Annotated in this window: 56 protein-coding genes (1 of these 56 cut by a window edge); 31 read left to right on the top strand and 25 right to left on the bottom strand. The window is 72.8% G+C overall.

Annotation, left to right across the window (positions count from 1 at the left end):
* Positions 1-191 precede the first annotated feature (191 nt).
* Positions 192-1,565, bottom strand: coding sequence for an MFS transporter (locus tag ABEA81_RS18140; protein WP_345606331.1), 1,374 nt, complete (start codon positions 1,563-1,565; stop codon positions 192-194).
* 87 nt (positions 1,566-1,652) lie between these two features.
* Here ABEA81_RS18140 and ABEA81_RS18135 point away from each other — a divergent pair, with 87 nt between their 5' ends.
* Positions 1,653-2,207 (top strand): YqgE/AlgH family protein, encoded by a 555-nt coding sequence (locus ABEA81_RS18135; RefSeq protein ID WP_345606330.1) that lies wholly within the window; start codon positions 1,653-1,655, stop codon positions 2,205-2,207.
* On the opposite strand, the gene ABEA81_RS18130 is transcribed toward ABEA81_RS18135, so the two are convergent.
* On the bottom strand, positions 2,204-2,659 hold the full coding sequence (locus tag ABEA81_RS18130; RefSeq protein ID WP_345606329.1) for an SdpI family protein: 456 nt from the start codon (positions 2,657-2,659) through the stop codon (positions 2,204-2,206). The genes ABEA81_RS18135 and ABEA81_RS18130 overlap by 4 nt on opposite strands.
* 200 nt (positions 2,660-2,859) lie before the next feature.
* Between ABEA81_RS18130 and leuS the strand changes: the two genes are divergently transcribed.
* Positions 2,860-5,748 carry a leucine--tRNA ligase gene (leuS, locus tag ABEA81_RS18125; protein ID WP_345606328.1) on the top strand — a complete coding sequence of 963 codons (2,889 nt, stop codon included), beginning with the start codon at positions 2,860-2,862 and terminating at the stop codon, positions 5,746-5,748.
* A 15-nt stretch (positions 5,749-5,763) separates the two neighbouring features.
* On the opposite strand, the gene ABEA81_RS18120 is transcribed toward leuS, so the two are convergent.
* Positions 5,764-6,177 carry a DUF1707 SHOCT-like domain-containing protein gene (locus tag ABEA81_RS18120; protein WP_345606327.1) on the bottom strand — a complete coding sequence of 138 codons (414 nt, stop codon included), beginning with the start codon at positions 6,175-6,177 and terminating at the stop codon, positions 5,764-5,766.
* 115 nt (positions 6,178-6,292) lie between these two features.
* Here ABEA81_RS18120 and ABEA81_RS18115 point away from each other — a divergent pair, with 115 nt between their 5' ends.
* Positions 6,293-6,871, top strand: a complete 579-nt coding sequence (locus tag ABEA81_RS18115; protein ID WP_345606326.1) for a TetR/AcrR family transcriptional regulator — start codon at positions 6,293-6,295, stop codon at positions 6,869-6,871.
* Positions 6,868-7,170, top strand: a complete 303-nt coding sequence (locus tag ABEA81_RS18110; RefSeq protein ID WP_345606325.1) for an acyl-CoA thioesterase — start codon at positions 6,868-6,870, stop codon at positions 7,168-7,170. Before ABEA81_RS18115 ends, ABEA81_RS18110 begins: the two co-directional genes overlap by 4 nt.
* Here the strand turns inward: ABEA81_RS18110 and ABEA81_RS18105 are convergent.
* From ABEA81_RS18105 to ABEA81_RS18095, 3 genes are all read right to left on the bottom strand, one after another.
* The gene (locus tag ABEA81_RS18105; RefSeq protein WP_345606324.1) at positions 7,068-7,607 is read right to left on the bottom strand and encodes a C40 family peptidase; all 540 of its coding nucleotides are present in this window, start codon (positions 7,605-7,607) and stop codon (positions 7,068-7,070) included. The two genes, ABEA81_RS18110 and ABEA81_RS18105, sit on opposite strands and share 103 nt — an antisense overlap.
* Before the next feature lie 515 nt (positions 7,608-8,122).
* Positions 8,123-9,202: an inositol-3-phosphate synthase gene (locus tag ABEA81_RS18100; RefSeq protein ID WP_345606323.1), complete on the bottom strand. Its 1,080-nt coding sequence runs from the start codon at positions 9,200-9,202 to the stop codon at positions 8,123-8,125.
* A complete protein-coding gene (locus ABEA81_RS18095; RefSeq protein ID WP_345606321.1) occupies positions 9,195-9,800 on the bottom strand; it encodes a PadR family transcriptional regulator in 606 nt (201 codons plus the stop codon). The genes ABEA81_RS18100 and ABEA81_RS18095 overlap by 8 nt, the downstream gene beginning before the upstream one ends.
* Positions 9,801-9,980: 180 nt before the next feature.
* Here ABEA81_RS18095 and ABEA81_RS18090 point away from each other — a divergent pair, with 180 nt between their 5' ends.
* The 4 genes from ABEA81_RS18090 to ABEA81_RS18075 all read left to right on the top strand — a co-directional run bounded on the left by ABEA81_RS18090 (position 9,981) and on the right by ABEA81_RS18075 (position 15,729).
* Positions 9,981-10,391, top strand: coding sequence for a DUF5318 domain-containing protein (locus tag ABEA81_RS18090; protein WP_345606320.1), 411 nt, complete (start codon positions 9,981-9,983; stop codon positions 10,389-10,391).
* Positions 10,392-10,425: 34 nt separating this feature from the next.
* Positions 10,426-12,966, top strand: a complete 2,541-nt coding sequence (locus ABEA81_RS18085) for a transglycosylase domain-containing protein (RefSeq protein WP_345606319.1) — start codon at positions 10,426-10,428, stop codon at positions 12,964-12,966.
* Positions 12,963-14,498 carry a glycosyltransferase family 87 protein gene (locus tag ABEA81_RS18080; RefSeq protein ID WP_345606318.1) on the top strand — a complete coding sequence of 512 codons (1,536 nt, stop codon included), beginning with the start codon at positions 12,963-12,965 and terminating at the stop codon, positions 14,496-14,498. The genes ABEA81_RS18085 and ABEA81_RS18080 overlap by 4 nt, the downstream gene beginning before the upstream one ends.
* Before the next feature lie 637 nt (positions 14,499-15,135).
* Complete coding sequence (locus tag ABEA81_RS18075; protein ID WP_345606317.1) at positions 15,136-15,729, top strand: NUDIX hydrolase; 594 nt, start codon at positions 15,136-15,138, stop codon at positions 15,727-15,729.
* Here ABEA81_RS18075 and ABEA81_RS18070 read toward each other — a convergent pair whose 3' ends face one another.
* From ABEA81_RS18070 to ABEA81_RS18060, 3 genes are all read right to left on the bottom strand, one after another.
* Complete coding sequence (locus ABEA81_RS18070; RefSeq protein ID WP_345606316.1) at positions 15,730-16,212, bottom strand: TSCPD domain-containing protein; 483 nt, start codon at positions 16,210-16,212, stop codon at positions 15,730-15,732.
* Positions 16,213-16,425: 213 nt separating this feature from the next.
* Entirely contained in the window at positions 16,426-17,814 is a 1,389-nt protein-coding gene (locus ABEA81_RS18065) for a glycosyltransferase family 87 protein (RefSeq protein ID WP_425570593.1), read from the bottom strand.
* Between the two features lie 40 nt (positions 17,815-17,854).
* Positions 17,855-18,625: a deoxyribonuclease IV gene (locus ABEA81_RS18060; RefSeq protein WP_345606315.1), complete on the bottom strand. Its 771-nt coding sequence runs from the start codon at positions 18,623-18,625 to the stop codon at positions 17,855-17,857.
* A 241-nt stretch (positions 18,626-18,866) separates the two neighbouring features.
* Between ABEA81_RS18060 and rpsF the strand changes: the two genes are divergently transcribed.
* The 5 genes from rpsF (at position 18,867) to dnaB (ending at position 23,855) form a co-directional block, all read left to right on the top strand.
* Entirely contained in the window at positions 18,867-19,205 is a 339-nt protein-coding gene (gene rpsF / locus ABEA81_RS18055) for a 30S ribosomal protein S6 (protein WP_345606314.1), read from the top strand.
* Between the two features lie 11 nt (positions 19,206-19,216).
* Positions 19,217-19,726, top strand: a complete 510-nt coding sequence (locus ABEA81_RS18050) for a single-stranded DNA-binding protein (protein ID WP_345606313.1) — start codon at positions 19,217-19,219, stop codon at positions 19,724-19,726.
* 34 nt (positions 19,727-19,760) lie between these two features.
* Positions 19,761-19,997, top strand: coding sequence for a 30S ribosomal protein S18 (rpsR, locus tag ABEA81_RS18045; protein WP_013678623.1), 237 nt, complete (start codon positions 19,761-19,763; stop codon positions 19,995-19,997).
* A 14-nt stretch (positions 19,998-20,011) separates the two neighbouring features.
* Positions 20,012-20,461 (top strand): 50S ribosomal protein L9, encoded by a 450-nt coding sequence (gene rplI / locus ABEA81_RS18040; protein ID WP_345606312.1) that lies wholly within the window; start codon positions 20,012-20,014, stop codon positions 20,459-20,461.
* A gap of 754 nt (positions 20,462-21,215) precedes the next feature.
* A complete protein-coding gene (gene dnaB, locus ABEA81_RS18035) occupies positions 21,216-23,855 on the top strand; it encodes a replicative DNA helicase (protein ID WP_345606412.1) in 2,640 nt (879 codons plus the stop codon).
* Here the strand turns inward: dnaB and ABEA81_RS18030 are convergent.
* Positions 23,852-24,067: a hypothetical protein gene (locus ABEA81_RS18030; RefSeq protein ID WP_345606311.1), complete on the bottom strand. Its 216-nt coding sequence runs from the start codon at positions 24,065-24,067 to the stop codon at positions 23,852-23,854. The two genes, dnaB and ABEA81_RS18030, sit on opposite strands and share 4 nt — an antisense overlap.
* Positions 24,068-24,293: 226 nt before the next feature.
* Positions 24,294-24,680: a tautomerase family protein gene (locus tag ABEA81_RS18025; RefSeq protein ID WP_345606310.1), complete on the bottom strand. Its 387-nt coding sequence runs from the start codon at positions 24,678-24,680 to the stop codon at positions 24,294-24,296.
* A gap of 113 nt (positions 24,681-24,793) precedes the next feature.
* Here ABEA81_RS18025 and ABEA81_RS18020 point away from each other — a divergent pair, with 113 nt between their 5' ends.
* Complete coding sequence (locus ABEA81_RS18020) at positions 24,794-25,222, top strand: MarR family winged helix-turn-helix transcriptional regulator (protein ID WP_345606411.1); 429 nt, start codon at positions 24,794-24,796, stop codon at positions 25,220-25,222.
* On the opposite strand, the gene ABEA81_RS18015 is transcribed toward ABEA81_RS18020, so the two are convergent.
* The 4 genes from ABEA81_RS18015 to ABEA81_RS18000 form a co-directional block, all read right to left on the bottom strand.
* Positions 25,188-25,796 carry a maleylpyruvate isomerase family mycothiol-dependent enzyme gene (locus ABEA81_RS18015; RefSeq protein WP_345606309.1) on the bottom strand — a complete coding sequence of 203 codons (609 nt, stop codon included), beginning with the start codon at positions 25,794-25,796 and terminating at the stop codon, positions 25,188-25,190. The two genes, ABEA81_RS18020 and ABEA81_RS18015, sit on opposite strands and share 35 nt — an antisense overlap.
* A gap of 30 nt (positions 25,797-25,826) precedes the next feature.
* Positions 25,827-26,789, bottom strand: coding sequence for an RNA polymerase subunit sigma-70 (locus ABEA81_RS18010; RefSeq protein WP_345606307.1), 963 nt, complete (start codon positions 26,787-26,789; stop codon positions 25,827-25,829).
* Entirely contained in the window at positions 26,786-27,571 is a 786-nt protein-coding gene (locus ABEA81_RS18005) for an IclR family transcriptional regulator (protein WP_345606305.1), read from the bottom strand. Before ABEA81_RS18005 ends, ABEA81_RS18010 begins: the two co-directional genes overlap by 4 nt.
* Positions 27,572-27,634: 63 nt before the next feature.
* A complete protein-coding gene (locus ABEA81_RS18000; protein ID WP_345606304.1) occupies positions 27,635-29,929 on the bottom strand; it encodes an FAD-dependent oxidoreductase in 2,295 nt (764 codons plus the stop codon).
* 104 nt (positions 29,930-30,033) lie between these two features.
* Between ABEA81_RS18000 and ABEA81_RS17995 the strand changes: the two genes are divergently transcribed.
* The 3 genes from ABEA81_RS17995 to ABEA81_RS17985 all read left to right on the top strand — a co-directional run bounded on the left by ABEA81_RS17995 (position 30,034) and on the right by ABEA81_RS17985 (position 34,427).
* On the top strand, positions 30,034-31,383 hold the full coding sequence (locus ABEA81_RS17995) for an MFS transporter (protein ID WP_345606302.1): 1,350 nt from the start codon (positions 30,034-30,036) through the stop codon (positions 31,381-31,383).
* A 6-nt stretch (positions 31,384-31,389) separates the two neighbouring features.
* Positions 31,390-32,391 (top strand): NAD-dependent epimerase/dehydratase family protein, encoded by a 1,002-nt coding sequence (locus ABEA81_RS17990; RefSeq protein WP_345606300.1) that lies wholly within the window; start codon positions 31,390-31,392, stop codon positions 32,389-32,391.
* Between the two features lie 167 nt (positions 32,392-32,558).
* Positions 32,559-34,427 carry a translation factor GTPase family protein gene (locus tag ABEA81_RS17985; RefSeq protein ID WP_345606298.1) on the top strand — a complete coding sequence of 623 codons (1,869 nt, stop codon included), beginning with the start codon at positions 32,559-32,561 and terminating at the stop codon, positions 34,425-34,427.
* Positions 34,428-34,433: 6 nt separating this feature from the next.
* On the opposite strand, the gene ABEA81_RS17980 is transcribed toward ABEA81_RS17985, so the two are convergent.
* Both ABEA81_RS17980 and ABEA81_RS17975 read right to left on the bottom strand, forming a co-directional pair.
* Complete coding sequence (locus ABEA81_RS17980; RefSeq protein WP_345606297.1) at positions 34,434-35,078, bottom strand: dihydrofolate reductase family protein; 645 nt, start codon at positions 35,076-35,078, stop codon at positions 34,434-34,436.
* Between the two features lie 55 nt (positions 35,079-35,133).
* Positions 35,134-35,883 (bottom strand): DUF1932 domain-containing protein, encoded by a 750-nt coding sequence (locus tag ABEA81_RS17975; protein ID WP_345606296.1) that lies wholly within the window; start codon positions 35,881-35,883, stop codon positions 35,134-35,136.
* Positions 35,884-35,952: 69 nt separating this feature from the next.
* Between ABEA81_RS17975 and ABEA81_RS17970 the strand changes: the two genes are divergently transcribed.
* From ABEA81_RS17970 to ABEA81_RS17955, 4 genes are read left to right on the top strand one after another with little or no spacing between them, the layout of a single operon-like run.
* On the top strand, positions 35,953-36,903 hold the full coding sequence (locus ABEA81_RS17970) for a DUF6282 family protein (RefSeq protein ID WP_345606295.1): 951 nt from the start codon (positions 35,953-35,955) through the stop codon (positions 36,901-36,903).
* Positions 36,900-37,682, top strand: coding sequence for an ABC transporter ATP-binding protein (locus ABEA81_RS17965; RefSeq protein WP_345606294.1), 783 nt, complete (start codon positions 36,900-36,902; stop codon positions 37,680-37,682). The genes ABEA81_RS17970 and ABEA81_RS17965 overlap by 4 nt, the downstream gene beginning before the upstream one ends.
* Positions 37,679-38,503, top strand: a complete 825-nt coding sequence (locus ABEA81_RS17960) for an ABC transporter permease (protein ID WP_345606293.1) — start codon at positions 37,679-37,681, stop codon at positions 38,501-38,503. The genes ABEA81_RS17965 and ABEA81_RS17960 overlap by 4 nt, the downstream gene beginning before the upstream one ends.
* Positions 38,496-39,500, top strand: coding sequence for an ABC transporter substrate-binding protein (locus ABEA81_RS17955; protein WP_345606292.1), 1,005 nt, complete (start codon positions 38,496-38,498; stop codon positions 39,498-39,500). The genes ABEA81_RS17960 and ABEA81_RS17955 overlap by 8 nt, the downstream gene beginning before the upstream one ends.
* Here ABEA81_RS17955 and pcaD read toward each other — a convergent pair.
* Genes pcaD through ABEA81_RS17940 form a run of 3 tightly spaced genes read right to left on the bottom strand, consistent with a single transcriptional unit; the run spans position 39,497 to position 41,876 of the window.
* Positions 39,497-40,270, bottom strand: coding sequence for a 3-oxoadipate enol-lactonase (gene pcaD, locus ABEA81_RS17950; protein WP_345606291.1), 774 nt, complete (start codon positions 40,268-40,270; stop codon positions 39,497-39,499). The genes ABEA81_RS17955 and pcaD overlap by 4 nt on opposite strands.
* Positions 40,267-41,070: a CoA-transferase subunit beta gene (locus ABEA81_RS17945; RefSeq protein WP_345606290.1), complete on the bottom strand. Its 804-nt coding sequence runs from the start codon at positions 41,068-41,070 to the stop codon at positions 40,267-40,269. Before ABEA81_RS17945 ends, pcaD begins: the two co-directional genes overlap by 4 nt.
* Positions 41,067-41,876, bottom strand: coding sequence for a CoA transferase subunit A (locus ABEA81_RS17940; RefSeq protein ID WP_345606289.1), 810 nt, complete (start codon positions 41,874-41,876; stop codon positions 41,067-41,069). The genes ABEA81_RS17945 and ABEA81_RS17940 overlap by 4 nt, the downstream gene beginning before the upstream one ends.
* A gap of 149 nt (positions 41,877-42,025) precedes the next feature.
* On the opposite strand from ABEA81_RS17940, the gene ABEA81_RS17935 reads away from it, so the two are divergent.
* Both ABEA81_RS17935 and ABEA81_RS17930 read left to right on the top strand, forming a co-directional pair.
* The gene (locus ABEA81_RS17935; protein WP_345606410.1) at positions 42,026-42,913 is read left to right on the top strand and encodes an aldo/keto reductase; all 888 of its coding nucleotides are present in this window, start codon (positions 42,026-42,028) and stop codon (positions 42,911-42,913) included.
* 469 nt (positions 42,914-43,382) lie between these two features.
* Entirely contained in the window at positions 43,383-43,736 is a 354-nt protein-coding gene (locus tag ABEA81_RS17930) for a hypothetical protein (protein ID WP_345606288.1), read from the top strand.
* Positions 43,737-43,770: 34 nt separating this feature from the next.
* Here ABEA81_RS17930 and ABEA81_RS17925 read toward each other — a convergent pair whose 3' ends face one another.
* Positions 43,771-45,090: an amidohydrolase family protein gene (locus ABEA81_RS17925; RefSeq protein ID WP_345606287.1), complete on the bottom strand. Its 1,320-nt coding sequence runs from the start codon at positions 45,088-45,090 to the stop codon at positions 43,771-43,773.
* A gap of 38 nt (positions 45,091-45,128) precedes the next feature.
* Positions 45,129-45,755 carry an NYN domain-containing protein gene (locus tag ABEA81_RS17920; protein ID WP_345606286.1) on the bottom strand — a complete coding sequence of 209 codons (627 nt, stop codon included), beginning with the start codon at positions 45,753-45,755 and terminating at the stop codon, positions 45,129-45,131.
* A 30-nt stretch (positions 45,756-45,785) separates the two neighbouring features.
* Between ABEA81_RS17920 and ABEA81_RS17915 the strand changes: the two genes are divergently transcribed.
* Positions 45,786-46,205: a DUF4440 domain-containing protein gene (locus ABEA81_RS17915; protein ID WP_345606284.1), complete on the top strand. Its 420-nt coding sequence runs from the start codon at positions 45,786-45,788 to the stop codon at positions 46,203-46,205.
* 31 nt (positions 46,206-46,236) lie between these two features.
* Positions 46,237-46,620 carry a hydroxyphenylacetyl-CoA thioesterase PaaI gene (paaI, locus tag ABEA81_RS17910; RefSeq protein ID WP_345606409.1) on the top strand — a complete coding sequence of 128 codons (384 nt, stop codon included), beginning with the start codon at positions 46,237-46,239 and terminating at the stop codon, positions 46,618-46,620.
* On the opposite strand, the gene trmB is transcribed toward paaI, so the two are convergent.
* Genes trmB through ABEA81_RS17895 form a run of 3 tightly spaced genes read right to left on the bottom strand, consistent with a single transcriptional unit; the run spans position 46,617 to position 49,237 of the window.
* Complete coding sequence (gene trmB / locus ABEA81_RS17905) at positions 46,617-47,330, bottom strand: tRNA (guanosine(46)-N7)-methyltransferase TrmB (RefSeq protein ID WP_345606281.1); 714 nt, start codon at positions 47,328-47,330, stop codon at positions 46,617-46,619. The genes paaI and trmB overlap by 4 nt on opposite strands.
* A complete protein-coding gene (locus ABEA81_RS17900) occupies positions 47,323-48,342 on the bottom strand; it encodes a glycosyltransferase family 2 protein (protein WP_345606280.1) in 1,020 nt (339 codons plus the stop codon). The genes trmB and ABEA81_RS17900 overlap by 8 nt, the downstream gene beginning before the upstream one ends.
* A 31-nt stretch (positions 48,343-48,373) precedes the next feature.
* A complete protein-coding gene (locus tag ABEA81_RS17895; RefSeq protein ID WP_345606278.1) occupies positions 48,374-49,237 on the bottom strand; it encodes a glycosyltransferase family 2 protein in 864 nt (287 codons plus the stop codon).
* Between the two features lie 404 nt (positions 49,238-49,641).
* On the opposite strand from ABEA81_RS17895, the gene ABEA81_RS17890 reads away from it, so the two are divergent.
* The 6 genes from ABEA81_RS17890 to ABEA81_RS17865 form a co-directional block, all read left to right on the top strand.
* Positions 49,642-51,429, top strand: coding sequence for a DUF2339 domain-containing protein (locus ABEA81_RS17890; RefSeq protein ID WP_345606276.1), 1,788 nt, complete (start codon positions 49,642-49,644; stop codon positions 51,427-51,429).
* A gap of 64 nt (positions 51,430-51,493) precedes the next feature.
* Positions 51,494-51,817, top strand: a complete 324-nt coding sequence (locus tag ABEA81_RS17885; protein ID WP_345606274.1) for an ArsR/SmtB family transcription factor — start codon at positions 51,494-51,496, stop codon at positions 51,815-51,817.
* 77 nt (positions 51,818-51,894) lie between these two features.
* Positions 51,895-52,677, top strand: a complete 783-nt coding sequence (locus ABEA81_RS17880) for a hypothetical protein (protein ID WP_345606272.1) — start codon at positions 51,895-51,897, stop codon at positions 52,675-52,677.
* On the top strand, positions 52,670-52,891 hold the full coding sequence (locus ABEA81_RS17875; protein WP_345606270.1) for a hypothetical protein: 222 nt from the start codon (positions 52,670-52,672) through the stop codon (positions 52,889-52,891). The genes ABEA81_RS17880 and ABEA81_RS17875 overlap by 8 nt, the downstream gene beginning before the upstream one ends.
* A 25-nt stretch (positions 52,892-52,916) precedes the next feature.
* Positions 52,917-54,428, top strand: a complete 1,512-nt coding sequence (locus ABEA81_RS17870) for a TldD/PmbA family protein (protein WP_345606269.1) — start codon at positions 52,917-52,919, stop codon at positions 54,426-54,428.
* Positions 54,425-55,253, top strand: partial view of a metallopeptidase TldD-related protein gene (locus ABEA81_RS17865; protein WP_345606268.1) — the 5' portion only. Its footprint extends 548 nt past the window's final position; 829 of the gene's 1,377 nt are visible here — the first part of the coding sequence; the start codon lies at positions 54,425-54,427; its stop codon lies off the right edge, out of view. Before ABEA81_RS17870 ends, ABEA81_RS17865 begins: the two co-directional genes overlap by 4 nt.

Raw genomic sequence — 55,253 nt, 5'->3', positions numbered from 1 at the left:
GTCGGAAACGGCGCGCCCACGCCGCGCCTTTCATGATTAGAGCGACACCGCTCGTCTCGGCTCGAGATCGAACACCCGCGGTGTCGACCTGACCACGGACAGGCCGGCCCGCCCGGGTGTGATCGTTCCGAGGTGCGGCTCAGCGCCCCACCAGGGGTGTTCCACGTCCTCTCAGGTGGATCACGGGGCGGTCACCGGTCGCCGATCCGTCCCGGTGGCTTCACCGACATCGCCCCGAGCCCGCGGGCCCGGCGCAGCTGCAGGTCGTGGCCGAGGAAGCCGAGCACGTACAGCAGCGCCGCGCAGGCCAGCAGCCACGGTGCGGTGCCGTCGGTCGGGCTGAGCAGCGCGGCCGCGGCCACGGCCAGCACGTAGCCGACGTTGAACACGATGTCGTAGAGCGCGAACACGCGTCCGAGAACCTCGTCGCCGATCTCGCCCTGCACGGCCGCGTCGGCGCACAGCTTGACGATCTGGCCGGTGAGGCCCAGTACGAACGCCGCCACCATCACGGCGGGCAGCGAGAGCAGCGTCGCCACGGCGAGCTGCGCCACCGTGGCGACCACGAGCGACACGCGCACCGTGCGCGGCCGCCCCCACCGGTGCACCATCCACGGGGTGAGCAGCGCCGCCGTGGCCAGCCCGGCCGCGGCGAGCACGATGGCCTCGCCGAGCCCCGCCATGCCGGCCCGCAGCGGGCCGGCGTCGGTGAACGCGTAGCGGAACAGCAGCAGCGACAGCAGCGTCGAGACGCCGAACGCAAGCCGGTGCGTCCCGAGTGCCAGGAACGAGGCCGCCACCGACGGGGTGGCGATCGTGGCCCGCGCGCCGTCGGCGAAGCCGTGCAGGACGCTGCTGACCGTGGATCGGTGCCCGTCGCTGCGGTCCGGCCCGAGGGTGCCGCGGCGGAACCCGGCGGCCAGCACCGCGGCCAGCAGCGATCCGGCGATCGCCATGAGGGTCACGGCGCCCGACCCGGCGTCGCCCGTACCGACGAGCTCGCGCAGGCCGATCGACGTCGCCCCGCCGACGGCGGCCATCGCGGCGCCTGCCGTGACCGCGAACGTGTTGGCCTCCACGAGGTGCTCCCGGGGCACGACGTGGGGCAGCGCAACCGACAGCGCGGCGAGCACGAACCGGTTCACGCCCGCCACCGCCAGCGCGGGCAGGTAGAGGGCCGCGCCCGCGCCGCCGTACAGCACCACGGCCGCCACGACGACCACCAGCGCCGCGCGCACGAGGTTGGCGCCGACGAGGACGCGCCTGCGGTCCCAGCGGTCGATGAGCGCGCCGGCGAACGGTCCGATCAGCGAGTACGGCAGCAGCAGCACGGCGAGCCCCGCCGCCACGGCGAGCGGGTCGGCCTGCCGCTCCGGGTTGAAGAGGACGGCCCCGCCGAGGGCGGCCTGGAACATGCCATCGCCCCACTGCGTGGCGAAGCGCACGACGAGCAGCCTGCGGAAGCCCCGGGTGCGCAGGAGCCGGGTGAGGCCGAGTCGCGCGGTCGCCGGCGCGCCGGCGACCGCGTGAGCGGGCGATGGCGATCCAGGGCCCGAAGTCGGCACGGCTGGAGGCTACGCGCCGAGCCGGGGTGCGACGATGGGCGCGTGGTGGACGAGCGCTCCCGTTCTGGTTCGGCTCCCGGTTCGGAGGTGGCGCCAGGCACCCTGCTGGTGGCGGCACCGGGGCTGCTCGACCCCCACTTCCGGCGCACCGTGATCTACATCATCGAACACCGCGACCGGGGCACCCTCGGCGTCGTCCTGAACCGGCCCAGCGAGGTCACGGTGCGCGACGTCCTCCCGTCCTGGGCGCCGCTGTCGTCGCAGCCGCCCGCGGTCTTCGTCGGCGGGCCGGTGGAGAGCGAGACGGCGCTCTGCCTCGCCGCCGTCCGCACCGGTCAGGACCCGAGCCGGGTGGATGGCCTGATCACGGTCCGCGGCCCGGTCGCGCTCGTCGACCTCGACTCCGACCCGGCCGCGATCGCGCCGAACCTGCGCGGGTTGCGCGTGTTCGCCGGATACTCGGGCTGGGACGCCGGGCAGCTCGCGGGCGAGATCGCGCGCGGCGACTGGATCGTCGTTCCCGCCATCCCGGACGACGTGCTGGCCCGCCACGACGCGCGGTTGTGGGGCCACGTGCTGCGCCGCCAGGGCATGCCGCTCTCGCTGCTCGCGACCTACCCGCTGGATCTCAGGAACAACTAGCGGTCGGCCGCTTGCCGGGTGTCGGTCGTGGCGGTGCGGCAGCCCGCGACCAGGTCGCAGCCCGCGCACGCCCCGCCGCACACCGAGGGGGTGGGCTCGGCCGATGGCACGGCGCTCGCCGCGCGATCCCCGGCCACCCCAGCGACCCCCGTGAGGACGAGCACGGCGACCGTGCTCACGGCGACCAGCGTCCAGCCGAGCACGCCGGTGGCTCCGGCGATGAGCGCACCGCCGCCGACGACGGCCACACCGCCCGCGGCGCCGAGCGGGGCCGCCGCCACCTGGTTGGCCACCGCGAACGCCGCGTCCGAGCGCAGGCTCGCCGCCGTGCGCACCCCGGCCCAGCGGTTGCGGCGCAGCTTCCTGCGCATACCGAGGACGGCGATCGTGAGCAGCGCGGCGCCCAGCACGACGAGCAGGACACCCAGGGTGAGGCGGACGGGGAGCGGCACGGCGACCACGGTACGCGCAGTACCCGATCGCACCTGCCGCAACGGCGGCGCTACCCTGGTCACGTGGCCCGCCGACTTCTTCTCGAGGCCGCGCCGCACTGAGCGTTCCCATAAGCGCCGGCGCGGCCGACCCCTTCTGCCCTCCCGGCGGAGGGGTCTTCTGGTTTTCGGGCCACCCACGGACTTCCCAGGAGCGGGACATGAGCACGGACACGAGCGCAGCCGCGCCGGAGCGCGCCGACGCCGGGAGCGGGGCGGGCGCGGAGAGCACCCCGCCGTTCCGGTACGGCGCAGCGCTGGCCGCGCAGATCGAGCGCCGGTGGCAGGACCGGTGGGAGCACGAGGGCACCTTCCACGCACCGAACCCCTCCGGGCCGTGGGCCGACGCGGGCGCCACCACCGGCCGCGAGAAGGTCTACCTGCTGGACATGTTCCCGTACCCGTCGGGGTCCGGCCTGCACGTCGGCCACCCGCTGGGCTTCATCGGCACCGACGTGCTGGGCCGCTACCTGCGGATGAACGGCCGCACCGTGCTGCACACGATGGGCTTCGACGCGTTCGGCCTGCCCGCCGAGCAGTACGCGGTGCAGACGGGCACGCACCCGCGCAAGACCACCGAGGAGAACATCCAGCGTTACAAGGCGCAGCTGCGCCAGCTGGGCCTGGCCCACGACGAGCGCCGCTCGGTGGCCACCACCGACGTCGAGTTCTACCGCTGGACGCAGTGGATCTTCCTGCAGATCTTCAACAGCTGGTACGACACCCAACAGCAGAAGGCGCGCCCGATCGCCGAGCTGGAGGCGGAGTTCGCGCAGGGTGTGCGGCGCACACCGGACGGGCGCGGGTGGGGTGAGCTGACGCGGGCCGAGCAGCGCACCGTGATCGACGGCTACCGGCTGGCCTACATCTCGGAGGCGCCGGTGAACTGGTGCCCCGGCCTGGGCACGGTGCTGGCCAACGAGGAGGTCACCCCGGACGGGCGCAGCGAGCGGGGCAACTTCCCCGTGTTCCGGCGCAACCTGCGGCAGTGGATGATGCGGATCACGGCATATGCCGACCGCCTGATCGACGACCTGGACCGGCTGGACTGGCCCGACTCGATCAAGACGATGCAGCGGAACTGGATCGGCCGCTCCGCGGGCGCGCAGGTCCGCTTCCCGATCGACGGCTCCGAGATCGAGGTCTTCACCACGCGTCCGGACACGCTGTTCGGCGCCACCTACATGGTCCTGGCGCCGGAGCACCCGCTGGTCGACGCGATCGTCCCGCAGCGCTGGCCGGACGGCGTCGACATCCGCTGGACAGGCGGTGCGGCCGATCCCCGCGAGGCCGTTTCGGCGTACCGGGCCGCTGCGGAGCGGAAGTCCGAGCTGGACCGCCAGGAGAACAAGGTGAAGACCGGCGTCTTCACCGGCGCCTACGCCACCAACCCGGTCAACGGCGAGCGGATCCCCGTGTTCGTCGCCGACTACGTGCTGATGGGGTACGGCACCGGGGCGATCATGGCCGTGCCCGGGCAGGACCAGCGCGACTGGGACTTCGCAGAGGCCTTCGGGCTGCCGATCGTCCGCACGGTGCAGCCGGACGACGGCTTCGACGGCGAGGCGTACACCGGCGCCGGTCCGGCGATCAACTCGGCGAACGCCGAGATCAGCCTGAACGGCATGGGTGTGGCCGAGGCGAAGCAGGCCATCACCGAGTGGCTGGCCGCGCGCGGCGCGGGCGAGGCCGTGGTGCAGTACAAGCTGCGGGACTGGCTGTTCTCCCGCCAGCGGTACTGGGGCGAGCCGTTCCCGATCGTGTGGGACGAGGACGGGCCGGTGGCGCTGCCCGCCGACCAGCTGCCCGTCGAGCTGCCCGACGTCGACGACTACTCCCCCAAGACCTACGACCCGGACGACGCCGACACCGAGCCGGAGCCGCCGCTGTCGCGCGCCACCGAGTGGGTGGAGGTCGACCTGGACCTGGGTGACGGTGTGCGGCACTACCGCCGCGAGACCAACACGATGCCCCAGTGGGCCGGCTCGTGCTGGTACCCGATCCGGTACCTGGACCCCGAGAACCACGAGCGGTTCGTCGACGCCGATGTCGAGGCGTACTGGATGGGCAAGGATCCGTCGCGGCCGAACGACCCGGGTGGCGTCGACCTGTACGTCGGCGGCGTCGAGCACGCCGTGCTGCACCTGCTGTACGCGCGGTTCTGGCACAAGGTCCTGTACGACCTGGGCCACCTGAGCTCGGAGGAGCCGTTCCGCAGGCTGGTCAACCAGGGCTACATCCAGGCCTACGCCTACACCGACGCCCGCGGCACCTACGTCCCGGCCGAGGAAGTGGACGAGGACGAGGACGGGCGTTTCACGTGGAACGGCCAGCCCGTGCGCCGGGAGTACGGGAAGATGGGCAAGTCGCTGAAGAACGTGGTGACGCCCGACGAGATGTGCGAGCGCTACGGCGCCGACACCTTCCGCCTGTACGAGATGTCGACGGGCCCGCTGGAGGTCTCCCGGCCTTGGTCCACCCGCGACGTGATCGGATCGCAGCGGTTCCTGCAGCGCGTCTGGCGCAACCTGGTGGACGAGCAGACCGGCGCGATCCGGGTCACCGACGCCGAGCCCGACACCGAGACGCTGCGGGTGCTGCACCGCGCGATCGCCGGGGTGCACAGCGACTACGTGGGCCTGCGCTACAACACAGCGGCCGCCAAGCTGATCGAGCTGAACAACCACCTGACCAAGGTCTACGGCGCGGCCGGCGTGCCCCGCTCCGTCGCGGAGCCGCTGGTGCAGATGATGGCGCCGCTGACGCCGCACGTGGCCGAGGAGCTGTGGTCGCTGCTGGGTCACGAGGGCTCGCTGGCCTACGGCCCGTTCCCGGTGGCCGACGAGCGGTACCTGGTGGCCGACACGGTCGAGTACCCGATCCAGATCAACGGCAAGGTGCGCTCGCGCGTCACCGTGCCGGCCGAGGCCTCCCGTGAGCAGGTGGAGGGTGCCGCGCTGGCCGACGAGAAGGTCGTCGCCGCGCTGGCCGGCGGGGCGCCGCGCAAGGTGATCGTGGTGCCGGGCCGGCTGGTCAACGTGGTGGTCTGAGCGCTGCGCAGCGCGTCAGGCGTCCTTCCCCTTCTTGCCGAGTGCGCCCGCGACGAGCACCGCCGCCCAGATCCCGAGCGGGATGGCGGGCCAGAACGGGTGCAGGGAGCCGGACACCAGTGACGTCGTGCCCCAGATTGCGATCATGATGACCGCGCCGCCCAGCCACTCGCGCCACTCGTGCAGCCACTTGCGGCGTTCGACGGCCCCGGCGGGCTCCTTCCTGGCGGGCACGGTGACGGCCGGCAGGTCGGCGGTGATGGGCTCGAGCTCGCCGTAGGTGGTGGCGGCGTACGCCGAACGCAGGCGGCCGTCGTACTCGGTGAGGTCGAGGCGGCCCTCGTCGACCGCGATCCGCAGCCGTTCGGCCGTGGCAGCCCGGTCGGCGTCGGAGATGCGCATGTGGCTGCGGTCGGCCTCGGAGCTCACGTCATCGATGGTACGAGCGGGAGGTGCCGACCGGCATCGATCCGCCGGTCGATCCGGGCGTTGGCCCATCGGTGGACGTGGCGGACGCCGGCGGGATCGGCCAGCTTCCCTGCTCATGACAGATACCCCTGTCGAAGGCAGGGTTGCGCGTCGCCGGCGCGCTGCCATGGAGGAGGTCCTCGCCACGGCCTGGCAGCTGGCGGCGGAGGAGGGGCTCGCCGCGATCTCGCTGCGGGAGCTGGCGTCCCGGCTGGCGATGCGGCCCCAGTCGCTGGCCTGGTACGTCCCGAGCAAGAACGCCCTGTACGACCGGATGTACGCGCAGGGACACCGGCAGTTCCTCGAGCGTCTCGCGGCCGAGGAGCCCCTCGACGTCGAGCGTGCCGCCCGTCTCTTCGCGGACTTCTGCGTCGCGAGCCCGCCGCGCTACCAGCTCATCGCGCAGCGCACGCTGCCGGGATTCACGCCATCGGCGGAGTCCGCCGCGTTGGCGCGGCGTGCGTTCGGCGCCTGGCGCGCCGCCCTGGCCGCGGCCGGCGTCACCGGCCATGAGGCCGTGGACGTCCTCACCGCCGTGGTGAAAGGGCTGGTCGACCAGCAGATCACCGTCGACCCGGCCGGCGACCGGTTCCTCCGCCACCTCGACGACGTGATCGACATGTTCCTCGCGCACACCGCCGGGACCCGGCCGTGAGCGAGCCGTTCCAGGTGCGGCTGGAGGTGCGCTCCTACGAGCTGGACACCCAGGGCCACGTCACCACCGCCGCATACCTGCAGTACGCCGACCACACGCGGTGGAAGCTCCTCGAGGCCGCCGGCGTCGACCTCGAGGAGATGCGCCGAACCGGGGAGTGTGCTGATGGCCGGGATCCATCAGCACACTCCTGGCCTCAGACGCGGCGGGCGGAGTTGAACTTCATCCGGCTCATGTCGGAGATCTTGACCGGGCTCTTGCGGGTGCTGGCGTGCACGATCTTGCCGTTGCCGATGTAGATCCCGACGTGGCTGACCGGCTTGTAGAAGAACACGAGGTCGCCGGGCTGCAGGTCGGCGCGGGAGACCGGCGTGCCGACGTTCGACATCGCCCGGCTGGTGCGCGGCAGCGCCTTGCCCACCTTCTTGTACGCCCACGAGACCAGCCCGGAGCAGTCGAAGGCGTTCGGCCCGCTCGCCCCGTACCGGTACGGCGAGCCGATCTTGCTCATGGCGTGGTCCAGCGCCGCGGCCCGGGTGGCCGCGGCCGCGGACGCGGCGAGTGCGGGCTCGGCGAGCGCCGGGGAGCTCTTGACGACCGGCGTGACATCCACCGCGACGGGGGCGGCCGGGGCGGCCTCCGCGGTGGCGGGCAGGACCGCGACGACCGTGGCGAGGGCGGCGGTGGTGGTCACGACGGCGGCGCGGGCCGCGAGTGCGGGGAGGTGCTTGGGCACGGGGTGTCCTCGGGGTAGCACCGGCGGACCGGTCCCGCGGGCGGGGGGGAGCCCCGCGGGCCCGGCGGAATGCGTTCCGCACGGCCCGTTCTCGCACCGGGCCCTGCCACATCCCGCCTGTCCGACGGTGGCCCTGCGCCCGCCGCCCCGGTTGGGCGGCGGTGACGCGGAGCCGCCCGGCAGATTACGAACGGATTTCGATAGCTGCCATGACTGATGTCTCGATTGGCCAACCACGAGCCGGTGAGGCCGCTCACCACCGGCTACGCCGAATAGGGCATGTTCCGGTGCCTCGTACTGCTTCTGGGCCGCTCAATCTCCTCGGTGGAGTGATCTGCGACACCAGATGTCTCGTGATGCGTTCGTGATTGAAACAGACGAGTGAAGTTGTTTCCAGAACGGAACGGCTACACTATTTTTGAAAAGGTTGGCAGTCTGCAAACGAATCAGACCCCGATCGTGGCGGTCGAGCCACGGCCGGGGTCTGATGCGTCCGACGGGTGCGGGAGCCGGGGTCAGCGCTCCCGTTCGCCGCGGATGAACTCCTCCACCGCCTCGCGTGCGACGTCGTCGCTGTACTGCTCGGGCGGGGACTTCATGAAGTAGCTCGCCGCGGAGAGGATCGGCCCCCCGATGCCCCGGTCCTTCGCGAGCTTGGCCGCCCGCACCGCGTCGATGATGATCCCCGCCGAGTTGGGCGAGTCCCAGACCTCGAGCTTGTACTCGAGGTTCAGCGGCACGTCGCCGAAGGCCCTGCCCTCCAGCCGGACGTAGGCCCACTTGCGGTCGTCCAGCCACGCGACGTAGTCCGACGGCCCGATGTGGACGTTGTCCTTGCCGAGGTCGCGGTCGACCTGCGAGGTGACCGATTGGGTCTTGGAGACCTTCTTCGACTCCAGCCGCTCGAGCTCCTTCATGTTCAGGAAGTCCATGTTGCCGCCCACGTTGAGCTGCATCGTGCGGTCGAGCTGCACGCCGCGGTCCTCGAACAGCCGGGCCAGCACGCGGTGGGTGATGGTGGCGCCGACCTGGCTCTTGATGTCGTCGCCGATGATCGGCACGCCCGCCACGCGGAACCTCTCCGCCCACTCCGGGTCGGAGGCGATGAACACCGGGAGCGCGTTGACGAACGCCACCCCCGCGTCGATGGCCGCCTGCGCGTAGAAGCGGTCGGCCGCCTCACTGCCGACCGGGAGGTAGGACACGAGCACGTCGGCGCGGGTGTCGCGCAGCACCTGCGCGACGTCGACCGGCTCGTCGTCGGACTCGTCGATCGTCTCGCGGTAGAACCGGCCGAGCCCGTCCAGCGTGTGGCCGCGCTGCACCGGGACGCCGAGCGGCGGCACGTCGCAGATCTTGATGGTGTTGTTCTCGCTGGCGGAGATCGCCTCGGAGAGGTCGCGCCCCACCTTCTTGGCGTCGACGTCGAACGCGGCGACGAAGGTGACGTCACGCACGTGGTAACCACCGAAGTCGACGTGCATCAGGCCGGGGACGCGCGTGGCCGGATCGGCGCCGGCGTAGTAGTGCACGCCCTGCACCAGCGACGCCGCGCAGTTACCCACGCCGACGACGGCGACACGGACCTCACTCATTGCGGCTCCTTCTCTCGTCTTCGTGCTCTGTCCGGGGCGGCGGTGCCGGCTCCCGGGCGTCGTCCTGCGCGGCGCGCTCGGTGGCGATCAACTCGTTGAGCCAGCGCACTTCCCGCTCGCACGAGTCGAGGCCGAGCTGGTGGAGCTGCTGGGTGTAGTTGTCGATCTGCTCCCTGGCCCGGCCGAGAGCGGCACGCAGGCCTTCGCGGCGCTCCTCGACGGCCCGCCTGCGGCCCTCGAGGATCCGCATGCGCGTCTCCGCGGGCGTGCGGGAGAAGAACGCGAGGTGGACGCCGAAGCCCTCGTCGTCCCACGCGTGCGGCCCGGACTCGGACAGCAGCTCGGCGAGGCGCTCCTTGCCCTCGGCCGTGATGCGGTACACACGCCGGCTGCGCCGCTGCCACGCGCCTGCTTCCGGCGGGTGCTGCTCGGGGTCCTCGGCGATCAGGCCGGCGCGGGTGAGGCGACGCAGAGCGGGGTACAGCGACCCGTAGGAGAACAGCCGGAACCCACCCAGGCGCAGACCGAGCTGCTTGCGCAGCTCGTAGCCGTGGACCGGGGCCTCCTGGAGAAGGCCGAGGATCGCCAGCTCGAGCACGACGACCTCACCTCCGTTGCCGGGAACCGATAGCCCGCCCCGATAGCGCGACCCACTATATCGAGGCGATACATCTGCGTGCAGTCCCGGGCCCGCGCCCCGGCGACCGTCGATCGATCGATCGGACCGGCCGGAGGCGTTCTCGCGCGTCGGCGGGAACGGTCCGCGTACCCTGACCGCGTGCGCACCCAGCGGCAGGTGGTCGACTACGCGTTGCAGCGGCGCGCGCTGCTCGCCGAGGTCCACTCCGGTCGGGTCGGTGTCGCCGAGGTCTGCGACGCGAGCCCGTACCTCCTCCGAGCAGCACGCTTCCACGGTGAGGCCACCGACCGCACGTGCCCCGTCTGCCGCAAGGAGCGCCTCACCCAGGTCTCGTGGATCTTCGGCGACGAGCTCAAGCACGCCGCCGGATCAGCCCGCAAGCCCGAGGAGATCGAGCAGCTGGCGAACGTCCACGGCGACTTCTCCGTCTACGTGGTGGAGGTCTGCCGAACCTGCAGCTGGAACCACCTCGTCCTGTCCTATGTGATGGGCACGGGCGACGCTCCCCACAGCCGCGGGTCCGATCGACGCAGGACCGCCGCCGAGTGACCGCAACCCTTCCCCCGAACCCCCCGGAGCAGCGGTGAGTGATCAGCGCGACCCCCGGTTCGACGCGCCGCGAGGCCGTCCGCGGAACCCGTACGGCGCCCAGCCACCCCGGCCGGGCGGGCCCGGCGCGCCGCGCGGCCCGCAGCGCAGGCAGGGGCCACCCCCCGGATCCCGCGTTCCGCCGCAGCGCTACCAGGGCGACGGCCCGCCGGTCCCGCCGGTCCCGGCGGGCAGGAGCCGGCCGCTGTCGAGCTCCGCGGTGCCCCTGCTCACCCACGAGGACGACGACGCCACCGCCATCGTCAGCGGCCATGGACCGCCCACCGCGGCCGCAGGGCGAACGCGCCGTCCCGGAGCGGCCGGGCGGGGCCGCAAGCAGAAGGCCTCGCCGTGGCGCCGGGTGCGCCGCATCTCCTACGTCGTGCTCGGACTGCTGCTGATCGGTCCGTTCGTGGCGTTCGTCATCGGCTGGTTCATGTTCCCGGTGCCGTCGTCGCAGGACGTCGCGCTCTCCCAGGTGGCCACGTTCAAGTTCGCCGACGGCGAGGAGCTCGCCACCGTGCGCCCCGAGGGCGAGAACCGGGTGGCCGTCACGCTCGACAAGGTCCCGAAGCACGTGCGCGACGCGGTGCTCGCGGCGGAGGACCGCTCCTTCTACTCCAACCCCGGCTTCGACTTCATGGGCATCGGCCGCGCCGTCTACGAGCAGCTCACCGGCGGCGTCGGCGGTGGTTCCACCATCACCCAGCAGTACATCAAGGTCTCCACGGGGGACGACGACGTCTCCCTCTGGCGCAAGTACAAGGAGGTCGTCCTCGCCGTCAAGATCTCCAAGGAGAAGACGAAGGACGAGATCCTCGAGAACTACCTCAACACCATCTACTGGGGCCGGGGGGCGTCCGGCATCCAGGCGGCCGCCAAGGCGTACTTCAACAAGGACGTCGGAGACCTGACGGTGTCGGAGGGGGCCATGCTCGCCGGCATCATCCAGTCCCCGTCGCGCTGGGACCCCGCGAAGAACCCCGACCGTTCCCAGGAGCGGTGGAACTTCGTGCTCGACGGCATGGTCTCGCAAGGCTGGCTGGACAAGTCCGAACGCGACGCACAGACGTTCCCCGTGCTCCCGCAGGTGCAGGAGGAGAAGGCCGAGGGCGGCATCCCCGGCGATGACCGGTACCACATCTACGAGCGCGCCCTCGGTGAGCTCGAGGCCAAGGGGATCACCCAGGACGTGATCGCGACGCGGGGCGTCACCGTCACCACCACGGTCCAACAGCCGCTGCAGGCCGAGGCCGTGGACGTCGTGAAGAAGCAGATGAACCGGCAGCCCGACAACCTGCGCACCGGGCTGGTCTCCATCGACCCCAAGACCGGTGCGATCCTCAGCTACTACGGCGGCACCAACGGGCTGGGCATCGACTACGCGGGTGAGGCCTTCCGCCAGCCCGGGTCGTCGTTCAAGCCCTTCGTGCTGGCCGCGGCGCTGCAGGACATCCCCGGTTTCGGGCTCGGCACGCAGCTCGACGGCACGGGGCCGCGCTCGTTCCCCGGTCGCTCCGGCGTCGTGCGCAACGTCGAAGGCGTGAGCTGCGCCCAGTGCGGTGCCACCTACGCGATGACCGAGTCGATCAACACCTGGTTCTACGAGCTGGGCATCGAGGTCGGCCCGGACAACGTCGCCAAGGCGGCCCACCAGGCCGGCATCCCGGACGACCTCCTCCCCAACCCGAGCGGTGGTATCGCGCTCGGCGACAAGGAGGTCCACCCGGTCGACATGGCCTCCGCCTACGCCACGTTCGCCGCCGAAGGCGTCTACCACGAGCCCTACATCGTGTCGCGGGTCGAGGCGGCCGACGGCGAGGTCCTCTACGAGCACGAGGAGTCGTCCGGCCGGCAGGTCATGCCGCAGCAGGTGGCGCGCAACGTCATAGAGGCGATGCTCGAGGTCGCCCCCCACAAGGGTTTCGCCCTGCCCGGCCAGCAGGTCGCGGCGAAGACGGGCACCGCGCAGCTCGAGGGCAGCTCCACCGACAACCGCGACGCGTGGTTCGTCGGGTTCACCCCGAACAAGGCGACGGCCGTCTGGGTGGGCTCGGACAAGAGCGACCCGATCCGCAACGCCCAGAGACGCCCGATCTTCGGCAGCGGGCTGCCCGGCGAGATGTGGCACGCGTTCATGAAGGCGGCCACCGAGGACGACCCTCCGGCGCAGTTCTCCACGTTCGTGCCGATCGGCTCGCCGCCCGGGAACGACTCGCTCTCCACATCGGAGACGTCCTCGCCGGACGACGAGGATGACGACGACGACTCGGACAGCGACGAGAACCGCGACGACGACTCGAGCAGGTCGTCCGACGACGACAGCGGCTCGTCGAGCGACCGCGACTCCCGGTCGAACAACTTCAGCGACGACGACAACGGCAACGGCAACGGCAACGGCAGCGGCGGGAGCAGCGACCGGCCCACGTCGGACACGAACCGCGGCGGGTCGGCCGGCACGGGGTCGTCGAGCCGCGGCCAGTCCGACCCCTCGGTGATCGACGACAGCTCGGCCGGCAACGGTCCCGTCAGGTGAGTTCGCGGGTACGGGATCCGGACGTCCCGCCCGCGCGTGTCGTCCCCACGTGGACGGAGCCGCTCGCCACGGCCGCCAGCCGGATGGTCGGCGGGCCGCTCGGGCGGCACGCCCTGGTGGGCCGGAGCCGGTTCTGGACGCCGTTGCGCGTGATCCTGCTGCTCGCGGTGGTCGTGCTGGCTGCGGGCTGGCTGGGCAAAGCCCCGTGCCTGCAGCAGTACACCACCGACGACGGCACCGTCGCGCTCGACTGGCGCAACAACCACCAGTACGTCGCGATGTGTTATTCCGACGCGGTCCCCCTGTGGGGCATCGAAGGGCTCGACCGCGGTGCGGTGCCCTACCGCGATCCGTGGATCGAGGGCGAGGGCACCGACCACGAGCAGGTGCGGTACATGGAGTACCCGGTGCTCACCGGGTTCTTCCAGTACGCCAACGCGCGGCTCGCCGATGCCTGGATCTGGGCCGCCGCCGTGGTCCCGGCCCTGCCGTCGGCGCTCCCCGTCGTCGTGTACTTCGACATCAGCGCCGCGTGGCTCGCGCTGGCCTGGCTCGTGGCCGTGTGGGCGGTGCGCACGCTGCGGCCGAGCCGTCCGTGGGACGCTGCGCTGGTCGCGCTGTCGCCGCTGGTGGCGGTGCACCTGTTCACCAACTTCGACGCGCTCGCCGTCGCCTGCGCCACCGGGGGGATGCTGGCGCTCGCCCGGCGCAGACCGCTGCTCGCCGGTGTCCTGATCGGGATCGGCGGCGCCTTCAAGTTCTACCCGCTGATGCTGCTCCTGCCGGTGCTGCTCGTCGCGTGGCGCAGGCGCCGGATCGGCACGGGCCTGCGCACGATCGGCGCGGCGATCGGGGCGTTCGTGCTCGTCAACGCGCCCGTTGCGCTGCTGTACCCCACGGGCTGGTCGGAGTTCTTCCGGCTCAACCGCACCCGCCCGGCCGACCCCGACTCCCTCTACTTCGTCGTGCAGTACTTCACCGGCTGGTCCGGATTCGACGGCAAGTTCGCCGACGGGGAGTCCCCCACCGTGCTCAACGCCGTGTCGGCCGCGCTCTTCGTGCTCTGCTGCGCCGCGATCTGCCTGCTCGCTCTGCGTGCGGAGCAGCCACCGCGGCTGGCCTCGCTGGCCTTCCTGGTCGTCGCGTCGTTCCTGCTGGTCAACAAGGTGTGGAGCCCGCAGTACTCGCTGTGGCTGGTGCCGCTGGCCGTGCTCGCGCTGCCGCATTGGCGGCTGCTGCTGGCGTGGATGGCGGTGGACGCCCTGGTGTGGGCGCCGCGCATGTACTACTACCTGACCCCGGCGAACAAGGGCCTGCCACCGGACTGGTTCCTCGGCGCGGTCGTCCTCCGCGATGCCGTCGTGGCGCTGCTGTGCGTGCTGGTGGTGCGGTCGGTGCTGCACCCGGAGACCGACCCCGTCCGCACATCGGCCGGCACGTGGACGGGCGACGTCGACGCGGACCCGGACTGGCCCGCCGCGACCGGCGGTCCTCGCCCCGCCGTCAGCGCGGCGAGCTCAGGAGGGCGCTGAAGGGCCCCGACCAACTGCGCGACGCCCACTACCCGGTGGTCCCGATCCGCCCGCCGGCCCTTCCCCGGGATCACATGCCCTCCCGAGGCCACCCTCCACCAGCTCCGCCCGGAGCCGCATGCCATCGAGAATCCCGCCCGGCCACTTGTCCGGGACGAGGTAGACCTCATGGGAGTTCGATCTTGCGCTGAGACGTATGAGGTCGATCTCGAGGCCGTGCACGCTCGTCGAGGACTGGCGTGCCCCCGCGCCGGGGACGGCCGCCACGCAACCCTCAGGGCCCGGTACTGAACCCAACCCGGCCACCCCCGAACGGCCAGGGCGAGGCGCGGGAGGCACGCCGCGACCGGCCGGGAACGGCGCGCCCACCGCAGCTCCTCTGACTGGAGGTCGATCAGCCGCCACCAGCCCGGGACGCCGAACACCTGGCCGATCGCGAGTCGGCGACATCCTCCGGCACCAGCACCCACAACCGAAACCGCGGATCATCGCCGGGTGCCGCCCGCCCCGGCACCTCCGACCACTCGCTACGAAGCCACGTCGGCGACCGAGGCACCGACCGTTCCACCCTGCGATGTGGCCACCTGGACGCCGCTGGGCTCTTCAGCACACTCCGAACCACTGGCACGCTGCCGGTGTGCCGATCTCCCGCGATCACGCCGAAGCCGCGCTGCACCGCTTCGCCCGCACGCCGCTCGACCGGCCGGACCTCAAACCGGCGGCCGTCGGCATCACCCTCGTGGCGGACGGCGCGGCGTTCCTGCTCACGCGGCGCGCGGCCACGCTGCGCGGGCACGCCGGCCAGTGGGCGCTGCCGGGCGGGCGCACGGACCCCGGCGAGTCCGCGGGCGCCGCGGCCCGCCGCGAGCTCGCCGAGGAGCTCGGGCTCGTGCTGGACGCCGACGCCGAGCTCGGCCGCCTCGACGACTACGCGACGCGGTCCGGGTACCTGATCACGCCCGTGGTGCTGTGGGCGGGCACGGAACCGGTGCTGCACCCCAACCCGGTGGAGGTGTCCGAGGTGCACCGCGTGACGCTGGACGTGATCGACGTGGAGCCGCGGTTCGTCACGATCGCCGAGTCGGACGCGCCCGTGATCCAGCTGCCCATCCTCGGCAGGCTCGTGCACGCACCCACGGCCGCCGTGCTCCACCAGTTCCGCGAGGTGGTGCTGCAGGGCCGCGCGACCAGGGTGGCGCACTTCGAGCAGCCGGTGTTCGCCTGGAGGTAGCTATGCCCGCACCGGCCGTCGCAACGGGGTGGGGGCGTAGGCGTCGACGGGCAGCTCGGCCTCCTCGGCGGGCGTGAGCAGGTCGAGCTCCTTGCGGGAGCCGGCGTCCAGCCAGTCGTGGGCCAGGCGGCGGGCGAGGTAGTCGCCCACCGAGGTGGCGATCGGGATGTCGGGGTCGTCGGTCATGCCCATCGGCTCGAAGCGCTGGCCCCTGAACTTCGCCACGAACGTCTCCAGCGGTACGCCGTGCTGCAGGCCGAGCGAGATGGCGATCGAGAGCAGCTCCATCAGCCCTGCCGTGGTGGAGCCCTCCTTGCCGAACTTGGCGAAGACCTCCCCCAGCGCCCCGGCCTCGTCGGCGTTCGCGATGACGAAGAACTTGGTGCCCGCCACCTCGAAGGAGGTGGTCGTGCCCTGCCGGGAGCGGGGCAACCGCTGCCGGGCCGAGGGGGCGGTGTCGCTGGTGCGTGCGGGAAGCGCCATGAACGGGCCGGTGTCCTTTCCGATGCCACATGTAGGCGATTCATGCCGAATCGCTACTAGATGTTGTGGTTCTGCACCGTACCGCTGGGGTCTGACAATCCGGCGGCGAAACGCCGCCCGGACAAGGGAGTGCCGACGATCGAGTGGCCTCCAGGCCCTGCCCGAGACCGCACTGTGGATGCCTGGTGCCGTTCCCGAGGCCCGGCCACCGGGTTACGACACCGACTCCGCCAGGGGGGTGCGGCGCGGGGGTGGTGCGGCAGCCAGGCGGTCGGGGGCCCGGAGGAACACGACGAACAGCGCCACCAGCAGCGCCGCCCGACCCCACACGCCGATGGTGACGGCCTGGGCGGCGAAGCCGTCGTAGATGCCCGAGGGGATGTCGTTGTGGAGCTGGTAGTACCAGCGGAAGATCCCGATGCCCATCGAGAGGTCGGCGAGCAGGTAGGCGACCACCAGCGACCACGGCACCTGCACCAGCACGAAGAACGGCAGGAGCCACAGCGTGTACTGCGGCGAGTGGACCTTGTGCAGCAGCAGGAACCCGCACAGCATCGCCGCGCTCACGCCGACCCACGGGAAGGTGCCCTCGCGGCGGTATCGCCACCAGCCCACGGCGACGGCCACCGCGAACGACAGCAGCACGAGGGTCGGCGACAGCCAGTCCATCGTGGACTGGAAGGCGACGTCGTCGGGATCCGACTCCGGGCGGAACCCCCAGAACCAGATCGAGTTGGTGGTGAAGTCGACCTTGCGCAGCTGTTGGAACGTGAACGACGCCCGCCACCCCTCGTAGCCGGCGAGCATGAACGGCACGTTCACCAGCACCACGGTGGCCGCGGCCGCGAGCGGCACGCGGACCGCACCACTCCAGTCGAGGCGGCCGGGCCGCGAGCCCGTGAGGACGTACAGGGCGAGCGGCAGCACGAACGCGCCCGGGTAGAGCTTGAACGCGAAGCCCAGCCCGAGCAGCACGGCCGCCACGGTGCCGCGCTGCGCGAGCGGGCGGTCGGTGCGCCAGCCGTGCATCGCGAACACGGCGGCGACGGCGCAGGCAACGACCGGGAGGTCCCAGTTGTGGAACGCGTAGAGCACCAGCGGCGGCCCCAGCGCCCAGAGCAGTGCCCGCCACCGCGCGAGCCGGCCCAGCAGCCACCCCGTGACGAGCCCGAACGGTGCCATCAGCAGCGCGGACCCGAGGAGGAAGCCGGCGTCGGTGTGGGCGTACAGCGCGCCTGCCCAGATCAACAGCCCGGTGAGCACCGGGTACTCGACGGACCCGCCGCGCAGCTGGCCGTCCGGGGTGATCGACCCGCTGACGTACGGGAAGCGGTGCTGGTCGATGTCCCGGCCGATCCACAGGTGCTGGATGTCGGAGTAGCAGACGTCACGCTCGATGCGGACGCCGTACTCGGGCGTGCTGCGGCCGTTGTCGTCGAACTCCGGCCCCGTGCAGCGGGCCTTGTTCGCGTAGCCGAGCAGCAGCGTGACGCCGGTGAGCAGCACGAGCACCGCCAGCACAAGGCGGCTCGTGCGGGCCAGCGGGTGCACGACGGGCGTGACCTGCTCGCCCGGAGCGGTGCCCACGGCGGCGCCGGTCACGGGCCGGACCCGTTGCCGGCCGCCGCCATCGCCACCGGTGTCACGCTCCGAGCCGCTCACGCAGGAACGAGATGTCGGCGGCCTGACCGTCGGCCGGTGTCTCGACCACGACCGGGGCACCCGCCGCGGCGCACACCGCGACCAGCGCGTCCGGGTCGATCGTGCCGTCGGCGATGTTGGCGTGGCGGTCGCGCGACGAGCCGAACTCGTCGCGCGAGTTGTTGAGGTGGACGAGGTCGATCCGGCCGGTGATGGCCTTGACGCGGTCGACGACGTCGGTGAGGTCGACACCCGCGGAGAACGCGTGGCAGGTGTCGAGGCAGAAGCCCACCCCGAACTCGCCGACCGCGTCCCACAGGCGCGCCAGGTCCTCGAACCGGCGGGCCATCGCGTTCTCCCCGCCCGCCGTGTTCTCGATGAGGATCGGGACCGCGAACCCGCCCTCCGCCACCTGCCGCTCGATGAACTTGCGCCAGTTCTCGAAGCCCTTCGTGGCGTCCTCGCCCTGCGTGACGTGCCCGCCGTGCACGACGAGCCCGATCGCGCCGAGCTCGGCGGCGAGCTCCGCGTGCTGCACCACGATCTTCCGCGACGGGATGCGGATGCGGTTGTTCAGCGACGCCAGGTTGACGGGGTACGGAGAGTGGACCACGACCGTGAGGTCGCTGTCCCTGAGCTCGGCGGCCTGCGGGTGGCTCGGCGGCTTCTTCCAGCTCTGCGGGTCGGCGAGGAACAGCTGCACGATGTCGGCGCCGCGTTCCGCCGCCGAGACGAGCGGGTCGTCCTCGCGCGCGTGTGCCCCGATGAGCATGCGGGCCAGAGTAGTGACCACGCCCGACAGCGGTGCCGTGGGTGCGTGTGCGATTACCGGATGCCGGTCCCGCCCGCGGGCCGCGGTGTTCGCGCTGGTAGCCTCGATGCGTCACCCCGACCGGTGCTCACCGAGCGCCGTGCGCGCCGCCGATGGCGGCGATCGTTGTCGGGGTCCGATGAGAACCTCCTGTCGCGGAAGGACCGCGGCCGTTCCAGTCCATAGGAGGTGAGTGGTTCTCATGCGTCATTACGAGCTGATGGTCATCCTCGACCCGAGCCTCGACGAGCGCACCGTGACGCCGTCCCTCGAGACGTTCCTCAACGTCGTGCGGGCCGACAAGGGCACCGTCGAGAAGATCGAGGTGTGGGGCAAGCGCCGCCTCGCCTACGAGATCGCGAAGCACGCCGAGGGCATCTACGCCGTCCTCGAGGTCACCTGCGAGCCGGCCACCGTCGCCGAGCTCGACCGCCAGCTGGGGCTCAACGAGTCCGTGCTGCGCACCAAGGTGCTGCGGCGCGAGCCGAAGAAGGTCGCCGCCGAGCCGAAGCGGGCGCCCGCGCCCGCCACCGCGGGCTGAGGGCCGACGCGATGGCCGGCGAGACCGTCATCACGGTGATCGGCAACCTCACCGCCGACCCCGAGCTGCGCTTCACCCCGTCAGGGGCCGCCGTCGCCAACTTCACGGTGGCGTCCACGCCGCGCACCTTCGACCGCCAGTCCGGTGAGTGGAAGGACGGCGACGCGCTGTTCCTGCGCTGCAACGTGTGGCGGCAGGCGGCGGAGAACGTCGCCGAGTCGCTCACCCGCGGCATGCGGGTGATGGTGCAGGGCCGCCTGCGGCAGCGGTCGTTCGAGACCCGCGAGGGCGAGAAGCGCACCGTCGTCGAGCTCGAGGTCGACGAGGTCGGCCCGTCGCTCCGCTACGCCACCGCCAAGGTCAACAAGGTGAGCCGCGGCGGCGGAAGCGGAGGCTTCGGCGGCGGCGGCGGCGGCGGTGGTGGTGGCGGGTACTCCGGCGGAGCACCCGCCGACGACCCGTGGGGATCCGCGCCGCCTGCCGGCAGCGGCCCCATCGCCGACGACGAGCCCCCCTTCTGACCCACGCCTCCAGCAACAACCAGGAGAACCACCCATGGCCAAGCCCGTCCTGCGCAAGCCGAAGAAGAAGGTGTGCGCGTTCTGCAAGGACAAGGCCCAGGAGATCGACTACAAGGACACCGGCCTGCTGCGGAAGTTCATCTCCGACCGCGGCAAGATCCGGGCCCGCCGGGTCACCGGCAACTGCCGTCAGCACCAGCGTGACGTGGCGGTCGCGGTCAAGAACTCCCGCGAGGTCGCGCTGCTGCCCTACACCTCGACCGCGCGCTGAGGAGGAGTACCGGTATGAAGCTCATCCTCACCGCCGACGTGCCCAACCTGGGCGCGCCGGGCGACATCGTCGAGGTCAAGGACGGCTACGGCCGCAACCTGCTGCTGCCCCGCAAGCTGGCCATCGTGGCCACCCGGGGCGCCGAGAAGCAGGTCGCCGCCATCCAGCGCGCCCAGCGGGCCCGCCAGATCCGCGACCTCGGCCACGCCAAGGAGGTCGCAGGCCAGCTCGGCGCGCTCGACCTCACGGTCAAGGCCAAGGCGGCGGGCGACTCCGGCCGCCTGTTCGGCTCGGTCACGTCCGCTGACATCGTCGAGGCCGTCCGTGCGGCCGGCGGCCCGGCACTCGACCGGCGCGCCGTCGACGTCTCGGGGCAGATCAAGACCGTCGGCACCCACAAGGTCACGGTGCGCCTGCACCCTGAGGTCACCACCGAGCTGGACGTCACCGTCGTCGCGAGCTGACCGGCGGCCGAACGGCACCGAAGAGCGAGCCGTGTTCGCGTGAGCGCGAACACGGCTCGCTCTTTTGTCCCTACCGCTCGGCTCTCCCACCGGACCTGCCCACAGAGCCTCGCTCGCACACCAACCGTGGTGCCGGCACACGAACTGCAGTTGGTGTGTGGCGGCTGATGTTGGTGTGTGACGGACGGGGCCGGGCGGGCGCCGTGGCGCCGGGAACCGGCATCGTCGCTTTCGGTTACTCGCAGTGAACAACCGGCGCGGGGATCCGACGGCTGTGTTCCGCCCCGTTCACTTTCCCGGCGCCGCGGCGCGCCATCAGATGTGCCCCGTCCAGGTGGCGCGCCGGAAAGTGACGCAGGCGTCGCCGAGTGATCGATCGGACGCGCCGAGTGGGCCATCTGCAGGGGGGTTGCGACACGCCGAGCGAGCCGCGTACGGCGTGTCGCGAGAGAAAGTTGTCCACACCCTGATGAAGTGCTCTGACCTGCCGAGATCCCAGCATGCGGTGAGTTGTCCCCACGTCTTCCACATGTCGCCCCGCTATGTGCCCGGGTCGGCGCCCATCCGTCCCCAGCCGGTCCACAGCCTCGCGCACAGGCCGGTTTGGTCGGTACGGGGTGGGCCCTTAACCTCCCTTCCGGGGTGCGAGGTCTCGACCCGGCCGACAGTTCCCGTTCTCCGGGGCGTCATCCGGATGTCGTCGAGCGGATCGAACCTTTGTTCGATACAATGGCGGCAGGGGGTGACGCTGCGTATGGCTCTGGCCGACGACCGACCGGCGGGAAGGCCGCGTTCGGTCCGCCCAGCCGGTGAAGGGGCCGACGGACACAGCGCGTTCGACCGGCAGCCGCCGCAGGACCTCACCGCGGAGCAGTCCGTGCTCGGCGGCATGCTCCTGTCCAAGGACGCCATCGCCGACGTCGTGGAGATCCTGCGCCCCGACGATTTCTACCGGCCCGCCCACCAGACGGTCTACGACTGCATCCTCGACCTGTACGGGCGTGGCGAGCCCGCCGACGCCGTCACCGTGTCCGCCGAGCTGCAGCGCCGTGGTGAGCTGATCCGGCTCGGCGGCGCGCCGTACCTGCACACGCTGATCGCCACGGTGCCCACCGCCGCCAACGCGGCCTACTACGCCGAGATCGTCGCGGAGAAGGCGATCCTGCGCCGGCTCGTCGAGGCCGGCACCCGCATCGTGCAGCTCGGCTACCACGGCGCCGACGGGGCCGAGGTCAACGACGTCGTCGACCGCGCACAGGCCGCCATCTACGAGGTCACCGAACGCAGCACCAGCGAGGATTTCGTCCCGCTCGAGGAGCTGCTGCAGCCCACGATGGACGAGATCGACGCCATCGCGTCCCGCGGCGGCGTCGCGCTCGGGGTGCCCACCGGCTTCGCCGACCTCGACGCCGTCACCAACGGGCTGCACGCGGGCCAGATGATCGTGGTGGCGGCGCGACCCGGTCTCGGGAAGGCACTGGCGCTCGACACTCCTCTGGCCACCCCAGACGGGTGGACCACGATGGGTGAGGCCGCCGTCGGCGATCTGCTCCTCGACGCCGACGGTCGTCCGACGAGGATCGTGGCGGCCACGGAGGTACTCCACGGGCGTCCGTGCTTCGAGGTCGAGTTCTCGGACGGCACCGTCATCGTGGCGGATGCTTCGCACCAGTGGCTCACCTCCGATCGCGCCGCGCGCCGCGCGAGGCAGGAGGCGCGTGCGCGTGGCGGCGCACCACGAGTGCGGCCGGCCGTGCGCACCACCGCCGAGATCGCCGCCACGCTCCGGTGCGCCACCGCCGACAGCCGCGTGAACCACTCGATCGACACCTGTGCTCCGCTGCAGCTGCCCGAACGTGATCTCCCGATCGGCCCGTACACGCTCGGCGTGTGGCTGGGTGGCGGCACATCGGCAGCCGCAGCGTTCACCTCCGATGATCCGGAGATCGCGGAGTACGTCGCGGACGAGGGTTACCGCGTCGTACCGCTACCGCACCGACGCTCCGGCATCCGGCTTCCGGCCCCGGATGCCCCGCAGCCTCGTCCGTGTGTGGTGTGTGGCTCCACCTTCGTTCCCCGCACCAGCGAGGTCCGCACGTGTGGTCGGTCGTGCGGTGGTCGCGCTCGCTTCGTGGCGGAGCCGGTGCCCGCTCCGGCGTGCCCCGATTGCGGCGGCCCGTCGTCCGGTCTCCCGCGCTGCGCCGCCTGCTATGCCGATCACGGCACGGTCCAGGCCCAGCTGCGCACCCTCGGCGTGCTCGGGGCGAAGCACGTGCCGCAGGAGTACCTGCGAGCCTCGGAGCGGCAGCGGCGAGCGCTGCTCGCCGGGCTCATGGACACCGACGGCACCGTCACGAGCGCCGGCAACCTCCAGTTCTGCGTCACGAGCCGCACGCTGTTCGACGGGGTGCGCGAGCTCGTCGTGAGCCTCGGCTACCGCTGCTCCACCACCACGAAGCGGGTGCGCGGGCGCAGCGAGGAGTCGTCCACGGCCCACATCCTCAACTTCAGCACCGAGGACGAGATCTTCCGACTCGATCGCAAGCGCAAGCTCCACAAGGAGCGCTTCGCCGCTTCCGCCTACCACCGCGAAACGCCGCGGTACATCGTCGACGTGCGGCCCGTGCCGAGCGTGCCCGTCCGGTGCGTCGAGGTCGACAACGCCGAGCACCTCTATCTGGCGGGGCACTCGATGGTGCCGACGCACAACTCCACGCTCGGACTCGACTTCGCCAGGTCGTGCTCGGTCAAGCACGGCCTCACGAGCGTCGTGTTCTCCCTGGAGATGAGCAAGTCCGAGATCGTCATGCGCCTGCTGTCGGCGGAGGCGCGGATCCGGCTGGCCGACATGCGCGCCGGCCGGATGAGCGACGACGACTGGACGCGCATGGCGCGGCGGATGAGCGAGATCAGCGAGGCGCCGCTGTTCATCGACGACTCGCCCAACCTCACGCTGATGGAGATCCGGGCCAAGGCGCGCCGGCTCAAGCAGCGCCACGACCTGAAGCTGGTCATCCTCGACTACCTGCAGCTGATGACGTCCGGGCGCAAGGTCGAGTCCCGGCAGCAGGAGGTGTCGGAGTTCTCCCGGCAGATCAAGCTGCTGGCCAAGGAGCTCGAGGTGCCGGTGGTGGCGATGAGCCAGCTGAACCGGGGTCCCGAGCAGCGCACCGACAAGCGCCCGCAGCTGTCCGACCTGCGCGAGTCCGGTTCGATCGAGCAGGACGCCGACATGGTCATCCTGCTGCACCGCCCGGATGCGTTCGAGCGCGACGACCCGCGGGCGGGCGAGGCCGACCTGATCCTCGCCAAGCACCGCAACGGCCCCACGAGCACCATCACGGTGGCCCACCAGCTGCACTACAGCCGCTTCTCCGACCTTGCCCACGGCTAAGTGCCGCCACCGGCGGGCACTTGGTTGGGACGTGGTCCGCAGTGGTCGGCGCGCAGGCCGTCGAGGGAGATGCGCAGCAGCCTGTTCCACACCCGCGGGCGGCACTCGCCGGTGATCTGGACGGCGTGGCCCAGCGAGAGCAGCAGGAGCAGCAGGTCGTCGGTGGTCACGCCGGGGCGCGGCGGGCCGGCGGCGCGGGCGCGGGCGCGCATCTCCTCGATGACGAGGCGGAGTTGCCGGGTGCCGTCCAGGTCGGCACCGACCAGGTCAGGGCGAAGTTCTCCACCATCGCGCGGTGGTGCGCGTAGCCGGCCAGGGCCTGCTGGTAGAAGTCGGTCAGTGCCGCCCAGGGATCCTTGGCGTCGATCGCCGCCTGGCGCGCGGATTCCGCCCACCTCGAGAAGTCCTGGCGCAGGACCGGCTGAGATGAGGCGCGGACTACGTCAGCACGACCTCGCCGCCGACGCCGCTGCGTCCGGCGGGTGTTCCCACCAGCTCCACGGTCGTGCCGGCGCGGACGCGCTCGCCGAACACCCCGACCAGTGCCTCGGTGACGCCGTTGACCAGGCCCGCCACGATGTCGCCCGCATCCGGGCGGGCGAACGCCGCGTCCTTGATGCCGAACGTGACGCGGGGCGCAGGCGCTTCCGCGGGCCGGCCACCGATGCCCCACCGGCCCGCCGGGATTCCGACGAGCTGCACGACGGCGATCTCGCGGGCCCACTCGCCGTAGACGCCGACGACGGCGTCGGTGAGCGCCGAGATCACGTCCGCTTCCCGGCCTGCCAGGTCCGGTTCGCTGGCGTACACGATCAGATGGGGCATACCGTCCTCCGGAGCACCGAGAAAAACCTTTGGTTTCAAAGGTAGTTCCAAGCTACTGACGAGAGCAGGGCGTGTCCACACCAGAAGCTGTCGACGGCGCGGTCCGCCAGCTCATGCTCGTGTTCCCGCGCCTGGTCGGGCGGGTCAAGAAGCTGCCCCCGCCTGCGGCCCTGCGGTCGCTGGAGCTGACGCCGCGGCACCTGTCGCTGCTGTCGATGCTGCTCCTCGACGGCCCGCTCACCGTGTCCGAGCTGGCGAGGCGGCTCAGCGTCGCACCGACCACGGTGAGCCTGCTCGTCAGCGAACTGAGCGGCAAGGGGGTCCTGCGCCGCCGCGCCGACCCCGGCGACCGGCGGCGGCGGATCGTCGATCTGGACGACGACGTCCGCCCGGCCGTCACCCGGTGGCTCGCCCCCGGCGCACGGGCGTGGCGGGAGGCCCTCGGCCCGCTGACGCCCGCGGAGCGCAGCCTGGTGGTCGACACCCTGCTCGCCTACGAGGCCGCCGTCACGCGGACGCTCGGCGAGGACCCCGATCCGTGAGCGCCCGCCGCCCGGTCACGACGAGCAGGACGTCCTTCACCGGCATCCGCACCGGGCTCCCGTCGCCGATGGACACGTCGGCGTCGGTGGCCACGAGCCGCGTCCCGTCCAGGCGCACGCCGAAGTAGTCGAGGTTGCGCGGCCCGGCGCCGCGCAGGACGGCGGCGATCCGTTCCGCGGGCGGCGCCGGCAGGCCGAGCGGTTCGGTGATGTCGAGCCCGTGGATCACGTCGTGGCTCAGTGCTCCGACCTCACCCCCGCCCGGTGGCCGCCAGCCGTGCCGGATGTTGTCCCGTAGCTGGCCGAGCAGCTCGTCGTCGGTCATCCTCGCCGTGTCCGCCCGGGCCGCGCGGTCGGCGTAGCGGTCGAAGGAGAAGCGGGCCCGCGCCAGGCCCGCGACGAGCCGCAGCGGGGTCGTCCGGAACGGCATGGTCATGTGCGCGACGACCTCGCGCACCCGCCATCCGGCGCACAGGCTGGGGCTGCCCCACTGCTCGGGGGTGAGCCGTTCCAGGAGCGCGAGCAGCCGGGCGCGCTCCGCGCAGGTCTCTTCGAAGATCTCGGATGTGCTCATGGAGATGCATACGACCGGCCGCCCGGGAACTCATCGCGGCAGCCGCTCGGGAAGGCCGAACTCGGTGAACCGGCCCGCGGTCCCGAGGAACGTGACGATGTGGGCCACCCGGCCGCCCCGCAGCTCCAGGAGGATCAGGGCGAAGGGGCGCAGCGCACCATCCGGGCCGGGGCGGTACTGGCCGAAGCCGGGCGACCCGTTGATCGCGGTCGGCACCAGGCGGTCGCCCGCGCAGGCGTCGCTCGCCGCCATCGCCGCCGCGATCCGGGACGCGCCGGACAGCCACCACGCGAACGGCGGCATCGACGATGCGGCGTCCTCCCGCAGCAGCCGCGCCAGCGCGTCGACGTCGTGCGCCTGGAACGCCGCGACGTAGCGGTCGAGCAGCTCCCGCTGCTGCGCGTCGTGGGGGTCGAGGACATCGGCGGGCTCGGGCGGGTCGGCCGCGAGCGTGGCCCGGGCGCGCTGCACCGCGCTGTTGACCGACGCAGGGGTCGACTCGAGGATCTCCGCCGTCTCCTGCGCGGAGAAGGCGAGGACCTCCCGGAGCACGAGTGCGGCCCGCTGGCGCGGCGAGAGCCGCTGGAGGGCGGCGAGGAAGGCCAGCCGGACGGTCTCGCGCCCGACCACCTGCTCGGCCGGATCGGTCACGCCGAACAGCCGCGCGTCCGGCATCGGCTCCACGAACCGGAACGCGGGCAGCGGCGCGCCGAGGTCGCCGTTCTCGGCGGCCGGGCCCATGTCGACCGCCAGCGCCCGCCGCCGCGCCCCGCGGAGCATGTCGATGCACACGTTGCCTGCGATGCGGTACACCCATGTGCTGAGCCGCCCGCGTGCCGGGTCGAAGCTCGCGAGGTGCCGGTACGCGCGGGCCAGCGTCTCCTGCACGGCGTCGTCGGTGTCGGCGGCGGAGCCGAGCATCCGGTAGCAGAAGCCCGTCAGCGGGACGCGCAGCGCCTCGAGGTCCTCGATCCCGACGTCTGCCCGCGTCATGGCCTCGGTGGCACGGCCGAGATCATGCCGAGCCCGACGCTGATGCGGTCCGCGGTCTCGATGACGTCCTCGCCCAGTGCGTCGATGCCCTGCGTCCGCATCACGCTGAGCCGGCCGGAGATCGAGATCGCCGCGACGACGTCACCCGTTGCCTCGCGGATGGGGGCGGCGACGCAGAGCCTGCCCAGCGCGAGCTCCTGCTCCTCGATGCAGGTGCCGCGATCGGCGGCCGTCTTGAGGTCCCTGGTCAGGGCCTCGTGCGTGGTGATCGTGTGCGAGGTGTAGCGCGGGAACGGGCCCTCACCGAGCAGCTCACGGCGCTCGTCCTCCGACGTTCCGAGCAGTACCGCCTTCCCGAGCGCCGACGCGTGGATCGGCTGGGTCAGCCCGATCATGGTGTGCGACTTCGGAGCGAGGTGCCCCTCGAAGTGGCACAGGTAGATCACGCTGGTGCCCTCGGGAACGGCGACGTTGACGCTCAGGCCCACCCGCTGGGCCAGCTCCTGCGCGGGGGCGCGGGCCTCGCGGTGGACCGGGTTCTGGTTCAACCCGGCGCTCGCGAGCGCGAGGATCGCGTGGCCGATCGTGTAGCCCTGCGTGTCGGGCAGCTTCCGGACGTACCCCAGTTCCTCGAGGGTGCCGAGCAGCCGCGCCATGGTGGACGCGCCGAGGCCGGTGGCGCGGCTGAGGTCGGACGCGCGCATCGGACCGGACGTCGAGGCCCCGAGGGCGGCGAGCACCGACGCGGCGCGGCTCATCCCCTGCTGCACTTCGGCGGGCACTCGCACCTCCCGTTGGTACCCGTTGGTACGGCCTGCGTCCCATCATGGCGGATCGGCCCGGCGTCACCGCCAGGGCAGCGCCGGGGAACGCGTGCTGGGCTCGGCGTAGGCCTTGATCGCGCACACCGTCGCGTACGGCGAGCCGTTCGTTCGCGTCACCACCAGCCGCAGGGCGTCTGCGGTCAGCGGCTCGATGTCGTGGATGCGGTGCCGGTGCCGGTTGTCGCCGACGTCGGCCGCGGTCACCCACGTCCCGCAGGTCCGCGCCTCGATCCGGTAGTCGGCCACCAGCTCGGGCATGACGCGGAACGGTGTGCGGTGGTGGTGCAGGTTGACCAGGTCCTCGTCGACGTCGTCGTTGAAGACCACGCGCACCGAGGCGATCCGCACCGGCTCGTCCCATGTGAGCTCGACCCATTCCGGGCCCCGGGCCATGGGCGCCGACGACCACAGGTGCGGGCCGCCGAAGGGCCGCTGCAGGCCGTCGACGACGCGCTCGGGCCGGTAGGCGCACGTCTCCGGCGTGAGGGACAGCGCGAACCCGCGCCGGCGCAGCGCGCGGGCGTTCCAGTCGGTGACGGGCTGGCTCTCCTCGTCGGGGATGTGGTCGTCGAACGCCGCGTCGCCTGCCTGCTTGGCGGCCATCGCCAGTACCCCGTACGGCCGCTCGTCGGTGAGGTGCAGCCGCACCGCGTCGTCCGCCCGCACGACGACGACCGCGTTGCACGGCTCGGCGGGCCGCCAGTCGAACCGGACCTCGACGTCCTGGTCATCCTTCTCGACCACCTCGACCTCCCGGCGCGCGATGAGGTCGATCGGCACGGCGTTCTGCGGCCGACCGGTGCCCCACAGCTCGACGGTGAGGGTGGTGGCCGCGACGGCGTCCACCGTGAGGGTGACGGTGTCGAGCCGCGGGTCGACGGGCACGAGCACGGCGACGTCCCGGTCGAGCGGGTAGCGCTCGGCGGTGCGGTGGGCGAGCGTGGACACCGAGGTGAGAGCGCTGGAGGCACGCACCGATGCGCGCGGCGCGAGGTCGTCGGGGTCGGGCGCCCGCACGCCGATGAGCGGGGCGTCCTCGCGCGCCAGCGTGCGCTGCAGCAGGTCGAGGTGGTCGCGCCCCACCGCGCGCGGGGAGACGCCGAGCCGGGCGGCCAGCGACGCGGCGGTGCCGACGGCCTGGCCCTGCGTCGCGCAGGTCGCCATCACGCGGGTGGAGCCGAATGCGACGTGCGACGCGGAGATGTTGCGGCCGGCGAACAGCAGGTTGCCGACGTCGCGGGAGTACAGGCAGCGGTACGGGATGTCGTAGGTGCCGTTGCTGTAGCGCTGCCGCGCACCGGCCGTCTCCGCGTAGACGCCCTCGACGGGATGCAGGTCGATGGACCAGCCGCCGAAGGCCACGGCGTCGGGGAAGCGGCGCTGCTCGAGGATGTCCTGCTGGACGAGGGTGTGGTCGCCGTGGAAGCGGCGGTACTCGCGCTTGCCGGGGATGGCGCCGACCCACTCGAGGGTGAGGTTCTCCGCGTCGAACTCCCCGGAGTTCTTGATGTAGTCCCAGATCCCGAACACCACGCTCCACAGCTCGTCGCGGATGCGCTCGTTGTCGGTGACGGTGTCGAGCTCGCCGCCCCACTCGATCCACCAGTAGTTGCAGCCGTTGTCCCCGGTGCGCAGGATCCGGGTGCGCGGGATCGGGGTCGTGCGGATGTCCTTGGCGACGAGCGGGGGCACGAACCGCTCCGGCCGCCCGGTGTCCTTGGTGTAGAAGAAGATCGAGCTGCCGAGCAGCTCGCTGTCGGGTTCCTCGGGGGCCCACGGCTCGCCGTACTCGGCGCGGCCCTCCCGACCGATCCGCGACGTGGCGCCGGCCAGGTGCCCGACCAGGCCGTCGCCGGTGCAGTCGACGAAGACCGGCGCGTCGAAGGTCCACTCGATCTCGCTGCCCATCGTCCAGCCCGTCACCGATGCGATCCGCGGCCCGTCGGACCCGGGCCCGGGCCCCATGGCGACGGTGCGCACATCGGTGTTGAGGTGCAGCGAGATCCACGGATCGGAGCGCACGAGGTCGAGGACCGTCTGGTCCCAGTAGTAGGGGTTGCCCTCGGGGTTGCGGTACTGGTTCTCGAGGAACAGCTCGCCCATGATCCCCGTCTCCCGGGCGAACCGCTGGGTGCCGTGCGCGGTGGCGCCCACCACCCACACCCGGATCTCGCTCGAGGAGTTGCCCCCGAGCACCGGCCGGTTGGTGACGAGGGAGACGGTGGAGCCGAGCCGCGCGGCCGCGACTGCGGCGCAGACCCCGGCCAGCCCCCCTCCGACGACCACGACGTCGCTGTGTTCGCTCCGGTGCTGCATGAAAAGATGGTACCGGTAAACGAAAGGTTCTTACCGCTCACTGGTAATTCTTATTCGCCATCCGGTACAGTCGCGACACCTCACCCGAGACGCAAGGAAGCGACATGGGCACCGACACCCCGATGGCCGGCGCGGCCCCCAGCGCACAGCAGGCCCGACGCACCGCGATCGACGACGCCGCCCGTGCCCGTCGGATGCGCAAGGTCATCGCCGCGGCCGGTGCCGGCCACTTCGTGGAGTGGTTCGACTTCGGGCTCTACGGCACCCTCGCCAGCGTCATCGCGCTGAAGTTCTTCGCGCAGGGCAACGACCAGGCCGCGCTGTTGTCGGCGTTCGCCGTGTTCGGGGCCGGCTTCGTGATGCGCCCGCTCGGCGGCCTGTTCTTCGGCTCCATGGGCGACCGCGTCGGTCGCAAGAACACCCTCGCGCTGGTCATCATCATCACCTCGGGCGCCACCGTCGTGATGGGCCTGCTGCCGACGTTCGACGCCGTCGGGCTGCTGGCCCCGCTCCTGCTGGTGATCGTCCGGCTCGTGCAGGGGTTCGCGGCAGGCGGCGAGAGCTCGGGCGCCACCACGCTCCTGGCGGAGTACGCGCCGTCGAATCGCCGCGGGTTCGTCTCCAGCTTCGTCGACGTGTTCGGCTTCGCGTCCTTCGTGGTGGGGGCCGGCCTGGTGTTCCTGTTCACCTCCACCTTCGGGTCCGACGCGCTGAACGGGTGGGGCTGGCGCGCGCTGTTCATGCTGGCGCTGCCGCTGGGGCTGGCCGGGCTCTACCTGCGGCAGCGGCTGGAGGACACGCCCGAGTTCCGGGCGATCCAGGAGCGCGGGAAGGTGGCGGCGGCACCGCTGCGCACCTCGCTGCGCACGTCGTGGCGGGCCCTGCTGTACTGCGTCGGCTTCGTGGTCCTCAAGGCCGTCGGGCACTGGATCCTGCAGACGTTCATGCCGTCCTACCTGCAGAAGGACCTGGCGTACTCGCAGCAGCTCAGCTACGCCGTCACGGTCGTGGGGCTGCTCGCGATCACGATCCTCGTGCCGGTGTTCGGGCTGCTCAGCGACCGCATCGGGCGCAAGCCCGTGATGCTGGTCGGCTGCGTCGGGTTCCTCGTGCTCACCTACCCCACCCTCGTGCTGATGAGCCAGGGGACGTTCTGGGCCGCGGCGGGCGCGATGATCCTGCTCGGCGTCTTCATGGCCGCCTTCGACGGGGCGATGAGCGCGGCGATGGCGGAGCTGTTCCCCACCAACATCCGCTACGGCAGCATGGCGATCGCCTACAACGTGTCGGTCGCCCTGTTCGGCGGCATCACCCCGTACTTCGCGACCTGGCTGATCGCCTCCACCGGCGACCGCTTCGCCCCGGCCTTCTACGTGATGGCCGCGGCGCTCGTCACCGGGCTGGTGGTGCTGCGCAGCCGGGAGACCTACCGCGAGCCCCTCCAGGAAGTGTGAGCTGACATGCGCATCGCCGTCACCGGCACGTCAGGGCGGATCGGCGCCACCGTTGCCGAGCAGCTGCTCGCCCGCGGGCACCAGGTCACCGGTCTCGACCTCGTCGAGCCCCGAGAGCCCCTGGCGGGCGTCGACCACATCGTGGGCGACCTGGGTGAGCTGCCCAGATCGGACCCGCGGCTGGCGGGCGTGTCGGCGGTGGCCCACCTCGGCGCGCTCATGTCGTGGGACGACGCCGACGCGGAGCGGCTCTTCGCCGCGAACGTCACCGCGACCATGAGCCTGCTGCGCGCGCTGGAGGGCTCGGCCGTGCGCCGGTTCGTGCTGGCCAGCAGCGGCGAGGTCTACCCCGAGAACGCGCCCGCCTACCAGCCCTTGGACGAGCGGCACCCGAGGCAGCCCACCACCTGGTACGGCGCCACGAAGGTGCTCGCAGAGGACCTGGTGGAGTTCGCCGGGCGCAAGTTCGGCTGGAGCACGGTGTGCCTGCGCTTCTCCCACACCCAGCACCCGGCCGAGATCCTCGACCCGGACTCGTTCTTCTCCGGGCCGCGGTTCTTCGCGAGCAGGCGCCTGCTGCGGGAGCGGGCGAACGGCAACGCCCCGGTCGTCGCGCAGCTCGCGCCCTACGAGGATGACGACTCGGTGCTCCTGGCGGCCCGCCGGGAGGACGGCGAGCCGGTCCGGATGGGCATCCTCGCCGCCTCCGACCTGGCGCGCGGCGTGGTGCTGGCGCTCGAGGCCGGCACGAGCGGCCACGAGGTGATCGGGCTCGGCCCCGACGAGTCGACCGACCTCGGCCGGTTCGCCCGCGAGCTCGCCGCCGCCGCCGGCCTCGGCGTCGTCGAGGTCACGCTGCCGGTGACGGCGCCCAGCTACGTGACGAGCAACGCCCGGGCCCGCGAGGTGCTCGGGTTCCGGCCGGAGATCGACCGGGCGCGTTTCGTCGAGCTGGCGGTGCAGGCCCGTCGTTCGGCCGGGCGTGGTCTGCGCAGCGGAGCGCGGTGACTGATCGCCCGACGGCCTTCCGGCCCGAACTCGGTTGCGTCCTCTCGTCGCCGGTGGTGACATCGCCCCCGTCCTCGTTCCCGGCGACCCGGAGCCCGTGATGCGCGAACTCCTCGGAACACCCCAGCGTCCCCATCGCTTCGTGGTATTCGAGGACTTCGTCGCCCATGCCCGACCCGCACACCCTGAACATCGGCATCCTCGCTCACGTCGACGCCGGTAAGACCAGCATCACCGAGCGCCTGCTCTACGACACCGGTGCCATCGCCCGCCTGGGGAGCGTCGACGGCGGCGACACCCAGACCGACACCGGTGCCATCGAGCGGCAGCGCGGCATCACCGTCCGCACGGCGGTGGCGGCGTTCTCGGTCGGTGCCACCCGGGTCAACCTGATCGACACGCCCGGTCACCCCGACTTCATCGCGGAGGTCGAGCGCGCGCTCGGCGTGCTCGACGGCCTGGTGCTCGTGCTCTCCGCCGTCGAGGGCGTGCAGGCGCAGACGCGCGTGCTGATGCGCACCATCCGCGACATGCGGCTGCCCGCACTGCTCTTCGTCAACAAGATCGACCGGGGCGGTGCGCGCCACGAGGAGTTGCTCGCCGAGGTCAGGCGCACGGTCGCGCCGAATGCCATCAGGATGACGAGAATCCGCGACCTCGGGACGAGGGCGGCCGCCGTCATCGCCGAGCCCCTCGACGACCCGGGTCTCACCGAGGCGCTCGCCGAGACCGACGACCGCGTGCTCGCCCGCGTCGTGGACGGCCCACCGCTCACGCCGGCCGAGGTGGCGGATGCGCTCGCCGCGGGCACCGCGGCCGGGCGGATCCACCCGCTGTACGCGGGCTCGGCGCTGAGCGGCGCCGGCATCCCGGCGCTCCTCGACGGGATCGTGCGGCTGCTCCCGCCCGCACCGGTCGTGCCCGCTGAGGAGCCCCGGGGCACCGTCTTCGCGGTCGAGCGGACGCCGAGCGGCGAGAAGGTCGCCTACCTGCGGCTCGTCGCCGGGGAGGTCCGAACGCGGCAGCGGGTCGTGATCCGCAGGGGTGGCGAGGAGATCTCCCGGCAGGTGACCTCCCTCCGGGTGGTCGGTCGCACCGGCGCCGACCGGCTGGTCGCGGGCGACATCGGCCGGGTCGGCGGGCTGGACCCGAAGGTGGGCGACCGGCTCGGCGCCGTGGCCTGCGACGCGGGCACGCCGCGCTTCGCCCGCCCGACCCTGCGCACGGCCGTCCGTCCCCGCGATCCGGCGGACGCACCTCGGCTGCACGCGGCGCTCATGAGCCTCGCCGACGAGGACCCGTTGATCCACGCGCGGGTGGTGCCGGGCGGTGCCACCGAGGTGCTGTTGTACGGCGAGGTGCAGAAGGAGGTGATCGCGGACCGGCTCGCCGCCGAGTACGGGATCGCAGCGCGGTTCGCGCCGAGCCGGATCGTCTGCGTCGAGCGTCCGGTGGGGGTGGGGGTGGCCGCCGAGGAGTTCGGCAGGCGCGGGCCGGCCCTCGGCCGCTTCTGGGCCACGGTGGGACTGCGCGTCGAACCCGGACCGCGGGACAGCGGCGTGACGTTCCGGTACGAGACCGAGCTCGGCGCGCTCCCGCGGGCGTTCCACACCGCGATCGAGGAGACCGTGCACCTCGCGAGCAGGCGCGGACCCCGGGGCTGGGCGGTGACCGACTGCCGGGTCACGCTCGTCCGCTCCGGCTTCCTCGCGCCGGTGAGCGTGGCGGCCGACTTCCGCGGCCTCACCGCGCTGGTGCTGGCCATGGCCCTGGAGCGGGCCGGTACGCGGGTGTACGAGCCGTACCACGCGTTCGAGCTGGAGATCCCCGCCGACGTCCTCAGCGAGGTCGCGCAGCGGATCACCGGTCTCGGGGCGCGGATCGAGGAGACCGCGGGCGGCAACACCCGGTGGCGCCTGGCCGGCACCGTCCCGGCCCGCCGACTGGACGCGGTGCAGCGCAGCCTGCCCGGCCTCACGCGTGGTGAGGCCGTCTGGTGGACCCGACCAGCGGCGGATCGACCGGCCGCCCGCTGAGCCGGCTCACCTCCGCCAGAAGACGTGGTGGACCACGCCGCTCGGGCTGGGCACGACCTCGAGGTGGAACCGGTCCAGGAGCTCCTCGGGGGCTTCCCAGAGCCGTACCCCGGATCCGAGCTCCACCGGTGAGACCGCCACGTGCATGGTGTCGACGAGGTCGGCGTCGAGGAACTCGCGGATGGTGGTCGCCCCGCCACCGAGCCGGACGTCCTTGCCCTGCGCCGCCTCCCGTGCCCGCTCGAGGACCGTGGCCGGCTCGCCGCCCATGAAGTGGAACGTCGTGTCGGACAGGGTGAACGAGGGGCGCTCGTGGTGGGTCAGCACGAAGACCGGGGTGTGGAACGGCGGCTCGTCGCCCCACCAGCCGCGCCAGTCGTGGTCGAGCCAGGGCCCGCGCTGCGGACCGAACTTGTTGCGGCCCATGATCTCGGCGCCGATGTTGTGGGCGAAGTCCCGCGTGAAGTAGTCGTCGAGGCCGCGGCTCCCGCCCGGGTCGGTGCGGTTGGGCCAGCTCGCCGTGGCACCGGCCCACGCGAACATCTCGCCCGGGTCGACGTCGCCGAACGGTCGCTCGAGGCTCTGGTTCTCGCCGGCGGCGATCCCGTCGCGCGAGACGGTGAAGTTCTGGACTCTCAGGAGCTGACTCATGTGAGTGGGTCGGAGCCGGTGCCGGTCTCTTGTCGGCCCCGCCGCGTGATGCGCGTCACAGGCCGGAGAGGTGATCCCGCGCGGCCCTGGCCACGTCCGCGGGTACGCCCAGCTCGTCGAGCATCTCCGCCGCTGCCGCCATCTCCGACGTCCGGCGCACCGCGTGCCGGTAGGAGCCGCTGACCAGCCGCTCCACGGTGGCGGCGTCCGCGCGGGTCAGCTCGCTCTCGACGATCGACCGGAGCCAGTCCTCGCACCCGGCGGCTCGCGCCGCGGTCAGCGCCTCGACCACAGCGGCCGCCATCCCCTTGAAGAACACGCTCCGCAGCAGCTTGCGTTCCGCCGCGAGCCCGGCGGGGCCCGCCATCACCTCGACCGCGGCGCCGAACGGGTTCAGAACCTCCGCGACCCGTGCCGCGGCGCCGCCCGTGGCGATCATCGGTACCCGCAGCCCCTTCCCCGGAACGGGTGCCATGATCGCCACGTCGGCGAAGGGCACCCCGTGCCCCGTCGCGATCTCGTCGAGGCGGCGCTTCGTGCCGGGCGACGCGGTGTTGAGGTCGGCCCATGCCCGAGCGGTGCCGAGACCGGCGTTCAGCGCGTCGACGGCGGCCGACGCGCTGTTCACGCTCAGCACGAGGTCGGCGCCGTCGGCGGCCTCGGCCTCGGACCCGGTGTCGGCCACGCCCTCCGGGGCGGGGACGGCGGGGTCGTAGCCCCGCACCACGGCGCCGGCGGCGAGCAGGTCGCGGGCCAGCGCGCCACCGGCCTCGCCGAGGCCGAGCACGGCGATCGTTGCGGTCATGGGCCTCCTCTGGACTTGTGTAGCCATGATTGTTGACAATCTAGGCGAGGAATGCGGCGAAGGAGTCCCATGACCGACTACCCCGTGCCATCCGCTCGCGCACGCGAGCTCGTCCGTGGTGCCTACGACGTGCACATCCACGTCGCCCCCGACGTGATGCGGCGGCGGATCGACGACCTCACCCTCGCCGGGCGGTTCGCGGCCGTCGGCATGGCCGGCTTCGTACTCAAGTCGCACTACGCGCCCACCGCGGAGCGTGCCGAGGTCGTGCGGCGGGCCCACCCGGGCATCGACGCGCTCGGGGCCATCACGCTCAACGCGTCCGTCGGTGGGCTCAACCCGATCGCCGTGGAGATCGCGGGCCGCGGCGGCGCCCGCTTCGTCTGGCTGCCCACCGTCGACAGCGCGAACCAGCGTGCCTGCCAGGCCGAGGAACCCGAGGGCGCGAAGCCGCCGATGTGGGCGCGGCTGCAGGCCGACCTCGCCGCGGCGGGCATGGCCGCCGACCCGGTGGACGTGCTCGACGCCGAGGGCAAGGTCCTGGAGCGCACGCGCCAGGTGCTCCGGCTGGTCGCCGAGCACGACATGACGCTCGCCACCGGGCACCTGCACCAGGACGAGTCGGTCGCGGTGATCGACGCCGCGCTCGACGAAGGGGTGCGCCGCATCGTCGTGACGCACCCGGAGTTCACGTCGCAGCGGATCGGGGTGCAGCGGCAGCGCGCGCTCGCCGAGAAGGGCGCCCTGCTGGAACGCTGTTACACAACCCCGTACACGGGCAAGGTGTCCTGGGACGTGTGGCTCGGCAACATCCGCGAGGTCGGGCCGCGGCACTCGGTGATCTCCAGCGACCTGGGCCAGCCGTTCAACCCGCCGGTGGAGGACGGGCTGGCGCTGGCCGCCGACCGCCTGCTCGGTGCCGGGTTCACCGACGACGAGGTGCGGCTCATGACCGTGCACAACAGCCGCCGGCTGGCCGGGGCCGACCCGCTGCCCGACGCGCCCGGGGACCAGCGATGAGTCCGGTGCTCGCGGCGGACGCGGTGACCAAGCGGTTCGCCAAGGGCGACTCGGCGATCGTGGCCCTGCGCGAGCTCAGCCTGGACATCGCGGAGGGCAGCTTCGTCACCGTCGTGGGGCGCAGCGGCTGCGGCAAGTCGACGCTGCTGAACATGCTCGCCGGCCTCACCCCGCCGAGCGCGGGCGAAATCCGGTACCGGGACCACAGGCTGTCCGGGCCCGACACGCAGATCGGGTACCTCACCCAGCACGACACGCTGATGCCGTGGCGCGACGTCCTGCGCAACGTCGAGATGCCCCTCGAGATCCGCGGCGTCGCGAGCGCGGAGCGCCGGAGCGTCGCCACCGAGCTCGTGCAGCGGGTCGGCCTCGGCGGGTTCGAGAAGCACTACCCGCGCGAGCTGTCGGGAGGCATGCGGCGGCGTGCGGGCCTCGCCCGCATGCTCGCAGGCAGCCCCGAGACGCTGCTGATGGACGAGCCGTTCGGCGCGCTCGACGCGCAGCTGCGCACGGAGCTGCAACTGGAGCTGCTGCGGCTGTGGCAGGGCAGCGGCCAGACGGTGGTGTTCGTGACGCACGACATCGAGGAAGCGCTGTTGCTCGGCGACCGGGTCGTGGTGCTCGGGCGGGTCGGCCGGATCCTGCTCGACCGCGAGATCGCGCTGGCCCGGCCCCGCTCCGCCGACGAGCTGCGGGTCGACCCGGAGTTCGTGGCGCTGCACGGAGAACTGTCCACGGCGCTCAAGAGGGAGTCGCCCGCCGGGGAGGAGCGGTCATGACGATCGCGGTCGATGCGGGGCCGGTGCGCGTCGGGCTCGAGCGCACGTGGTGGCAGCGGCACGGCGCGACCACCGTCGTCTGGGCCACCCGGGTGGTGCTGCTCGCCGTGCTGCTCGTGCTGTGGGAGATCGCGGCCGACCGGTGGATCGACAGCACGTTCATCAGCAGGCCGAGCGACATCGTCGGCAGGCTCGCCGAGTGGAGCGCCGACGGCACCCTGTGGACGAACACGTGGATCACCGTTCAGGAGATCGTCTACGGGTTCCTCCTCGGCGCGGCGGCCGGGGCGCTCGCGGGGTTCGTGCTGGCGTCGATGAACCTCGTGTACCGCGTGCTCGACCCGTTCATGATGGCGCTCTACTCGATCCCGAAGGTCGCGCTGGCGCCGCTGTTCATCGTGTGGTTCGGCATCGGCATGCACATGAAGGTGCTCCTCGCCGCGGTGACGGTGTTCTTCCTGGTGTTCCTCAACACCGCGGCGGGGGTGCGCGAGGTGGACCGCGGGTTGATCGACGCCGTGCGCCTGATGGGCGGCACCCGCCGGGACATCGCGCGCAAGGTCGTGCTGCCGGCGTCCATGACCGGCGTTCTGACCGGCCTGAAGGTGTCCATCCCGTACGCGCTGATCGGTGCCGTGATCGGCGAGCTCGTGGCGTCCAACCGCGGGCTCGGCTACCTCATCAACGACGCCGCCGCGCAGTTCGACACCGCCGGGGTGTTCGCGACGCTCGTGGTGCTGAGCGTGATCGCCGGCGTGTTGAACGTGTTCGTCGGCCTCATCGGGCGCCGCGTCAACCGCTGGAAGCCGGCCGATGACTGAGCGGAGAACGCTGCTGAAGGCGTTCGCGGCCACCCCGTTGCTGCTGGCCGGGTGCGCGACGCGCTACTCGACCACCCCACCGGGCGTGCTGAACGTCGGCCAGATCAGCAACTCGGTGGCCTTCTTCCCACTGTTCGTCGCGGAGTACAAGGGCTACTTCGAGGCCGAGGGGGTGCGGCTCGGCGAGCGGCCGCGGCTGGGTACCGGCGCGAAGGTGGCGGCCGCCCTGAAGGGCGGCAGCATCGACCTCGGGGCGGGCGTCATCACCGATGCCTTCAACCTGGCGAAGATCGACGACGGGACGCGGATCGTGACGAGCCTCGTCACGGAGTACTACGTCGACGTCGTCGTCCCGCCGTCGTTCGAGGAGCCGGCCACGGTCGAGGACAAGATCGCCGCACTCGTCGGGAAGCGGATCGGGATCACCGGGCCGGGCAGCGGCACCGAGGCGCTCGTCAACTACCTCTTCGGCAGCGTCGGCCGGAACGCCGCGACCGACGCGACGCTGGTCAACCTGGGCGGCGCCGCGACCGCCGCAATCGGGGCGCTCACGGCGGACCGGGTCGACGCGCTTGCGTTCTTCCAGCCGATCGCCCAGCAGGCCGAGGCCGCGCACGCCGGCCGGACCTACATCTCCCCGGTGCGCGGCGACGTGCCCTCCTTGCGCGGCGCGCTGCACGGCGTCGTGTTCAGCACCGAGAAGCTGCTGGACCGCAAGCCTGCCGAGCTCGCGGCGTTCAACCGCGCGATCGCCAGGGCGCTGGGCGACATCCACGGCGACCCCGCGCAGGTCCGCGACCTGCTGGGCCGGTACCTCGAGAACACCGACGCCGCCGCGCTCGACGCGCTGGTGCCCATCCTGGGGCGGGAGATCCCGCCGACGCCGCACGTCGAACGGGCCTCCTACGACACGGCGCGGGCGTTCCACCTCGACAGCGGCCTGGTGAAGAAGGCGCCGACGTACGAGGAGGTGCTGGTCGGGCAGCCCGCGGCCTAGACCGGGTGGGCGGCGGCGTGTTCCGCGATCAGCCTCGTCGCTTCGTCCGCCGCCTCGATCGTCGCGAGGTGGGCGGCGTCGAGCACCTCCAGCCGGGCGCCGGGGATGCCCTCGACGATCGTGCGGGCGTGTGGTTCCACCGGCGTGGAGGGGTCGGCGGACCCGGCGATCACGAGCGTGGGCGCGGTGATCGCGCCGAGCCGGTCGCGGTGGTCCCACACCTCCAGCGCCTGGCAGGAGGCGATGTACCCCTCGTCCGGGGTGCCGGCCACCCATGCCGCCGCCTCGGCCATCGTGTCGGGGTGAGCGGCGGCCCAGTCCGGGGTGAACCAGCGGGACACGACGCCCTCCGCGAGCGGCGCGGTGCCCCCGGAGGAGACCGCCGCGATGCGTTCCTTCCAGACCGTGGTGTCCGGGAAGTTCGACGTGGTGCAGCACAGGGTGAGGCTCGTGACCCGCTCCGGGGCCTCGGACCCCAGGTACATCCCGATCATCCCGCCCATCGACAGCCCGCACCACGCCACGCGCTCGAGGCCGAGGCGGTCGAGCAGGGCGAGCACGTCGCCCGCGAGGTCGGCGATGGTGTACGGCCCCGGCGGCACGGGGGAGCCGCCGTGCCCGCGGTGGTCCACCCGGATCACGCGGAACCGTTCGGTGAGCGGCGAGACCTGCGGCCGCCACATCTCCACGGTGGAGCCGAGCGAGCCGGAGAGCATGATCACGGGCGCGTCGCGCGGCCCTTCGTCGACGTGGTGCAGTGCGACGCTCATGAACTCCCCTTCGAGCCGACGGTGCGCATCGCGCGCAGCGTCTCCAGTTCCGCGGTGCTCGGCGGTGCGGTGATGACCAGGTCGGCCGCGATCTGCACGGGCCACCCGGTCTCGGCCCGAACCTGCTCGACGGTCACGCCCGGGTGCAGCGTGGTGAGCACCAGCTCGGTCGTGTCCGGATCCGGTTCCAGCACGCCGAGATCGGTGATCACCCGGACCGGGCCCGCTCCGCGCAGCCCGAGCAGCTCCCGGTCGCCGGGACCGCTGCCGTGCCCGACGGACGTCACGAAGTCGACCTGATCGACGAAGGCCCGCCTGCGGTGCCGCATCACGACGATCACCTCCCGGCAGGACGCGGCGATCTCGGGTGCGCCGCCCGAGCCGGGCAGCCGGACGGCCGGCTCGTCGTACTCGCCGATGACGGTGGTGTTGATGTTCCCGAGGCGGTCGATCTGGGCTCCGGAGAGGAAGCCGACGTCGATGCGGCCCGGCTGCAGCCAGTAGTTGAAGATCTCGGGCACGCTGACGACGGTCAGCGCGGAGTCGGCGAGGATGCCGTCGCCGATGGAGAGCGGCAGCTCCTCCGGCGTGGTGGCGAGGGTGCCCGACTCGTAGATCAGCACCAGCCGGGGCGCGTGCAGCCTGCGCGCGAGGTTGGCGGCGGTGGACGGCAGGCCGATCCCGACGAAGCACGCCTGCCCGTCGCGCAGCGCGCGGGCGGCCGCGATGCTCATCATCTCGTCGGCGGTCCAGTTCGCCGCCGCTCGCGTGCCGGCCACCGGCTCCGCGGTCCCGGTCATGCCGCCGCCTCCTCGATCGTGCGCAGCCACCGCGTGAACGCCTCCCGGTCGCGGCTGATGGCGTCCCACGCCCGGTACGCGCTGTTGTCGCGGTCGTAGTACCCGTGCGCGTACGACGGTGCCGCACCACCGGGCGCGGTCGCCACCGCGTCGAGCACCCAGCCGGGCAGCACCACGGCCCCGGGCACCGGCGTCAGCTCGTCGACGACCTCCTCCACGGTGGCCAGCGACCGGCGGGCGGCGAGCACGGCCTCCTTCTGCACGCCCGTGATGCCCCACAGCTGGACGTTGCCGTCGCGGTCCGCGCGCTGGGCGTGCACGATCGTGACGTCGGGGTTCAGCGCGGCGACGGCGGCGAGCCGCTCGCCCGTGAACGGGCACACGACGCTCGAGATCGTGTCGGTGTGGTTCGGCAGGTCGGTGCCGCTGTAGCCGCGGAGCACCGCGAACGGCAGCCCGGAGGCGCCCGCCACGTACCGGTTGGCCATGCCGGCGTGGCTGTGCTCCTCGATCTCGAGCGGGGCGGGCCAGCCGGTGGCGAGAGCGTCCCGCATCCGGTGCAGCGACCCGACGCCCGGGTTGCCGCCCCAGGAGAACACGAGCCGGGACGCGCAGCCCGCCCCGATCATCTGGTCGTAGATCAGGTCGGGTGTCATCCGCACGAGCGTGAGACCCCGGCGGCGCTGCCGGATGATTTCGTGCCCGGCGGCGAACGGGATGAGGTGCGTGAAGCCTTCGAGGGCGACGGTGTCCCCGTCGTGCACGAGCTCCGTCACGGCCTGCGGCAACGGCACGATCTTGGCCACGCCGGAACGGTAGTGCGCGCGTCCCGGCCCGGCAATCGACGGCACCTCGCCGGGCACCCGATCCGGCACGTTGCACGGCAGGGTGAACCCGCATGACGCAGGGCGAGGCGCCTGTCACGTTCTGCGGCGGGTCGGTCCGGGCCGGTGCAATGGTGTGGGGGGTGAGCACACTCCCCGACACCCGCCCCGCCGCCGCATCCGGCCGCTTCTCCCTGGGCGGCGAGCAGGGCCGCCCGGTCCACCGTCTCGGCTTCGGCACGATGCGGCTCACCGGCCCCGGCATCTGGGGCCCGCCCGCCGACCGCGCCGCCGCCGTGGCCGTTCTCCGGAGTGCGGTCGACCTCGGCGTCGACCTGTTCGACACCGCCGACTCCTACGGTCCGGACGTGGCCGAGGAGCTCCTCCGCGAGGCGCTGCACCCGTACGACGGCCTGACGATCGCGACGAAGGCGGGTTTGCTGCGCACCGGTCCCGACGAATGGCACGCCTACGGCAGACCGGAGTACCTGCGCCAGCAGTGCGACGAGAGCCTGCGCAAGCTCGGCGTCGAGCGGATCGACCTGTTCCAGCTGCACCGCATCGACCCGCAGGTGCCCGCCGACGAGCAGTTCGGCGCGCTCGCTGAGCTGCAGGCGGAGGGAAAGGTCGCGGCCGTCGGCCTCTCCGAGGTCGGGGTGGACCAGATCGAGGCGGCTCGCCTCGTGGTCGAGGTCGCCACCGTGCAGAACCGCTACAACATCGCCGACCGCAGCAGCGACGACGTGCTGCGCTTCTGCACCGAGCAGGGCATCGGCTTCATCCCGTGGGCGCCGATCGCGGCCGGCGGGCTCGCAGCGCGGGGCGGCGCGCTGGACGGCGCGGCGCGGCGGCTGGGGGCCACCCCGGCACAGGTCGCGCTGGCGTGGCTGCTGCAGCGCTCGTCGGTGATGCTGCCGATCCCGGGCACCACCGACGTGACGCACCTGGAGGAGAACGTCCGGGCCGCCTCCCTCCCGCTGGACCTCGACACCGTCGAGGAGCTCGACACCGCCGCCTGATCCGCGCGACACGTTGTGTGTTGCCGGATCGGGACCGAGCCGTGATACGGATACGCGTGGTAGAAGTACACCCGTGTGATTGACCGCCGGACGAGCATCCGTTGCTCCTGACGGGTACCGCTGGTCGCGAAGCGCGACCGGCAGCCCGCCCAGCGCCCCACCGATCAGCCCAAAGTGGCGGGGAGCGGCGCCCGCCGCCGGTGGTCAGCGCACCGAGTGGCCCGGCGCATTGCGCGGCGCGGGGCCGCGAGCCGACCCGATCGGGCACATCGGATACGCAGCAGAGCCGGTTCGCCACGGTCCGCCACCCGAACGAGGGGAATCGGCGGCAGTGCCCGTAACAGTCGTGCCTGGACCGTTTCCACGCCCGTGTGACCCCGTTGTGGGTGGTAGATGCGCCGAACGGCCTGGCCGGGTGAGGGCCGGAAGGCACCACCGCGAGGCGCATGGATGATCATGGAGGTGACACGTGTCCGAGCTTCTGACGGACGTGGACTGGTGGGCCGCCACCCGCTACCCGAACATCGACGACGACTGGGGCCCCGCCGCCGGGCGGCACGCCTACAACGAGGACGCCGCGCTGACGCCGATCTTCCACGCGCTGACCCGCGGCGGCTGGCGAAGCAGGCAGCACGAACCCGCCGCGGCTGCGCGGACGGCCGACCCCCGCCCCGCCGACCCGGTCGACCGGTTCCGCCGCGACCCGCTCACGGCCCCGATCCCCGTCCAAGGTCTCGCGTCACCGCCGGCCCGCGTGCAGCGCGGTGAGCAGCCGGAATCCGGTCGCCACCACCGCACTCGGGAGGCCGGCCGAAGCTGGTGACCCCTGGGTGCGGGAGCCCGCATCCGGCGCACGGTCAGCCCCGGATGCGGGCCGCCACGGCGCGGAGGGCGGTCGTCGCGGCCCGCTGGTCCACCCGGGTAGGACTCCGATCGGCGAGCACCTGCTCCCCGGCCACCCACACGTCCCGCACCAGGCGGGACCCGCCTGCCCAGACGAGGTTCGACAGCAGCTGGGCGTCGTCCTCGGGAGCGACGAAGGCCGCGTCGTCCAGGTCCACGTGCACCAGGTCGGCCCACCGCCCCGCCTCGAGCGCGCCCAGGTCGTCGCGTCCGATCGCGGTGGCGCCCTCGCGGGTGGACATCAGCAGCAGCTCGCCCGCGGTGAGCGCGGCGGCATCCCCGCTGCCGACGCGGGCGAGCAGGCCGGCGAGGCGGGCCTCGGCCCACAGGTCGAGGTCGTCCCCCGACGCCGGGCCGTCGGTGCCGAGGCCGACGCGCACGCCGGCCCGGCGCAGCGCCGTCAGCCGGGCGATGCCGGCGGCCAGCTTGGCGTTGGAGCCGGGGCAGTGGGCCACCGCGGCGCCGCGGGACGCGAGCAGCGCGATGTCGTCATCGGAGAGATGCACGCCGTGCGCGGCGAGTACCCGGCCGCCGAGCGCGCCGACGTCGTCGAGCAGGGCGGGCACCGACCCGTGTTCCGCCCGCTGGGCCCGGTCCTCCTCCATGGTCTCGGCCACGTGGATGTGCATCAGGGCATTCCGGGCCCGGGCGTGCTCGGCCACCGACGCGAGCGCATTCGACGGGAGCGTGTACGCCGCGTGCGGGCCGTAGCCGAGCTCGATCCGCTCCCCCGGCCCCGAACGCACACCGGTGGCGTCGATCCGGGCGGACACGTCGTCGCGCATCTGCTCCCAGGTGCCGAGGCGGTCCCAGCCGGGGGCGGCGATGATCCCCGGCGTCAGCACCACCCGGGACCCCACGGCCGACACGGCGTCGATCACGGCGTCGGTGAAGAAGTACATCTCCACGCTCGTCGTGCAGCCGGTGCGCAGCAGCTCGATGCAGCCCGAGGCCATCGCCACCCGCACGTCGGCCGCCTCGAGCCGGCCCTCCGCGGGCCACATCACCTCCTGCAGCCAGCGCATGAGCGGCAGGTCGCCCCCCATCCCGCGCAGCGCGATCATCGGCGTGTGCGCGTGGGTGTTCACCAGCCCGGGGAGCAACGCGCCCGGCAGCTCCCGGACCGGTGTGGTGGGCGCCGGCGCGGTCGCCCGCGGCCCGACGTGCGCGATCCGGCCGTCCCCGTCGATGTCCACGACCGCGTCGCGCAGCACCGAGCAGCCCGGGTCGCACGGGAGCACGACGGGCGCGACGAGCCGGATGGCTCCATCCATCCGCCCTGCCCGCTCCGCGGGCTTCCGTCCCTCCCCGGTCATCGGCGTGGCTCCAGCAGCGAGCGCAGCGATCGGAACGGCGGCAGCCACGCACCCGTGTCGGGCAGGGAGTCGAGGGTGATGCGCGGGAGCGGCTCGCGGAAGACGCCGTCGATGTCCTCGAGGTCCACGAACTCGATCACCTCGGAGTTGAGGGCGAAGCTCGCGTGCTCGCGGAACCCGATGACCGTGACGGCCGTGCCCGCGGCCTCGAGATGCTCGAGCGGCTCGCGGAACGCGCGGCCGTCGCCGGAGGCGACCACGAGGTGCCGCAGGGTGCCCTCGGTGGCGCGGAGGTCGATGTGGGCGAGCATGTCGTCGTCGACATCCGAGTCCTCGGTGAGCTTCGGCTTGGCGAAGACGGCGAAGCCGACGTTGCGCAATGCCTCGACCCACGGCCGGACGACCTCGGTGCTGCCCGGTGCGACGTTGGTGAAGACGGTGGCCTCTGCGACCGAGTCCGGCCCGGCCAGCTCGAGCAACCACCGACCGACGGCGTCGAACCGCGGCCGGAACGCCGCCGTGGGGCGCGCCCCGAGCAGCGAGCCGAGGCTCATGTCCATGTTCGGTGCGTCCCACACGAGGAGCACGCGCGGGGTCGGGGGCACCGTCCCGGTCGGGATCATCTCCCGACCCTATCCGGATAGCATCCGCAGGTGACGGACGAGCTGCACGAGCGCTGTGCCGCCCAGATCGAGGGCCTGCACCGGGTGATCGAGGAGTGGCTCGCGGGCCGCTCCCCGCGCACGGCCGAGGCGTTCGCCGCCTTCGCCGACGCGCACTCCCCCGACTTCACGATGGTTACGCCGGACGGCGCACTGCTCCGCAGGGACGAGCTCCTGCCCGGGTTCGAGGGTGCGCACGGCGCCGCGCCCGGGCTGCGGATCCGCATCGCCGACGTCGCGGTCGTCCACTCCGATGTGGGTGGCGTCCTCGCCACGTACGAGGAGTGGCAGGACGGCCCGGCGGGCCGCACGGGCCGGCGCAGCACCGTGCTGCTGGAGCGGCACACCGGCGCACGGCACGGCCTGCGATCGCGGCACCTGCACGCGACCTGGATCGACCGTGAGCGATGAGCTCGAGGTCGCCCGGCGGGCCGCGGCGGCGATGGAACGGGCCGACACCGCGGGCCGCGGGGTGGGTGTGCGTCTGCTCGACGTCGGTCCGGGCCGGGCGCGCGTGGCGCTCACCGTCGAGGAGCGGCACGTCAACGGGCACGGCATCTGCCACGGCGGGTACCTGTTCTTCCTCGCCGACGCCGCGTTCGCCTACGCGTGCAACAGCCACGGGACGTCGGCCGTCGCGGCGGGCGCCGACATCACGTTCCTGCGTCCGGTCGCACTCGGCGCCGAGCTCGTCGCGGAGGCCGTGGAGCGGGCCCGCGCCGGCAGGTCTGGGCTCTACGACGTCACGATCCGCGACGGCGACCGAGCGGTGGCCGAGTTCCGGGGCCGCAGCCGCCAGGTTCCCGGCCTCCCGTCGCCCGCCTAAGGAGTGCGGCGGGCGCGGTACACCAGGTCGTGCACCGTCCGTCCCTCGACGCGGGCCCGCTGCTCGAACTTCGTGACCGGGCGCCACTCGGGGCGCGGGGTCCAGCCCCCGGGCCGGTCGGCGGCCGTGTTCTCGAGCGCGGGCTCGGCGTCGCAGACCGTGCGCATCTGCTGCGCGTAGTCGTCCCAGTCGGTGGCGAGGTGGAGCAGGCCGCCGGGCTCCAGCCGCGCCGCCGCGAGCGCGACGAAGCCCGGCTGGACGAGCCGGCGCTTGCGGTGGCGCCGCTTGGGCCACGGGTCCGGGAAGAAGATCCGGATCCCGGCCAGGGAACCGGGTGGCACCCGCTGGTCCAGAAGTGCGACGGCGTCCCCGCGCAGCAGGGTGACGTTGGTGAGCCCGGCCTCGGTGATCCGCATCAGCAGCTGGGCGAGCCCGGGCTCGTAGACCTCGACGGCGATGTGGTCGACGTCCGGTGCGGCCGCGGCGAGCGCGGCCGTGGACTCCCCCATCCCCGACCCGATCTCCAGGACCAGCGGTGCCCGCCGCCCGAACCACGCCTGCGGGTCGTAGGGCTCGGCGCCGGTCAGGATGTCGCCGACGTCGTGGCCGCGCTCGGGCCACCAGCGGTCCCATGCGTGCTGCTGGCCCTCGGTGAGCCGGCTGCGGTGGTGGACGAAGCTGGGGATCGGCGGGTGCGGCGCCTCAGTCACCACTGTTCGGGCGGGCGGTCGGGGCCTGCGCGGCGGGCAGCCGCACGCCGGATGTGGCACCGGGGAGCTTGCCGCGCACGTAGCCGGCCGTGGTGCAGGCCAGCGCGGTGACGACGGCCGCGGCCGACGACACGCGGCCCTCCTTGAGCTCGCGCAGCACGGCGGTGGGCAGCACTCTCGCCACGTAGCTGCGCTCGGTGGCCAGCGCGTCGTCGCTTCCCACGAGCTTGGACACGGCCGCCTTCGACAGGCCCTCCGCCCAGCTGCGCCGGCGCAGGTAGTCCCACTGGACGCGGTCGGGGCTCACCCGGTGGTCGACGGCGGCGGCGGGCTCGAACACGATCCGGATCTTCTCGCCCGCCCGGTGGTAGGCCTGCCGGGCGCGGATGCAGAGCTCGGTCTCCTCGCAGCCCAAGGGGTTCTTCCCAATGCGCCCGATGTCCTCGGCGAAGCCGCCGACGCGCTCGAACACTTCGCGTCGGAACGACATGTTGCACCCCATGAGGTTGCGCACCTCGGCCTGGCGCACCGGCTGGCCGGTGTAGGTGCAGCCGACGATCCAGTCGAGCTCGCCGGTGGCGTTGGGGTCGTACGGCGCCGCCCCGGGCAGCACGCGCGGCCGGTTGACCGGCCAGCGCGGGTGCGCCACCCCGCCCACGGCCTTGACGGTGGGATCGCCGTAGGGCTCGAGCAGCGCGGCGAGCCAGCCGGGGCGGGCGGCGGCGTCGTCGTCGAGGAACACCACGACGTCGCCCACCGCCTCCGCGATGGCCGTGTTGCGCGCGCCGGACAGCCCCTGCTTGTGCGCGTTCGGCAGCACCCGCACCCCACGGGGGCCGAACTCCGCCTCCGCGCGCGCGAGCAGCGCCGGGTTGTGGTCGACGACCACGAGGGTCTCCGCCGCGGCCACGTCCTGCGCGGCGACCGAGCCGACGGCGGCGACGATGTCGTCCCACCGCTTCTCGGTGTACACGCAGACCACGACGCTGGCCGTGACGGCCGGACTGTTCACGGGCGGTCTCCTCCTACCGATCGACCGCGCGTCAGCGACGGCGGTCGAACTTGCGGCGGTCGGCCCGCCGGTGCTCGGCCAGCAGCGTACGCAGCACCCGAGCGCCGTCGGCGAAGGTGCGCAGGTTGGTGTCCCCGAACACCCGCTGGCGCTCGATGGACGGCACCTCGGTGATCTTCAGCCCGGCCGCGGCCACCCGGCAGTTCAGCACGGTCTCGATCTCGAAGCCGTCGCCCCAGAGCATCCCCTCCGGCGGCGCGGGTGCGTCGATCGGCGGGAGCTCGAGCAGCGGGAGCAGGTCGGCCCAGAAGGCGTTGTAGCCGTAGCAGAGATCCGTGTAGCTCGTGCCGAACAGAGCGTTCGCGACGCCGTTGAGACCCGCGTTGCCGGACTTGCGCAGCAGTGTGATGTCGTCGCTGCCGCCACCGGGGGTGAACCGGCTGCCCTTCGCGAAGTCCGCACCGGCCACCAGCGCCGACACGAACGCCGGGATCTCACCCGGGTCGGCCGAACCGTCGGCGTCGAACATGACGATGACGTCACCCGTGGCCGCCGCGAACCCGCAGGCCATGGCGTTGCCCTTGCCCCTGCGCGTCTGCTCGATCACCTTGACCCACGGCAGCACCCGCCTCGCCGTCTCCACGGTGCCGTCCGTGGAGTTGCCGTCGACCACGATGATCTCGTGAACGCTGGGGCGCACCGCGGCGATCGCCGGAAGCACGATCTCCAGGTTGCGCGCCTCGTTCCGGGTGGGGACCACCACCGAGACAGCCGGGAACGGCGTGCGGTTGCGCCGCGCGTGCGGCCGCGGCATGCGTGTCGGGCGTTGCGCGTGCAGCTCGGACGGGGCCGGGCCGCCGAACGCGGCCGCACGGGCGGATGAAACGGCGCTCACACATCCTCCAGACGGGTCCGCTCCAACGGGACAACGAAGCCCACCCGCACGGGTTGCGGGTGACGGGCGGCGGGTCGCCCGGACGGGCGGCCGCTCCCTTGGGTCGTCGGTGTGCGCTGGACCGTGGTCACGTTCTTGTTGACGCGTGGAAGCGCTGAGTGGTTGCCCCCTTCTTCGAATCGCCGGGTCGGGTGGGCCGCGCCGGCCCCCGCGCGGCGCGGCCCGGCACCCTGCGCGACCCCGTCACTCCGGTGGGTGGCGCAAGGATCTCGGAGCTCCTCCCACTGTGCCCGGCGGGCCCGTACCGTGACTGAGCGCTCTCAGCGCGCCGTGATCTTCTCGTGATGCGATCCAGGTAGCGCTACGGGCCTCGCCGCGGCGTTTCTCGCGGATGCTCATCGGGCATGGGCACCGATCGCACGGCCACCGGTGCCGCCGACCCGTACGCGGGGCTGGCGGCGGAACTGAGCCTGCTGGGCAGGCGGCTGGACTGGCTGGGCGCCGAGCTGATGCGGCTGCGGGCCGCGGACGGTTCGGGTGCTCCGGGGGCGGAGGGGTTCCCCGGAGCACCGGTGAGCCCTGCTCCGCCCGTCCCGCTGGGGACGGGCGAGCCGGCGCCCGCGGGCCGAGTGGCACTGCGCAGAGTGACGCAAGGGGGCGGTCCGCGGGCGCCGCGCTCGCAGCTCTCCGGCGCGCGCGTGCTCGCATGGACGGGTGGCGGCGTGACGCTGCTCGGCGTCGTCCTGCTCCTCGCGCTCGCGGCGTCGCGCGGGTGGTTCAGCCCGCTGGGGCGGGTGACGGGCGGTGCGGTGCTCGGCGTCGCGCTGATCGGCCTCGCGCTGCGCCTGCACCGCAGGGTGGACGCCCGGGTCGGTGCGCTCGCGGTGGCCGGCACCGGGTTCGCGACGCTCTACCTCGCGGTGGCGGCCGCCACCGCGCTCTACGGGTTCCTCGCGCCGGCACCCGCGCTGCTGGTGGCGCTGGTGGTCGCGGCGGGCGGGATCGGGCTCGCCGACCGGTGGCGCACGCAGTTGCTCGGCGCCGGCGTGGTGGTCGGTGCCGCGGCGCTGGCTCCGCTCCTCGCGTGGGGCTGGCTGCTGGGCGCGCTCGTGCTGGCGTTGCAGCTCGCGGCGTTGCCGGTGGTGCTGCGCCGGGGCTGGGCCACGCTCGCGCTGCTGGCGGCGGCGGGTCCGGCGCTGTACGGCGCCGCCGTCGGCGGGCTCGCGGACGCGGCCGGCCGTGCACCCGCCGTCGCGGTCGCGATCGGCGCCCTCGCCGCAGGGCTCGCGACCGCGCTGCCGGCGGCCCGGGTGCTGGCGGCCCGCCCGGTCGGCGCCCTCGTCGCCGTGGCGCCCGTTCCGGTGCTCGTGACGTCGGCCGCGTGGGGTGGGTGGAACGGCGCCGCGGTCGCGGCGGTTGCGGTGGTGGGCCTCGCCGGCTTCGCGGCGGTGCCGGGTACGCCCCGGGGGATCCGGGTGGTGGCCGTCGCCGCGGCCGCGCTCGCGCTGTTCCAGGCCACGCTCGTGGCGCTGGACGGCTCGACGGCCACGGTCGTGCTGCTCGGCCAGGCGATCGTCGCCACCGTGCTCGCGGCGCAGCTGCGCGCCCGGCTGCCGCTCGTGATCGGCGCGGCGTACGGCGGGATCGGCGTGTTGATCGCGCTCGGCCGCGACGCCCCGCTCGACGGCCTGGTCCACCACTCCTCGTCCGCCTACGTGGGCCACGGCACCCTCGTCGTCGGCGCCGCGGTCTCGGCCCTCGTGCTGGTGTTCGCGGTGGCGTTGCTGGTGGCCGGCGCCCGGGTCGGGCTGGTGCGTCCGGATGCGGGGGCCGCTGGGCTGTGGGCGCCCGCCGGTGTCGTGGGCCTCTACGGCGCCTCGTCGCTGGTGGTCACGCTCGCCCTGCTCGCCTCGGACGACCGCACCGGGTTCACCGCGGGGCACGCGCTCGTCACCGTGTCCTGGACGGCGGTGGCTTTGGTCCTGCTGGCCAGGGGGGTCCGCAGGCCCGCGTTGCGGATCGCCGGGATGGTGCTGGTCGCGGCCGCGGTGGCGAAGCTCGTGCTGTTCGACCTCGTGGCGCTGGACGGGTTGGCGCGGGTGGCGGCCTTCCTCGGTGCCGGCCTCGTCCTGCTGGCGGCGGGAACCCGGTACGCGCGCCTCGTGGCCGAAGCCGACCGAACGAAGGATTGAAGTCTTGTCAGATCGTTGAACGATCACTAGCCTCTGCGGCAGCGCTTCCGAGGCAGGGGTGTAGGTGGATACCGAGACCGAGCCGAGTACCACAGGGCAGGCGAGCCGGGTCTTCTTCGCGCTCAGCGACGTGACACGACGGCGGCTCCTCGACCGGCTGCTCGACAAGGACGGCCAGCGTCAGGCGCAGCTCACGGCTGACCTGAACGTCTCCCGGCAGGCCGCGGTCAAGCACCTGGAGATCCTGGAGCAGGCCCACCTCGTCACGGTCGACCGCGCCGGCCGCGCGGTGGTGTACCGGCTCAACCGGTTCCCGCTGCGCACGATCAAGTCGGCGTGGATCGACCGGTTCACCGAGCACCGGGTGCGCGTCGACTGCGGCCCCTGAACCGCGACCGTTCACAGCTGCACACGGTGTGGCGCGAACCGGCCCCGGTGGCCTGTCGGCCTGGCAGCCTGCCTGCCATGCCGGACCGCTACGCCGACGCCGTGCTGGCCCGCCGCCGTGAGCTGCGCGCACTGCGGGAACGGCTCGCCGGTGGCCACCGGGGTGAGCTGCGCACCTGCCTGGCCCTGAGCCGTCTCGCGGCCACGGGTGCCGCGGCCGCCGCGCTGGCCGGGCTGCGCCGCGAGGCCGCCGAGCACGTCCGGCGCGGTGATCGCACCGACCGCGAACGGCTGCCCGAGCGCGTCGCGGCCGCGGTGGCCGGGATCGCCGCGGCCGCCGCGGCGGGCTGGGCGGCCGAGCTGGGCCCGCCGCTGCGTCGCATCGCCACCGAGCGGGGGCTGGCCATGGAGCCCGGCTGGCCGCGCCTGCCGGCGCCGCGCGCGCCCGGTCCGCCGCCGCCCCCGGATCCCCCTCCGGGCTCCCCGCTCCTCGCCGGGGTGATCGAGGGCGCGGCGCTCGGGCGGCTCGCGCTGCTCCCGCTCGCGGCACTCCCGCTCGCCGGGTTGCCCGCGCTCGGCGGGCCGGCGCTCGCGCCGCTCGCCGTGGGGGTGGGCCTCGCCGCGCTCGTCGTCGCAGCACGGGTCCGGTGGCTAGCGGCCGAACGCCAGCGGCTGCAGCGCAGGGTCGAGCAGATCGTCGGTGCGGCGGCCGCCGCCATCGAGGCCGACCTCGACCGCAGGCTCGTCGAGCTCGAGCTCGCCGCCTCCGCGGCGCTGGACGCGGCCGTGCTGCGCAGGCGGGCCGCCGTCGACCGGGAGCTGGCGTTGCTGGCCGCCGACCAGGTCGGTAGCCGTGGATGATCCCCGTCGGGTGCCCGACGATGCGTTCGACACCGACGGCGACGGCACCCCGGACACCGCCGTCACCGTGGACGGGATCGACCTCGTGGTCGCGATCGACCTCGACGGCGACCGCTTCGCCGACCAGGTGCTGCGGATCGGGCCGGACGCCACCGTCCGGGAGCAGGCCGTGGACGCCTGGTTCCCGGACCACGACGATCCGGGAGATCAGTAGGCCGGGAGATCAGTAGGTTTGTGCGGTGCCCGCCGATCGCATCGACCCCGAGTTCCGCGCGCTCCCCCTCTCCGCGCTGGCCGATGCCGCGCTGAGCCGCGCGCGCGAGCTCGGCGCCCAGCACGCCGACCTGCGCGTCGAGCGGATCCGGTCGCAGGGGATCGACCTGCGGGACGGCTCCGTCACCGGGGTCAGCGACACCACCACGATCGGCCTCGCGGTGCGGGTGATCGTCGACGGGGTGTGGGGCTTCGCCTCCCACGTCGAGCTCACGCCGGAACGGGCCGCGGCCACCGCGGAGCGGGCGGTCGACGTGGCGCGCGTCCTCGCCCCGGTGGCCGTCGAGCGCGTCGTGCGGGCCGACGAGCCCGTGCACGCCGGCGCGGAGTGGGTCTCGGCCTACGACGTCGACCCGTTCACCGTGCCGGTGCGCGACAAGGTCGCGCTGCTCGCGGAGTGGTCGGGCCGGCTGCTCGCCGCGGAGGGCGTCGACCACGTGCACGCGGACGTCCTGCAGGTCCGGGAGAACAAGTTCTACGCCGACACGGCGGGCACCAGCACCGTCCAGCAGCGCGTGCGGATCGGGCCGTCGATCGTCGCCACGGCGGTCGACCGCGCGGCGGGCGGCTTCGAGACCATGGCCTCGCTCGCCCCGCCCGCCGGTCGTGGCTGGGAGTACCTCACCGGGCGGGGCTGGGACTTCGACGACGAGCTGGCGCGGATCCCCGAGCTGCTCGCCGAGAAGGTCAAGGCGCCGTCGGTGCAGGCGGGTGCCTACGACCTCGTGATCGACCCGACGAACCTGTGGCTCACCATCCACGAGTCGGTCGGCCACGCCACGGAGTACGACCGCGCCATCGGGTACGAGGCCGCGTACGCCGGCACCAGCTTCGCCACGCCCGACCAGCTCGGCAGGCTGCGCTACGGCTCGGAGCTCATGCACGTCACCGGTGACCGGACGGTTCCGCACGGCCTCGCCACCGTCGGCTACGACGACGACGGCGTGGCCACCGGCCAGTGGGACCTCGTCCGCGACGGCGTTCTGGTCGGCTACCAGCTCGACCGCACGTTCGCGCCACGGCTGGGGCTCGAGCGCAGCAACGGGTGCGCGTTCGCCGACTCGCCCCACCACGTGCCGATCCAGCGGATGGCGAACGTGTCCCTGCAGCCCGACCCGCGGCGGGACACCGGCCTCGATGAGCTGATCGCCGGGGTCGACCGGGGAATCTACGTCGTGGGCGACAAGTCGTGGTCGATCGACATGCAGCGCTACAACTTCCAGTTCACCGGCCAGCGCTTCTACCGCATCGAGGGCGGGAAGCTCGCCGGGCAGCTGCGCGACGTGGCCTACCAGGCCACCACCACGGACTTCTGGGGTTCGATGGACGCCATCGGCGGGCCGTCGACATGGCGGCTGCACGGGGCGATGAACTGCGGCAAGGCGCAGCCGGGACAGGTCGCGGCGGTGAGCCACGGGTGCCCGGCCGCCCGGTTCCGCGGCGTCAACGTGCTGAACACGCAGGAGGAGGGCCGGTGAGAGCCCAGGAGGTCGTCGAGCGCACCATCGCCGCGGCGCGGCACCTGCACGGGTGCGCCGTGCTCGTGCGCGAGTCCAGCGAGGCGGCGTTGCGGTGGGCCAACTCGACGATGACGACGAACGGGCTCACCACGTCGCGCCGCACCACGGTGATCGCGTTCGTCGCCCTCGAGGGCGGTGTCGCGGCGGGCGTCGTGAGCTCGAGCGTCGCGGTCACCGACGAGTCCCAGCTGCAGGACCTGGTGCGGGCCGCCGAGGCGTCGGCGCGGGACGCGGGCCCGGCGAAGGACGCCGCGCCGCTGCTCGACCCCTCCGCCGACGACCCGGCGTGGGACGAGCCGGCCGCCGAGACGTCGATCGGCGTGTTCGGCGCGTTCGCCGAGGGCCTCGCCGACGTCCTGGCGGGGCCGCACCGGCAGTACGGCTTCGCCACGCACGAGCTCTCCACGGTGTGGCTCGGCACCTCCACCGGCATCCGAAGGCGCTGGGTGGACCCCACCGGCTCGGTCGAGCTGAACGCCAAGACCGCCGACCTCACCGGCTCGGCGTGGACCGGGGTGTCCACCGCCGACTTCACCGACGTGGATGTGCGCGCGCTCGCCGCCGAGGCGGACCGCCGGCTGGCCTGGAGCAACCGGCGCGTCACGCTGCCTGCCGGCCGGTACGAGACCCTGTTGCCGCCGTCGGCCGTCGCGGACCTGATGGTGTACCTCGCCTGGTCGATGGAGGGGCGCCCCGCGCAGGAGGGACGCAGCGCGCTCGCCGGTCCGGACGGGCCGCGGGTCGGGGAGCGGCTCACCGCCCTGCCGCTCACGCTCGCGAGCG

The organism is Pseudonocardia adelaidensis (assembly GCF_039543345.1).
Taxonomy (GTDB): Bacteria; Actinomycetota; Actinomycetes; order Mycobacteriales; family Pseudonocardiaceae; genus Pseudonocardia; species Pseudonocardia adelaidensis.
This window is presented reverse-complemented; position numbering and strand designations above follow the sequence as displayed.

Excerpts from the sequence above, each read along its gene's own strand:
- ABEA81_RS17935 (WP_345606410.1), top strand. The coding sequence starts at position 42,026 with ATGGTGTGGGGGGTGAGCACACTCCCCGACACCCGCCCCGCCGCCGCA.
- ABEA81_RS17955 (WP_345606292.1), top strand. The coding sequence starts at position 38,496 with ATGACTGAGCGGAGAACGCTGCTGAAGGCGTTCGCGGCCACCCCGTTG.
- pcaD (WP_345606291.1), bottom strand. The coding sequence starts at position 40,270 with ATGAGCGTCGCACTGCACCACGTCGACGAAGGGCCGCGCGACGCGCCC.
- ABEA81_RS17965 (WP_345606294.1), top strand. The coding sequence starts at position 36,900 with ATGAGTCCGGTGCTCGCGGCGGACGCGGTGACCAAGCGGTTCGCCAAG.
- ABEA81_RS17975 (WP_345606296.1), bottom strand. The coding sequence starts at position 35,883 with ATGACCGCAACGATCGCCGTGCTCGGCCTCGGCGAGGCCGGTGGCGCG.
- ABEA81_RS18115 (WP_345606326.1), top strand. The coding sequence starts at position 6,293 with ATGACAGATACCCCTGTCGAAGGCAGGGTTGCGCGTCGCCGGCGCGCT.
- rplI (WP_345606312.1), top strand. The coding sequence starts at position 20,012 with ATGAAGCTCATCCTCACCGCCGACGTGCCCAACCTGGGCGCGCCGGGC.
- ABEA81_RS17920 (WP_345606286.1), bottom strand. The coding sequence starts at position 45,755 with ATGATCCCGACCGGGACGGTGCCCCCGACCCCGCGCGTGCTCCTCGTG.
- ABEA81_RS18060 (WP_345606315.1), bottom strand. The coding sequence starts at position 18,625 with ATGCTCATCGGGGCACACGCGCGCGAGGACGACCCGCTCGTCTCGGCG.
- ABEA81_RS18030 (WP_345606311.1), bottom strand. The coding sequence starts at position 24,067 with ATGCGCGCCCGCGCCCGCGCCGCCGGCCCGCCGCGCCCCGGCGTGACC.
- ABEA81_RS18015 (WP_345606309.1), bottom strand. The coding sequence starts at position 25,796 with ATGAGCACATCCGAGATCTTCGAAGAGACCTGCGCGGAGCGCGCCCGG.
- ABEA81_RS18070 (WP_345606316.1), bottom strand. The coding sequence starts at position 16,212 with ATGGCGCTTCCCGCACGCACCAGCGACACCGCCCCCTCGGCCCGGCAG.
- paaI (WP_345606409.1), top strand. The coding sequence starts at position 46,237 with ATGGAACGGGCCGACACCGCGGGCCGCGGGGTGGGTGTGCGTCTGCTC.
- rpsF (WP_345606314.1), top strand. The coding sequence starts at position 18,867 with ATGCGTCATTACGAGCTGATGGTCATCCTCGACCCGAGCCTCGACGAG.
- ABEA81_RS17990 (WP_345606300.1), top strand. The coding sequence starts at position 31,390 with ATGCGCATCGCCGTCACCGGCACGTCAGGGCGGATCGGCGCCACCGTT.
- dnaB (WP_345606412.1), top strand. The coding sequence starts at position 21,216 with ATGGCTCTGGCCGACGACCGACCGGCGGGAAGGCCGCGTTCGGTCCGC.
- ABEA81_RS17960 (WP_345606293.1), top strand. The coding sequence starts at position 37,679 with ATGACGATCGCGGTCGATGCGGGGCCGGTGCGCGTCGGGCTCGAGCGC.
- ABEA81_RS18050 (WP_345606313.1), top strand. The coding sequence starts at position 19,217 with ATGGCCGGCGAGACCGTCATCACGGTGATCGGCAACCTCACCGCCGAC.
- ABEA81_RS18025 (WP_345606310.1), bottom strand. The coding sequence starts at position 24,680 with ATGCCCCATCTGATCGTGTACGCCAGCGAACCGGACCTGGCAGGCCGG.
- ABEA81_RS18100 (WP_345606323.1), bottom strand. The coding sequence starts at position 9,202 with ATGAGTGAGGTCCGTGTCGCCGTCGTCGGCGTGGGTAACTGCGCGGCG.
- ABEA81_RS17995 (WP_345606302.1), top strand. The coding sequence starts at position 30,034 with ATGGGCACCGACACCCCGATGGCCGGCGCGGCCCCCAGCGCACAGCAG.
- ABEA81_RS18000 (WP_345606304.1), bottom strand. The coding sequence starts at position 29,929 with ATGCAGCACCGGAGCGAACACAGCGACGTCGTGGTCGTCGGAGGGGGG.
- rpsR (WP_013678623.1), top strand. The coding sequence starts at position 19,761 with ATGGCCAAGCCCGTCCTGCGCAAGCCGAAGAAGAAGGTGTGCGCGTTC.
- ABEA81_RS17980 (WP_345606297.1), bottom strand. The coding sequence starts at position 35,078 with ATGAGTCAGCTCCTGAGAGTCCAGAACTTCACCGTCTCGCGCGACGGG.
- ABEA81_RS17945 (WP_345606290.1), bottom strand. The coding sequence starts at position 41,070 with ATGACCGGGACCGCGGAGCCGGTGGCCGGCACGCGAGCGGCGGCGAAC.
- ABEA81_RS17890 (WP_345606276.1), top strand. The coding sequence starts at position 49,642 with ATGGGCACCGATCGCACGGCCACCGGTGCCGCCGACCCGTACGCGGGG.
- ABEA81_RS18020 (WP_345606411.1), top strand. The coding sequence starts at position 24,794 with ATGCTCGTGTTCCCGCGCCTGGTCGGGCGGGTCAAGAAGCTGCCCCCG.
- ABEA81_RS17925 (WP_345606287.1), bottom strand. The coding sequence starts at position 45,090 with ATGGATGGAGCCATCCGGCTCGTCGCGCCCGTCGTGCTCCCGTGCGAC.
- ABEA81_RS17880 (WP_345606272.1), top strand. The coding sequence starts at position 51,895 with ATGCCGGACCGCTACGCCGACGCCGTGCTGGCCCGCCGCCGTGAGCTG.
- leuS (WP_345606328.1), top strand. The coding sequence starts at position 2,860 with ATGAGCACGGACACGAGCGCAGCCGCGCCGGAGCGCGCCGACGCCGGG.
- ABEA81_RS18010 (WP_345606307.1), bottom strand. The coding sequence starts at position 26,789 with ATGACGCGGGCAGACGTCGGGATCGAGGACCTCGAGGCGCTGCGCGTC.
- ABEA81_RS17970 (WP_345606295.1), top strand. The coding sequence starts at position 35,953 with ATGACCGACTACCCCGTGCCATCCGCTCGCGCACGCGAGCTCGTCCGT.
- ABEA81_RS17985 (WP_345606298.1), top strand. The coding sequence starts at position 32,559 with ATGCCCGACCCGCACACCCTGAACATCGGCATCCTCGCTCACGTCGAC.